Consider the following 57,469-nt stretch of genomic DNA (forward strand, 5'->3'; position numbering starts at 1 on the left):
AAGCTCGAAGAACAGCAGCGACAAGCTCTGCGCGGCACGCGCGCTGACGGCGATATCCGGCCCGCTGACGGCGATGCGATCGGCATGCGGAATGGCACGCGCTTCGAACAGGCCCTTCAACTTGACGCCCTGCCACTGGCTCTCGCTGAGCAGCGACACCACGTTCGACATGGCATGGATCCGGCCGATCAGGAGCTCGCGCGCGACGTCGATGTCGGAGCCATGGCGCAGCGTGCGGGTCACGATCGACTGGATCACCGCGAGGATGTTCTTGACCCGATGGTTGAGCTCGTCGATGACGGCGGTCAGTCGCCGCTCGAATCCGATCCGCACCTGGATCTCGCGGCTGAGCCTGAGGTTGTTGTAGGCGACGTAGCCGAACAGGCCGCACACCATCGCGGTGATCGCAAAGCCGATCGCCGCCACGATGATCGCGGTCTGCTCGGCGCGCCGCGCCGAGTTGGACTTGGCGTAATAGCCGAGCTGCCAGTCGCGACCGCCGAAGCTCACAGTGCGCGTCGCCGACGGGGCCGGGCCGTCCGGCGACGTCATGCGGGTGGAGACGACGCCCTGGTCGTTGGCGACCAGCTCGCTGCCCTCCTTGCGCGGATCCTTCAGCGCGACCGAGAACAACGAGAGGTCGTCGTTGGTCAGCATCAGCGAGGCGAGCTCGTAGGAAAACGTGACGAAGCCGGCCGGCTCGGTCGCGCCTTCAGGGATAACAGGGGCCGCGACGATGACGCCGATCGGTCCGTTTCCGCGAAGGAGCGGCACCGGGTCGGAGGCCACCGACCGCTTCTCCGCCCTGGCGCGCGCCAGCATCGCGTTGCGAACCGGGTCGTTGTCGTAGCTGCGGCCCGGCAGCGCCTTGGTCTCTTCGCTACGCGGCTCGAGGTCCATCAGCACGTCGATCGGATGGGTCAGGCTTGCGGGGTCTATCGGCTTGTCGCCGTAGTCGCGGATCTGCGGCTTCGGGAAGCCGGCCGCCGCAATGGCGGTCTGTGCCGCCGCGACTTCGTTCGGCTGCAACCGCGCGACCCAGCCGGCCACCACGAAGTCGGTCTTGAAGGCGTAGATGGCCGAGCGCAGCGGCTCCAACATGTTCGGCTTCAGCACCGACGGCGCGCGGAACAGGCCTGAGGCGACACGCGCCAGCAGCTCGCGCTCGGTCGATCTGTCCTGCACCAGGCTCGCATGAACGTCGATCGCACGCGCCAGCGCGATCCGATCCAGCGCCAGCTCCTGGTCGTGGACGCGATAGGCCGCCAGCCCCGAGAGCAAGGCTCCGAGCAGAGCGATAAAGCCGATGATGAAACCCAGCCGGACCACGCGACTACTCAGGCGAAAGCAGGAGGTCGGCAATAAACACGGAGCATATCAACGCCGCTCGAACGGCCATGTGCCGAAACGGGGTGGACCCCAGTGGCGGGGATAATGACGGAGGAGGCATCTGTACGCAACTTGGGTCGCCCAAAAAGCTTAATCCGCCCGGCCGATCATGTGGCTGAAAACGGCATTGCCCCGGGGCACCGGAGGTGGTTAATCGCCGTGTCCGAATTTTGTTCCGCCGACGCCGCGCTGCCTCAGATGTTAACGGCGGGAAATGCCTGCGCCATGTCGCCGCGCCCCGTGTCCTGTCCGCATCAACCCGCGCGTTTCAGCCCACCCTTGGTTTCGATGAAGCCGACGATGCGGTCGAGCCCCTCGCTCTTCTTCAGGTTGGTCATGACGAAGGGGCGCTCGCCGCGCATGCGTTTGGCGTCGGTGTCCATCTTCTCGAGCGACGCCCCGACATGCGGCGCAAGGTCGATCTTGTTGATGACGAGGAGGTCGGAGCGGGTGATGCCGGGGCCGCCCTTGGACGGGATCTTGTCACCGGCCGCGACGTCGATCACGTAGATGGTGAGGTCGGCAAGCTCCGGGGAAAAAGTGGCAGCGAGATTGTCGCCGCCGGATTCGATCAGCACCAGGTCGAGCCCGGGAAACTTGGCGCGCATGTCGGCAACCGCGGCCAGATTCATCGAGGCATCCTCGCGGATCGCGGTGTGCGGGCAGCCGCCGGTCTCGACGCCTGCGATGCGGTCCGGCGTCAGCGAGCCGGAACGCACGAGGAATTCCGCATCCCATTTGGTGTAGATGTCGTTGGTGATCGCGGCGATGTCGTAGCGTTCGCGCATGGTCTTGCAGAGCAGGTCCATCAGCGCGGTCTTGCCCGATCCGACCGGGCCGCCGACGCCGACACGCAAGGGGCCGTGAGATTTCGACATGCTCTCTCCTAGTGTCGTCCCGGCGAAGGCCGGGACCCATAGCCACCGAACTCAATCGTTGAGACGGGCTGTAGCCACATCCTTTCATAGCCACGAAGATTCGTGGTTATGGGTCCCGGCCTTCGCCGGGACGACGATTGGGCGGCATCGTACCTCATGACCGGAACAGCCGCGTATATTGCGTCTCGTGCCTGAGGCTGGCGAGATCGGCGCGGAAGGTCGCGCTGCCAAGATCGTCCAGCGTCGCGTTCAGCGCCCGATCGGCGGTTGTGGCGACGGCGGCTTCCAACTTCACCAGCACGCGCTGGCTGTCGGTCTGGCCGAGCGGAACGAGCCGGCTCGCCGCCGAAATCCAGTTCGAGACCAGCGCATGCAGGAAGGCGTGCAGCGTCGGCGCCGGCGGTACCCCGTGCATTGCGGCGACGACGGCGACAGCAACAGGATAGACCAATGGGGTCCGGCATGCCGCAACCATGGCATCGAGGCCATCCGCATCCCACGCGGCACGGGTGATGTCGATAAAGGCGCGGCCCTGCGAGGTCGTCTCGAGCTGCCGCTCGCGCGACGGCACGAAGGCGCTCGCGAGTTCGGCAACCTCACCCAGCGACGCGTCGTCGCCGGCCTCGGCAGCGCGGTAGGCCTGCACCAGAAACGTCGCATCACAAAAGCCGGAGCCGTCGCTCAGCATGGCATCGAGCCAGTCGGCGAGCGTCGCGACGTCGACGATATCGCCCGCCTCGACCGCCCATTCGATGCCGCTGGAATAGGAGAAGCCACCGACGGGAAATGCCGGCGACAGCCACGTCATCAGCCGGTACAGCGCCGCGGCCTCGCGCTCGGCAAGGTCGGCGGCGCTGACCTGCTCATTTGTGGTCATGAGCATGCGTGTGGCCGTGGTGATGATCGGGATGGTCGCAATGTTCGTCGTGGTGATGGTGGTGATCATGGCCATGGTCATGCGCGGCGTGATCATGGTGATGCTCGTGGCCGTGATGATCATGGTGATGGCTATGATCATGATGGCCGTGATCGTGATGTGCATGGTCGTCATGGCCATGCGCATGCCCGGCCTCGGCATAGGCTCCGCCTTCGGGATCGAACGGCGCGTCGATCTCGACCACCCGCGCGCCGAGCCCCGTCACCATCGCCTCGATGACGTGGTCGCGGCGAATGCGCAAGGCTTTGGCCATGAGCTGCGTCGGCAGATGGCGGTTGCCGAGGTGCCAGGCCACCCGGATCAGATGATGCGGGTCGCGGCCGCGGATCTCCAGGAGCGGCTCGGGCGCGGCGACCACCTCGACCAGCCTTCCATCCTCCAGCACCAGCGCATCGCCGCCGCGCAGCGCGACGGCGTTCTCCAGGTCGAGCAGGAATTCGAGGCCCCGCGTCCCCGTCATCGCCATCCGGCGGCGGTGCCGATCGTCGAAATCGAGCACGACCGTATCGGCCGGTGTCTCCGTGAAGCGGTGCTGTCCCCTAACCTGCGTTGCCCGGATCATGCGCCGTTACCTCGTCTCGACCTTCTCGGGCGTGATGACCTCGATCTTCGGCGGCGCCGTGAAGCATTTTACCGCGACGCGGCCGAACGTCTTCATGTGCTCCATGGCGCGATGCGGCACCAGCGCCTCGGCGTTCTCCCATTGCTCCACGAACACCATCTTGGCAGGATCGGTGACGCTCTCATGCAGATCGTAGGCGATGTTGCCGGGCTCCTTCCGTGTCTCCTTGATGCAGGCCGTGGCGGCTGCAATGAATTCGGCACGCGTCTCGGGCTTGATGGTCAGGGTAGCAACGACGTAGATCACGAGAAATCCTCCCGGCTTTTCTTCTCTGGGGTTTGATAGCGGCCGGACATTAGACCAGCCGGGATCGAACGCAAAACCGGAAAAGCCGCTCCCGATATGTCCCGGGCACATGCGTTTAGGCGCTATTTTCAGTACATGAAATATCGCTGCGCCATCGGCAGCACCTCGGCAGGGGGGCAGGTGAGCAGTTCGCCATCGGCGCGCACTTCATAGGTCTCCGGATCGACCTCGATATTGGGCGTGGCGTCGTTGTGGATCATGCTCTTCTTGGAGATCTTGCTGCGGGTGTTCTGCACCGCGTAGAGCTTCTTCTCGATGCCGAGCTTTCGCGCGAGGCCGCCGGTGATGGCCGCCTTCGAGGTGAACACCACCGAGGAGGCCGTCCGGGCCCTGCCGAAGGCGCCGAACATCGGCTGGTAATGCACCGGCTGCGGCGTCGGGATCGAGGCGTTGGGGTCACCCATGGGCGCGGCGACGATGGTGCCGCCCTTGACGATGCAATCAGGCTTGACGCCGAAGAAGGCCGGCGACCACAGCACGAGATCGGCGAGCTTGCCCTTCTCCACCGAGCCGATCAGCTTCGACACGCCATGCGCGATCGCAGGGTTGATCGTGTACTTGGCGATGTAGCGCTTGACGCGGAAATTGTCGTTGTCCTTGCCCTTGTCCTGCGGCAGTGACCCGCGCTGCTTCTTCATCTTGTCGGCGGTCTGCCAGGTCCGGATGATGACCTCGCCGAGGCGGCCCATCGCCTGCGAGTCCGAAGACATCATCGAGAGCGCGCCGAGATCGTGCAGGATGTCCTCGGCCGCGATGGTTTCCTTGCGGATGCGGCTTTCGGCGAACGCCAGATCCTCCGCAATCGAGGGATCGAGGTGGTGGCACACCATCAGCATGTCCAGATGCTCGTCGATGGTGTTGCGCGTGAAGGGACGCGTCGGATTGGTCGAGGACGGCAGCACGTTCTTCAGCCCTGCGACCTTGATGATGTCGGGGGCGTGACCACCGCCGGCGCCTTCGGTGTGGAAGGCGTGGATGGTGCGGCCCTTGAACGCCTTGATGGTGTCCTCGACGAAGCCGGATTCGTTCAGCGTGTCGGAATGCAGCATGACCTGGATGTCGTGGTCATCGGCCACCGACAGGCAGTTGTCGATCGCAGCCGGCGTCGTGCCCCAGTCCTCGTGCAGCTTCAGCGCACAGGCGCCGGCCTTGATCATCTCGATCAGCGCAGCCGGGCGCGAGGCGTTGCCCTTGCCCGATATGCCGAGATTGACCGGGAAGGCATCGAACGACTGGATCATCCGTCCCATGTGCCACGGCCCCGGCGTGCAGGTGGTGGCAAAGGTGCCGTGGGAAGGACCGGTGCCGCCACCGAGCATCGAGGTGACGCCGCTCATTAGCGCGTGCTCGATCTGCTGCGGACAGATGAAGTGGATGTGGCTGTCGAAGCCGCCGGCGGTGAGGATTTTCCCCTCGCCCGCGATCACGTCGGTGCCCGGGCCGATGATGATGGTCACGCCCGGCTGGATGTCGGGATTGCCGGCCTTGCCGATCGCCGAAATCATGCCGTCCTTGATCGCGACGTCGGCCTTCACGATGCCCCAGTGGTCGACGATCAGCGCATTGGTGATGACGGTGTCGGCGGCGCCCTGCTGGTTGGTGACCTGCGACTGTCCCATGCCGTCGCGGATCACCTTGCCTCCGCCGAACTTCACCTCCTCGCCATAGGTGGTGAAATCCTTCTCGACCTCGATGATGAGGTCGGTGTCGGCGAGCCGCACCCTGTCGCCGGTGGTCGGGCCGAACATGTCGGCATAGATGGAACGCTTTATTTTGACGGACATCACAAGCCCCGTTTGCGATTGAACTGTTGGCTGTTCACAGCAAAGCCCTCGCCGCTTTCACAGCATCGTCGAATTTCGTATCGAGCCACGCATTGCCGCCGCGGCACCCCGCGACGACCTGCTCGGCCCAGCCGCTGTAGTCGGCGAGGTCGTCGCGCTCTTCGGTCGACGGAGCAGACAGAATGCGCGCGCCGATATTGCTGATCTTGTCGGCGATCTTGATCAGCTTTGCGCCGGGGGATTTGTGCGGAGCGTCGTCGATCTGCTTCCGCCGCCGCTCGGCCTTCTGCAGGCTCATGTCGTCGGTGCATTCGACGACCAGGGACGCGACGCGCTCGGAGAATGTCTGCGCAAGCTCCGCGCGCGTGGTGTCGGTGTCCTCGATCGTGTCGTGGAGCCAGCCTGCCGCAACCAGCTCGGCGTCGGCGCCATCAGTCGCGTTGGCGAGCAGGTTGGCGACCTCGGCGAGATGATTGATATAGGGCTCATTGCCGCGCCCCTTGCGCGCCATGCCGTTGTGACGGCGTGCAGCGAGCTCGGCAGCCTCGGAGACAAGACGTATCGGTGAGAGCATGGCGGTATCCTCCGTTTCGCTCTCAACCCTGCCGTCGCATGCATCGTTCCCTAGGGATCACAGCTTCCCCATCACGTCGCCCCGAAACCCGTAAATCGTCTTCTTCCCCGCCAGCGCGACCAGCTGCACGTCGCGGGTCTGGCCGGGTTCGAAGCGGACGGCGGTACCGGCGGCGATGTCAAGGCGCATGCCTCGAGACTTCTTGCGGTCGAATTTCAGCGCGGGATTGGTCTCGAAGAAATGGTAGTGCGAGCCGACCTGGATCGGCCGGTCGCCGGTATTGGCCACCGTCAACGTCACGGTCTTGCGGCCGGCATTGAGTTCGATCTCGCCGTCCTGGATGAAGAGTTCGCCGGGGATCATGTCGCTCTCCTACCTGATCGGCTCGTGCACGGTGACGAGCTTGGTGCCGTCAGGGAATGTCGCCTCGACCTGGATGTCGTGGATCATCTCGGGGATGCCGGGCATCACCTGGTCGCGGGTCAGCACCTGCGCGCCTGACTGCATCAGTTCGGCGACAGTGCGGCCGTCGCGTGCACCCTCGAGGATGAAATCGGAGATGATGGCGATCGCCTCTGGATGGTTGAGCTTGACGCCGCGATCCAGCCTGCGGCGCGCGACGATGGCCGCCATCGAGATCAGAAGCTTGTCCTTTTCGCGGGGAGACAGGTTCATGCGAAATCTCTTCCGTTCAACACATCAATTGAGCCACAGCCGGGGCAGCGCGGCGCCAGTGCGCGCCAGCACAGCCATCATGTCGGCACGCAAATGCGCAGCATCTTGGGCACAGAACCGCGCCATTGCAAAGCCATTCCAGGCTGAAATCCCGACCTCGCCGGCGAAAGAATCCGAGGCCTCGCGGATGCGTTCGACCAGGCCCTCGTCACCGGGCACGATCAGCGCCGTGCCGATCGCAGCACCGCCCTTGGCGACGGCCGACCGCTTCAATTTTGCACCGATATGGCCGTCGAGCCTGACGGTCTCGGCGAAGACCAGCCTGCTGCCACGGGAGAGCCGCCAGCGATCGACGAATTCGCCCTGCTCCATCCGCTCGCCCATGGCGGTGCGGCCAAATACGACAATTTCGCAAAGCAGCAGCGATGCGGCCTCATCGAGCACGATATCGAAGCGGCGATGGACACGCGCCCGGTCGAACAGGATCGTCTCCTGCGGGAGCCAGCCGAGATGCGCGCCGGCGGCGGCCCTCAAGGAAATATTGAGCTGCGCCGCCGCCCCCGGCGCCCGGTAGACCTTTTCCGCGGCCGCCGTCGTCAGCGTCAAACGCGCAGCATCTGTGGCCGAGATCTCGATATCGAAACGATCGCCGCCGGCGACGCCGCCGGCCGTGTTGACGAACACGCCGGACAGGCCGTCGTCCTCCGGCGAGGGAAAGCGCACACGGAGCGAGCCGGATTCATGCAGGGCGCCGCGCCGCGTCACGCCGTCGCGGGCGTGCACGTCGAACCGCACCGCACCGCGGGCACGATTGGCTTCGAACACCGAAGATGTCGCCAAAGATGTCACCAAGGCGTCGCTGCGCATCCGTCTCCCCCAGCCGGCCGCGGCAGGATGTCCAGGCCTACGATCTTCTGCTTACAGCGCCATCTGGCGGCTGATCTCGCTTGGATCGAGATTGGAGCGGTCGCAAGTGAACTTCACCGCGCCGCGATCCATCACCGCAAAACTGTCGCCGAGTTCACAGGCAAAGTCGAGATATTGTTCGACCAGCACGATGGCGATGTTGCCGAGATTGCGCAAGTAGGAGATGGCGCGACCGATATCCTTGATGATCGAGGGCTGGATACCTTCGGTCGGCTCGTCGAGCAGCAGCAGTTTTGGCCGCATCACCAGCGCGCGCCCGATCGCAAGCTGCTGCTGCTGGCCGCCGGAGAGGTCGCCGCCGCGCCGGCCGAGCATGGATTGCAGCACCGGAAACAGCGAGAATACGTCATCAGGAATGTTCTTGTCCTGGCGCTTGAGCGGGCCGAAGCCGGTCTTGAGGTTTTCCTCGACTGTAAGCAGCGGAAAGATCTCGCGCCCTTGTGGCACGAAGCCGATGCCCTTCCGCGCCCGTTCATACGGCTTGAGGCCGGTGATGTCGCTGCCGTCGAACACGATTGCGCCCGAGGAGATCGGATATTGCCCGACCATGGCGCGCAGCAGCGAGGTCTTGCCGACGCCGTTGCGTCCGAGCACGCAGGTCACCTTGCCCGGTTCGGCCGCGATCGAGACGCCGCGCAGGGCCTGTGCAGCCCCGTAGAACAAGTTGATGTCCTTGACCTCAAGCATCGCTCAGCGCCCCAGATACACTTCGATGACCCGCTCGTTGGATGAGACCTGGTCGATGGTTCCCTCAGCGAGGACGGTGCCTTCATGCAGGCAGGTGACCTTGACCCCGAGCTCGCGCACGAACGTCATGTCGTGCTCGACCACCATGATGGTGTGGGTCTTGTTGATCTCTTTCAAGAGCTCAGCGGTGAGATGCGTCTCGACGTCGGTCATGCCGGCGACAGGTTCGTCGACGAGGAGCAGTTTTGGATCCTGCGCCAGCAGCATGCCGATCTCGAGCCATTGCTTCTGGCCGTGGCTGAGGCTGCCGGCGAGGCGGTTGCGGGCGTCGGTGAGACGGATCGTCTCCAGCACCTTGTCGATGCGCTCGGACTCCGCCTTGCTGCCACGCCAGAACAACGTGCCCTTGACGCTGTGGTCGACATTGAGCGCAAGCAGCAGATTGTCCTGCACGGTCTGGCTCTCGAACACCGTCGGCTTCTGGAATTTGCGGCCGATGCCGAGCTCGGCGATGCGGGTCTCGTCCAGTCGCGTCAGATCCGTGACGCCGTCGAACAGAACGGTGCCTTCATCCGGCTTGGTCTTGCCGGTGATGATGTCCATCATCGTGGTCTTGCCGGCACCGTTCGGGCCGATGATGGCGCGCATCTCGCCGGGCTCGAGCGCCAGCGACAGGTTATTGATGGCGTGAAAGCCGTCGAACGAGACGTGCACGCCGTCGAGGTAAAGCATTGCGGACGTCGCGCGGGTATCCATGACGTTCATGACCGCTTACTCCGCCATTTTCGGTTCGGTGACGCCGTCTTCGGCCGCCGCGCTTACAGTGGTCAAGGCAGAGCGCTTCTCCTTCGACTGGTCCCGCCAGGCGTTAAAGGTGCCGACGATGCCCTTCGGCAGCAGCAGCGTCACCAGGATGAACAGCGCACCCAGCATGAACAGCCAGTACGGCGCCAGCACGCCCGATGTGAAGAACGTCTTGGCGTAGTTGACGACGATGGCACCGAGCGCCGCGCCGACCAGCGTGCCGCGGCCGCCGACAGCGACCCAGATCACCGCCTCGATCGAGTTGCCCGGTGCGAATTCGGATGGGTTGATGATGCCGACCTGCGGCACGTAGAGCGCGCCTGCGACGCCGGCCATGCAGGCCGACAGCGTGAACACGAACAGCTTGTAGGATTCGACGCGGTAGCCGAGGAAGCGGCTGCGCGATTCCGCGTCGCGGATCGCGATCAGCACCTTGCCGAGCTTGGAGGACACGACGGTGCGGCAGATCAGGAAGCTGGCGATCAGCGCCAGGCAGCTCAGCGCGAACAGCGCCGCGCGCGTGCCCTCGGCCTGGACGTTGAAGCCCAGGATATCCTTGAAGTCGGTCAGCCCGTTGTTGCCGCCGAAGCCGAAATCATTGCGGAAGAAGGCGAGCAGCAGCGCGTAGGTCATCGCCTGGGTGATGATCGACAGGTACACGCCGGTGACGCGGGAGCGGAAGGCGAGCCAGCCGAAGCAGAAGGCAAGCAGGCCCGGCACGAGCAAGACCATCAACGCGGCGAACCAGAACATGTCGAAGCCGTACCAGGTCCAGGGCAGCTTCGAATAATTCAGGAACACCATGAAGTCGGGCAGGATGGGATTACCGTAGACGCCGCGGGTGCCGATCTGCCGCATCAGATACATGCCCATGGCGTAGCCACCGAGCGCGAAGAAGGCGCCGTGGCCGAGCGAGAGGATGCCGCAATAGCCCCAGATCAGGTCGATCGCGAGCGCGAGAATGGCGTAGCAGACATATTTGCCCCAGAGCGCGACCAGATAGGTCGGCACCTGCAGGAACGAGCCCGCCGGCAGCAGCAGGTTGGACAGCGGGATCAGGATGCCGCAGGCGGCGACAACGGCGAGGAAGATCGCCGCGCCGCGGTCCAGCGATCGCGTCAGCATGTGAGGGGTCATGCTTCCACCGCACGGCCCTTGAGCGCGAACAGGCCGCGCGGCCGCTTTTGAATGAACAGGATGATCAGGACCAGGATCGCGATCTTGCCGAGCACGGCGCCGGCGACAGGCTCCAGGAATTTGTTGGCGATGCCGAGCGTGAAGGCGCCGACCAGGGTCCCCCATAGATTGCCCACGCCGCCGAACACCACGACCATGAAGCTGTCGATGATGTAGCTCTGGCCGAGATTCGGGCTGACATTGTCGATCTGCGACAGCGCCACGCCGGCGATGCCGGCGATGCCCGAACCGAGCCCGAAGGTCAGCGCATCGACGCGTGAGGTGGCAATGCCCATCGAGGCCGCCATGCGGCGGTTCTGCGTCACCGCGCGCATCTCGAGGCCGATGGCGCTGTAGCGCAGCATCGCGAGCAGGATCGCGAACACGGCGAGCGTGAAGCAGAGAATCCAGAGCCTGTTGTACGTGATGGTGATCTGGCCGAGCTCGAATGCGCCGCTCATCCAGGAGGGGTTGCCGACCTCGCGATTGGTCGGGCCGAACATGGTGCGGACCGCCTGCTGCAACACCAAGGACAGGCCCCAGGTCGCGAGCAGCGTCTCAAGCGGCCGACCGTAGAGGAAGCGGATGATGCTGCGCTCGATCAGCATGCCGATGGCCCCGGCGACGAGGAAGGCCAGTGGCACGGCGATCAGCAGCGAATAGTCGAACAGAGCGGGATAGCGGGTGCGGATCACCTCCTGCACCACGAAGGTGGTGTAGGCCCCGATCATCACCATCTCGCCATGGGCCATGTTGATGACGCCCATCACGCCGAAGGTGATGGCAAGCCCGATCGCGGCGAGCAGCAGCACAGAGCCGAGCGACAGGCCATACCAGGCGTTCTGCACCGTGGACCAGACCGCGAGCGATGACTGGATCGAGCCGATCGCGCTCGCGGCCGCCTTGGTGACCGAAGCCGGCTGGTCGGTGCCGATATCGGACAGCAGCGCCAGTGCGTCCTGATCGCCGCGCGCCTTGATGGTGGCGACGGCCTCGAGCTTCTGTACTTCGGTGGCGTCGGACTTGAACAGCAGGATCGCCGCACGGGCTTCGCCGAGCGCGGTCTTGACGGATTTGTTGGTTTCCTTGGCGAGCGCACTTTCGACGGGCTCGAGCGCCGTTTCCTCGCGAGACTTGAAGACGGACTGCGCAGCCTGGAGCCGCGCGCCGAGATCGGGCGACTGCAGCGTCAAGCTGCCGAGCGCGGCATCGACGCTGCGGCGCAGGCGGTTGTTGAGCCGAACCGCGCTGGCGCTATCGGGCACGCTGGCGACGGCCTCGCCGGTTGCGGCATCGATCGACTTGCCGTCGGTGCCGGTGACGTAGACCTTCTTGCTGTCGGGATCGGCCATCAAGCGACCGTCCTGGAGCGCGCTGATGATCGGGAAAGCTAGCTTGTTACCACTGCTAGCGACCGTGCCGATCGCTTCTTCGGTATCGGAATAATCGTCGTTGGCAAATTTGGCGACCGCATCCTCGAACGGACCGGCAAAGGCCGGCAGTGCGAACGCGATCAGGAAAAGCGAGAGGACAAAGCTACAGAGACGGGCGGATAAATTTGATAGCACTGTGGATCACCCCGGCAGAAGTGGGAAGAAGGCGGCGGAATAGCCGCCTTCTCCCGTCGTGCAGTCGAATGTCAGATCCGGATCAGGAGCCGGAGCCGAGGCACTTGTTGGTCTTGGTGTTGAAGTTGCCGCACTTCTTGCCGACCCAGTCACCGATCAGGTCCTTGGAGCCGTCAAGCTCCTTCGACCAGGCGTCGCCCGCCACGAGACCCGGGGTCTTCCAGACCACGTCGAACTGTCCGTTGCCCTTGATCTCGCCGATGAACACCGGCTTGGTGATGTGGTGGTTCGGCAGCATCTTCGACACGCCACCGGTCAGGTTCGGCGCCTCGATGCCGGGGAGCGCGTCGATCACCTTGTCCGGATCGGTCGACTTCACCTTCTCGACGGCCTTGATCCACATGTTGAAGCCGATCACGTGGGCTTCCATCGGGTCGTTGGTCGTGCGCTTCGGGTTCTTGGTGTAGGCCTGCCAGTCCTTGATGAACTTCTCGTTCGCCGGGGTCTTGATCGACTCGAAGTAGTTCCAGGCAGCGAGATGGCCGACCAGCGGCTTGGTGTCGATGCCGGCGAGTTCTTCCTCACCCACCGAGAACGCGACCACCGGGATGTCCTTCGCCTTGATGCCCTGGTTGCCGAGCTCCTTGTAGAAGGGAACGTTGGCGTCGCCGTTGATGGTCGAGACCACCGCCGTCTTCTTGCCGGCCGAACCGAACTTCTTGATGTCGGCCACGATCGTCTGCCAGTCGGAGTGACCGAACGGCGTGTAGTTGATCATGATGTCTTCCTGGGCGACACCCTTCGACTTCAGATAGGCTTCCAGGATCTTGTTGGTGGTGCGAGGATAGACGTAGTCGGTGCCCGCGAGCACCCAGCGCTTCACCTTCTCTTCCTTCATCAGGTAGTCGACGGCCGGGATTGCCTGCTGGTTCGGAGCGGCGCCGGTGTAGAACACGTTGCGCTCGGATTCCTCGCCCTCGTACTGCACGGGGTAGAACAGGATGTTGTTGAGCTCCTTGAACACCGGGAGTACCGACTTGCGCGACACCGAGGTCCAGCAGCCGAACACGACCGAAACCTTGTCCTTGGTGATCAGCTCGCGCGCCTTCTCGGCGAACAGCGGCCAGTTCGAGGCGGGGTCGACGACGACGGCCTCGAGCTTCTTGCCGAGCACGCCGCCCTTCTTGTTCTGCTCGTCGATCAGGAAGAGAATGGTGTCCTTCAGCGTGGTTTCGCTGATAGCCATGGTGCCTGAAAGGGAGTGCAGGACGCCGACCTTGATGGTGTCGTCAGCGGCCTTGGCACCGGAAATGGACGCCAGACCGAGCATCAGTCCGGCAGTCGCGGCGAGCACGCCGCGGCGGCTAAATGACGCCGCTATATCGTGAATGGATTTGGTAGGCATGGATGTATCATCTCCCTGACGCAGACGTGAAAAGACGCTGCGAAACGGCCCCACGGCCGCCTGCGATTAACGGAATCGCAAGAACCATGCCATGGCCTGGGCACCTGCCAAGTGATTGGTCAACCTCGATAATTTTGCCGCAATCCAAGTATTGCCACGGCCCGATCGCTCAAAATTTGAGCAATAAAAATGTATGCTTCTTTGGCAGACAGTTTATTTTCTGAGCAAAATTGAGCTATTGGCTAAAATTCCGGCATAACTATTTTTGCACCGCAATCGACGCCAGTGAGGGGCTTGCCTTGAAAGCGCCCCGACAATGTTCCATATAGCGGTGGAGATCGCTCGCGAATCGAACGATCGTTGCGAGCCGCGTGTTCTTAAGCCCCTACGGGCCTCTGGCTTGCCCCATATCTCCCAAGCCATCCGACACCCCAAACACGCAGGTGTCTTCTCGACACCCTTTTGCGCGCGCCGCGCTGATTGCGTCGGCCGACCGCATGCGACATGGAAAGATCCATCTTTTGACTTCGTTTCAGGACTTCGGCCTCGCCGAACCCATCGCACGTGCTCTTGCTGAAGAGAATTACGTCACCCCCACCCCCATTCAGGCCCAGACAATCCCCACGGCGCTGACCGGCCGCGACGTCGTCGGCATCGCCCAGACCGGCACCGGCAAGACCGCGTCCTTCGCGCTGCCGATCCTGCATCGCCTGCTCGAGAACCGTATCAAGCCTCAACCCAAGACCGCCCGCGTCCTGGTGCTGTCGCCGACCCGCGAGCTTTCGGGGCAGATCCTCGACAGCTTCAACGCCTATGGCCGCCACATCCGCCTGTCCTCGACGCTCGCCATCGGCGGCGTGCCGATGGGCCGCCAGGTCCGCGCCCTGATGCAGGGCGTCGACGTGCTGGTCGCCACGCCCGGCCGCCTGCTCGATCTGGTGCAGAGCAACGGATTGAAGCTCTCGAGCGTCGAATTCCTCGTGCTCGACGAGGCCGACCGCATGCTCGACATGGGCTTCATCAACGACATCCGCAAAATCGTCGCCAAGCTGCCAATCAAGCGGCAGACGCTGTTCTTCTCGGCCACCATGCCGAAGGACATCGCCGAGCTCGCCGATTCGATGCTGCGTGATCCCGCCCGCGTCGCGGTGACCCCGGTCTCATCGACCGCCGAGCGCATCAACCAGCGCATCATCCAGGTCGACTTCACGGCCAAGCCCGCCTTCCTGACCAAGCTCTTGAAGGACGAGCCGATCAACCGCGCGCTGGTTTTCACGCGCACCAAGCACGGCGCGGACAAGGTGGTGAAGACGCTCGAGCGGGCCGGCATCCCCGCCAGCGCCATCCACGGCAACAAGTCGCAGAACCATCGCGAACGGACGCTGGCACAGTTCCGCTCCGGCGAGATCCGCACCCTGGTCGCCACCGACATCGCCGCCCGCGGCATCGATGTCGACGGCATCACCCACGTCATCAATTTCGACCTGCCCAACGTGCCCGAGACCTATGTGCACCGCATCGGCCGCACCGCGCGCGCCGGCGCCGACGGCACCGCGATCTCGCTGGTCGCCGGCGGCGAGGAGCTCAGCTATCTCCGCGACATCGAGAAGCTGATCCGCGTGGCGCTGCCGCGCGAAGATCTCCGCACCGACGCCGGCCGTCGGGATGCGGGCGCTCCCCCGCCGCAGCAACGACAGGGTCGGCCGGGCGGCCGTCCCGGCCAGCGCCCCCAGGGGGCGCGGCACGGCGACGGACGTCGCGGCGATGACAGGCATGGCGACGGACGCCACCACAGCTCCGGCAAACCGGGCGACGGACGGCCCGGCGAATCGCGGCACGCCGACGGCAGGCATGTGGACGGGCGGCCCGGCAACGGCTCGAAGGGCTCTCGCCGCCGCCGCTCCAATGGTAAGATGCATTCATCGCCAAACGACCGCCCGGAACAGCGTTCCGCGCATAGCGCAGGGGCCCCTGATGGGATACAAGGCGTGGCCTTTTTGCGCCGGGAGAGTCGGCCGAACGGCCACCCGAACCGCAAACCCCATTCGCACTAGCCGTCCACGACCTGGAGAAATTCATGGCTAAGGAAGAGCTGATCCAGTTCGAAGGACTGGTCACCGAAATCCTCCCCGACGCGCGCTACCGCGTGCAGCTCGATGCCGGGCACGAGATCGTCGCCTACACCGCCGGCAAGATGAAGAAGAACCGCATCAAGACGCTGGCAGGAGATCGCGTGACGGTGGAAATGTCGCCTTATGACCTCGAAAAGGGCCGGCTGATTTTCCGCCACAAGGACGAACGTCCCAGCGCGGCGGGTGGACCGCCGCGGCCGGGACAGCGCGGTGGCCAGTTCCGTCGCCGTTAACGGCTTCTGCCGCGCGCATGCGCGGCAATAAAATGCTGACCTGTATACTGATCCGCCGTGCGCATCACGGCGGATCAAAAAATCGTGCGCGTCAGGATTGTTTTGATGCCTTGTTTCTCATAAAATCTGTTCATCGATTTTCGGCCGGACGACATTAGCATCCACCGGTACAGCCGGTTCAGACACGCTGACGACCCTTCCAAAAATTCGATCTAACCGGCCTGCGCAAGCGGGCTCTTACATTGTGTATCTGAGAAGGGACTACCCCGTGAGCATGGGAACCGTGAAGTGGTTTAACGCGACCAAGGGCTATGGCTTCATCCAGCCCGATGACGGCGGCAAGGACGTGTTCGTTCACATCAGCGCCGTCGAGCGCGCCGGCCTCGGCTCGCTGCGCGAAGGCCAGAAGATCTCCTACGAGATCGTCGCCGATCGCCGGTCCGGCAAGTCGGCTGCTGACAACCTGCGCGACGCAGGCTGAGTCCTACGGGCTTTCGGCCTGGAGCACTTCAAACGGACGAACCAAACGAAAGGGCCGTGCGCATGCACGGCCTTTTTTATTCCGGGTCGCACCGGCATCGCCGAGACGGCTCGACGATGCGCCGCCGAAACGCGATTTCAGCAAGACGACGGCACGCCGTTGTAAGCGATACAGGCGACCTGGCGCGGTCGCGTGTAGGAAACATCGCTCAGCGTTATAGCCGACTTTAGAACGTACATGACGGAAGGCGTGTACACGTAGCTCACCTGGCTGAAGATGAGGTACGTCGACGGCAGCAGGAGCGTCGACGGAATCATCGAGGTCACCGTGGTACCGGCCGACAGCGACGGAGGCGGTGTTGTCAACGTCGCCTGCGTCGCTCCGCTCGAAATGATGGCCGACTTGCTCCATTGAATCTTGGCGATGCTGTTCGCGTCGATATAGATCTGAACAAGGGTGCCGGTCACGAGCGTGCTGTCGTAGGGCGAAATGATCGCCATGCTCGCGGTGAACGTGTTCTGGAGATTGATGTCGGTCACCGTCCCGGCGGACTGCGACGTCAAATCGGACAGCGTTCGCGCAATCAGCGTGACCTTGCGATCGATCGCGACCGCAGATGAGAACTCGACGGTGCCGAAGAACATCACGAGCATCAGCGGCACGATAACTGCAAATTCCGTGGCGGCGAGCGCTCTGCTATCGGCAAGAAATTCGCTTGCAGAGGTTCGGCCGGCTCGCAAGATTTTCCCAATCGCCTGCATGGTTTGTTCAAATCCTAATAAGGCTCGTTCTGGAATGCCGCCGTCGCAACGAGAAGGCGCGTGTTGTTGCTGGCACTGCAGGCCAGATTGTAACCAAGCCCAGTCACAAACAGCGGCCACTTGTAGTAGAGCCGCACCACGACGGGCTGCCCGGAAGTCCCGGGATTGTACCCCATATTGGTGCTGTCGAAGTTGCAGGCGTTGAAGTTGGCAAGACTTATTGCGCTAAATGAACTGTAGCTTTCGACGTCGACAACGAGGCTGTTGCAGTCGAACAGCGCGGGTATTTGGCTGCAAACATAAGTCTTGAACGTCGCCTGGGTGCACGGCGTACTCACCGAGTTGACCGCACAGCTGGCCACCGAGCCGGACTGCGCCTGGCCGGTCAACACCACGCGCGCCGAGTTCTGTGCGACGGTCTCCAGCACCTGGCTCGCAAAGAACATCAACGCGGTCTCGATGATGGCAAACAGCAGCGCGAAGAAGACCGGCGCGACCAGCGCGAACTCGACCGCTGCGGAGCCACGGCGATTGCCGCGGAACCGGAGCAGCGCAGTCCGGAGCGTGAACCTCGAAGGTGCAGGCGATGGCATCGCGTCAATTTCCCCAGCGGCGACGATCATTTGCGACGATCAGTACCGGAAACTGATTGTTTAAGTGTTTCAGGCCATGCGCACCGGCCGGGCCGAGTCGTTAAGAACGAGTTAACCACTCAGAGCCGCGGACCCAGGAAGAAGGCAAACCGGCAGCCCACGACGATGCCGGGCGGGACCGGATGGTCCCGCCCGTTGGCCTCACGGCCGATCTTGCTAGTTCGTCTTGGCAGGCGCCGCGCTGGCGGTGCCGCTGGCGTTGCTGTTCAGCGAACCGGCTTGATTCATCGTGTTGTTGAAGTATTGGTCGCTGTCGCCGAGCGTGACGCGACGCTGGCAGAGCGGCATGCAGCTGTAGGACTCCCGCTCTATTCCCCGATAGACGGTGACGAGCCGGTCGCTCGGGCCCTCGACCTGGATCTGCCGATCGATCAGGATCTCGCCGCCGCGATCGAGGGCAATGAAGTTGGTGGCACCGTAGCCTTTGCCTGTGACCACGATCATGCCGCCGGGCTGAAGCGTGACGTCGGCGATCAGGGGATTGCCGACCACGATCGTCGCGACCTTGCCGGGCAGCCGCACCAGCTTGGCCTGGTCGACATTCACGGCAATGGTATCGACGGTGGGCTCGGCGAGGCCAATGGAAGGCGAAGCCAGCACAGCGGCTGCAGCCAGAAGACAGATGCGCCCATGACGGCGCAGGAACTCGTTACGCATACTCTTACCCCGGGACGTCACAAACCGGCATAATCAATCAGGAAGCGGAGCCGGCGCCCGACCCGGTTAACCTGCCTGTAATTCGTGAACGTTCCGCAAATTCGCCGACTATTGTTCTAACGGACCGGCAATTTGTCGGCGCGCGGTGCCTCAGCGCCGGAATGGATAGGCAAGCTGGCCGGGGAATTCCTTCGGCATGGTCGCTTCGTCCTTGCCGTAATCCTGCGGCAGTTGTCCCACCGGCATTCGGAAGGTACCGAACAGCACATCCCAGATCGGGAAAGTGCCGGCGAAATTGGTGTCGCCCCCCTCTTCCAGCGGCGTGTGGTGCCAGCGGTGAAATACCGGCGTCGCCAGCACGTATCGGAACGGCCCGAAAGTCCAGTTCAGGTTGGCGTGCACGAAGGCCGAATGGAAGGTCGTGAACGGACCGACCCAGATCATCACGTTCGGCGAAATACCGGCCATCAGCAGCACGACGTCGACGCCGATCGTGCCGAGCATCAGATTCACCGGATGGAATCGCGCCGCCGAGATCCAGCTGATCTCCTCCGAAGAGTGATGGACCGCATGGTATTTCCAGAACTCGCCGCCATGGAACAGCCGATGCAGCCAGTACAGCATGAAGTCGGACGCTACCAGAAACAGCGCGGCCTGCATCCAGAGCGGCAGTTGCGACAGCGGACCATGGCCGTTGTCGTAGAAGGCGATCAGCTCGTCGGCGTCGTGAATGTTGAAGACGATGCCCGCGGTAACGATCAGCAGTCCGATCCGCATGGTGCGCGCGAACACCGGAACGAAGAACCAGTAGCAGATGTCGGTCACGATCTCGCGCTTGCGCCACCACGACGGACCGGGATTGCACGCCCAGAAATGCTCGAGCACCGTGAACACGACCGCGAGCACGAAAGTGACAGGTATCACCTTCTCGATGGTCTCGCCCAGCATCAGGGCGACTTGCATGGGCAGGCTCAACATCATCGTTTCTCTTTCGCGCTGCTGATCTCTCCTACGCCTACTCCGCGAAATTTAAGGGAGGGTGAAGTTGACGTGCGGTTCGGAACTCGACCGAATTGCAAGGGGCGCCTTAAGGCGAAATTCACTCTGGCCAAAACCATCGTGCAAGACCCGGGTTTGAGCGATCGAATTAACCCCGCCGAAAGAGCTCGGCTCACATGGTCGGCGCGTCAAGTCAGCGCCGCACGTGGCGACCTCACCCAGATGGAGTTTAGTTCATGAAGAACCTGATCGCGCGTTTCGCCAAGGATGAATCCGGCGCCACCGCCATCGAATACGGCCTGATCGCCGCCGGCATCGCGCTGGCCATCATCACCGTCGTCAACAGCCTCGGCACCACGCTGAACTCCAAGTTCGGTTCGATCAGCACCTCGCTCAAGTAAGCCGACCGACAAATGACGGCAAAAGCCCCGGACCTCCGGGGCCTTTGTTTTTCTGAAATGTGCGAGTTCCAGTGACGTTGCGTAAGCACAGGACCGATGCCGCGGTTGCGGCGAACGAGGCGGCGGCGACGCGCATGGACGCGTCGGCCTATTGGGTCTGCCTTGCGCTGCTGCTCGCGGTGGTCACGCTCGCGATGCGCATCGCCAGCACGTGGTGAGACCGGCGGCGTCCGACGACCGGCCCCGAAACAGCTGCGGCCGTTGTCGGTTTGTTTAGCACTGCCCGCTAGCATGCGTCGACGCCCCGATCCGCCGACAGACCAGGCCTCAAGACGCAGCCCATGATCCTCGACCTCGCGCGCCTCATGCTCTTCCCGGCCCTGATGGCGTTCGCGGCCGCCAGCGATCTCTTCACCATGACAATCTCGAATCGCGTGTCGCTGGCGCTGGTCGCAGGTTTCTTCGTGCTCGCCTTTGCCGGTGGCATGGCACCTTACGAGGTGCTGAGCCATGTCGGCGCCGGCGCGCTGCTCCTGGTCGTCGCCTTCACCTGCTTTGCGATGGGCTGGATGGGAGGCGGCGACGCCAAGGTCGCAGCTTCCGTGGCGCTCTGGTTCGGCTTCGCTCAATTGATGGACTTCCTGCTCTACGCATCGCTGTTCGGCGGAGCGCTGACGCTGATCCTGCTGCAGTTCCGGCAATGGCCGCTACCTTACGGACTCGCCGGGCAGGCCTGGCTCGCGCGACTGCACGACAAGCAGACCGGCATTCCCTACGGCATCGCGCTCGCGCTTGGCGCGTTGCTGGTCTATCCCGAGACCGAATGGGTGAAGGCGATCGACCTCGCTCACCTCGCACTGCGCTGAACGCCCTGGATAAACCCGGCGTTAAGGCGATTTAGATACGCCTCATTAACCATGCTTTGACGAATAGCTGGTCAACTGCCGATTACGGCGGCGGCAGCGTCGCGGCGTTCTGTGGAAAGTGAAGCGTATGAATAGGGCACGCATAGTCGTCCTGACGGTCGCCATCTGCGCCGGCGGTGTCGCCGCGTATCTGGCGAGCAGCTCGGACTCTGCGCCGCCGCCAGCAGCTCCGGTCGCGCAGCTTCCCACCACCGACGTTCTGGTCGCCAAGAACGACATCGGCCTCGGTCAGACCGTGAAGCCGGAAGACGTGCAGTGGCAGACCTGGCCGACCGCGACCGCCAGCGCCACCTTTATCCGTCGTAACGAGCGCCCCGACGGCGCGACCCAGGTCACCGGCTCGATTGCGCGCGCCCCCTTTATCCAGGGCGAGCCGATCCGCGACCAGAAGCTGGTCAAGGCCGATGGCTCCGGCTTCATGGCCGCGATCCTGCCGTCCGGCATGCGTGCCATCTCCACCGAAATCTCGCCGGAGACCGGTGCCGGCGGATTCATTCTGCCGAACGACCGCGTCGACGTGATTCTCACACGCCGCCTCAAGAACCCGGACCAGAGCGCCGGCGCGCCCGACATCGTCAAGTCCGAGATCCTCCTGGTCAACGTTCGCGTGCTGGCCATCGACCAGGCGCCGAAGGAGAAGGACGGCCAGAACGCGGTCATCGGCAAGACCGTGACCCTGGAGCTCAATCCCGCGCAGACGCAGATACTGTCTTCTGGTCGCCAGGCCGGAACGCTGTCGCTGGCGCTGCGCAGCATTGCCGACGTCAAGATGAGCGAGATCACGCTCGATGATGCCGCGCAGAAGCGCGAGGGCGTTTCGATCATTCGCTACGGCGTCCAGAGCCAGGCGTCGAAGGCACAATGAGGACAGTCGATATGAAATGCAGGGCAGATCTGGCGACGCTGCGGACCTCGATGGTTCGCGCCCTGTCGTTCTCGGCCGCTCTCGCGCTGACGCTCGATCCCGCGCTGACGCCGGTGATCGCGGCAGATTACCGGCCCACCGCGCCCGTCGCGGCCGATGGCCAGATGAATGCGCGCTTCGTCTCGCTCGGCGTCGGCAAGGCGATCGTGATCGACCTGCCGCGCGACATCAAGGACGTGCTCGTCGCCGATCCCAAGATCGCCAATGCGGTGGTCCGCTCCTCGCAGCGAGCCTACATCATCGGTGCCTCGGTCGGGCAGACCAACATCGTATTCTTCGATTCCGCCGGCCAGCAGATCGCCGCCTATGACATCGCGGTCAAGCGCGACCTCAACGGCGCGCGGGCCGCGCTGAAGCAGATCCTGCCCAATTCCGACATCCAGATCGACGGTCTCGGCGACGGTGTCGTCCTGAGCGGCACGGCGGCCAACCCAATCGAAGCGCAGCAGGCCAACGATCTCGCCGCCCGCCTTGCCGGCGGCGCCGACAAGGTGGTGAACTCGATCGTGGTCCGCGGCCGCGACCAGGTCATGCTGAAGGTAACGGTCGCGGAAGTCGCGCGCACCATCGTCAAGCAGCTCGGCATCGACCTTACCGCGAACCTGAATTACGGCACCTCGGTGGTGAGCTTCACCAACTCCAATCCGTTCACGGCCCTTGGCCGCAACCTCGTGGACGGCAACAACCTGACCACGAAGTTCGGCGCGGCGCCGTCGGTGCAGGCGACCCTGCGCGCGATGGAAACCGCGGGCGTGATCCGGACTTTGGCCGAACCGAACCTGACCGCGATCTCCGGTGAGTCCGCTACCTTCGTCGCCGGTGGCGAGTTCCCGGTGCCGGCGGGCTATGCGTGCGATCCCACCACGCATGTCTGTACCACCCAGATCAGTTTCAAGAAGTTCGGCATCTCACTCAACTTTACTCCCGTCGTGTTGAGCGAAGGCAAGATCAGTCTGCGCGTGATGACCGAGGTCTCGGAACTGTCGAACGAGAATGCGATCACGCTGTCGCAGGCCGTGACCTCAACTTCGGTCAACTCACTGACCGTGCCTTCGATCAAGACCCGCCGCGCCGAGACGTCACTGGAAATTCCCTCCGGCGGTGCGATGGCGATGGCCGGCCTGATCCAGCAGCAAACCAAGCAGGCGATCAGCGGCTTGCCCGGCCTGATGCAGCTGCCGATCCTCGGCACGCTGTTCCGCAGCCGCGACTTCGTCAACAATACGACCGAGCTGGTCGTGATCGTGACGCCCTACGTCGTGCGTGCAGCGGCGCCAAAGGACCTGTCTCGGCCGGATGACGGCTTCGCGGCGCCCGCGGATCCACAGGCCCAGCTGATCGGCAACGTCAACCGCCTCTATGGCGTGCCGGGCCGGACCGAACCGGCAAAGAACTACCGCGGCACCTACGGCTTCATCACGGACTGACGCGGAACGGGACATAGTTATGACCACACCACGACCCCAGACCCGCTACCGCACCGCCGCTCTCGGTGGCGCACTCGTCGGTATCGCGCTCGCGCTCGGCGGCTGCCAGCACGACGAGGTGGCCACCGCCTCCATTCCCGACGATTACAAGCAGCGTCATCCGATCGCGATCGAGGAACAGAACCGCTCGATCGTCGTGTTCGTCGGCCACGCCCGCGGCGGCCTGACTGCGGGCCAGCGCGCCGACGTGATGGGCCTCGCTTCGACCTGGCTGCACGAGGGCACCGGCGCCATCCACATCGATGTTCCGTCCGGAATGCCCAATGCGCGTCCGGTCGCCGAATCCATGCGCGAGATTCAGGCAATGCTGGCCGCAGCGGGCGTTCCTCCCCGTGGCATCATCTCCCGCCCCTACCAGCCGGAAGACAAGCGCTTCCTGCCGCCGATCCGGCTGACCTATTCGAAGATCGCCGCAGTCGCTGGCCCCTGCGGCCTGTGGCCGGAGGATCTCGGCCCCTCGATGAAAAACAAGAGCTGGTTCGAGAACAAGGACTATTACAATTTCGGCTGCTCTTATCAGCGCAACATGGCGGCCATGATCGACAATCCGTCGGACCTCGAGCAGCCGCGGTCTGAAACCCCGGCCTACACGGCGCGGCGCATCACCGCTCTCGAGAAATACCGCAAGGGGACCGCGACGACCACGACCTATCCCGAGGCCGACAGGGCCAAACTCAGCGACACCGGCAAATGATCAGCTACGCGCGCCAGACTCAGGAAGAGCAGCCGGAGGCTCCCCCGCCGCCGGTGGAGGAGCATATTGCGCCGGCGCCGCGCGTGTCGGTCCAGGCCTTCTGCGAGACCGTGGAAACCGCCGCCGCGGTGCAATCGGCCGGCGAGGATCGCCGTCTGGGCAAGGCACATCTCAAGATCCAGATGGGCGGCATGGCAGCCGCAATCGAGGCCTATCGGTCTGCCCCCACCCCCAATGTGATCGTGCTCGAGAGCGACGCCCGCAATGACCTGCTGGCCGGGCTCGACCAGCTCGCCACCGTCTGCGACGCGGGCACCCGCGTGATCGTGATCGGCCGCATCAACGATGTCATGCTCTATCGCGAGCTGGTGCGCCGCGGCGTCAGCGACTACGTGCTCGCGCCGGTCGGCGCGATCGACGTCGTGCGCTCGATCTGCAACCTGTTCTCGGCGCCCGAGGCCAAGGCTGTCGGCCGCATCATCGCCGTGGTCGGGGCCAAGGGCGGCGTCGGCGCCTCCACCATTTCCCACAACGTCGCCTGGGCGATCGCGCGGGACCTCGCGATGGACGCCGTGGTCGCCGACCTCGATCTCGCCTTCGGTACCGCCGGGCTCGACTACAATCAGGACCCGCCGCAAGGTATCGCGGACGCTGTGTTCTCGCCCGATCGCGTCGATACCGCCTTCATCGACCGCCTGCTGTCGAAATGCACTGACCATTTGAGCCTGCTGGCGGCGCCGGCGACGCTCGACCGGGTCTATGATTTCGGCACCGACGCCTTCGATGCCGTGTTCGACACGCTGCGGGCGACCATGCCCTGCATCGTGCTCGACGTCCCGCATCAATGGTCGGGCTGGACCAAGCGTGCCTTGATCGGTGCCGACGACATCCTGATCGTGGCGGCACCCGACCTTGCCAATCTGCGCAACACCAAGAACCTGTTCGATCTCCTGAAGGCCGCGCGCCCGAACGACCGCCCACCGCTGTACTGCTTGAACCAGGTCGGCATTCCGAAGCGGCCGGAGATCGCAGCAGCCGAATTCGCCAAGGCGATCGAGAGCCAGCCGGTGGTCTCGATCCCGTTCGAGCCGCAAACCTTCGGCGCGGCGGCCAACAACGGCCAGATGATCGCGGAGATCTCCGCCAACCACAAGTCGATCGAAATGTTTCTCCAGATCGCCCAGCGCCTGACCGGCCGGAGCGAGACGAAGAAACAAAAGTCGTCCTTGTTTTCACCGCTGATTGAGAAGTTGCGGGGAAAATAAGCCGCCGCATGGAGTTGTTAAGTGTTCGGTAAGCGTAGCGGAACAGACACCGACTTTCGGGCTCCCAAGCCCGGCGCCGTGTCGCCAGAGCCTGCCCAGGCTCCGGCGCCGACGGTGTCGCGCGCCCCGCCCCCGCCGGCCGTCAGCTCGCCGCCGCTCGCCCCTTCCCGGCCCGCGCCGGCCATGGAGACCCGTCGCTCCGACAATTATTACGAGGTCAAGGCGACGATCTTCGGCGCGCTGATCGAGGCCATCGACCTCGCCCAGCTCGCCAAGCTGGACTCCGAATCCGCGCGCGAAGAGATCCGCGACATTGTCAACGAGATCATCGCGATCAAGAACATCGTGATGTCGATCGCCGAGCAGGAAGAGCTGCTCGACGACATCTGCAACGACGTGCTCGGCTACGGACCGCTCGAGCCGCTGCTGGCACGCGACGACATCGCCGACATCATGGTGAACGGGGCCGGCACGGTCTTTATCGAAGTCAGCGGCAAGATCCAGCGCACCGGTATCCGCTTCCGCGACAACCAGCAGCTGCTCAATATCTGCCAACGCATCGTCAGCCAGGTTGGCCGGCGCGTCGACGAATCCTCGCCGATCTGCGACGCGCGCCTCGCCGACGGCTCCCGCGTCAACGCCATCGTGCCGCCGCTCGCGATCGACGGCCCCGCGCTGACCATCCGCAAGTTCAAGAAGGACAAGCTGACGCTCGATCAGCTGGTCAAGTTCGGCGCGATCTCGCCGGAGGGCGCGGAGATTCTCCAAATCATCGGGCGCGTTCGCTGCAACGTGCTGATCTCCGGCGGTACCGGTTCGGGCAAGACCACGCTGCTGAACTGCCTGACCAATTACATCGAGCATGACGAACGCGTCATCACCTGCGAGGACGCGGCCGAGCTCCAGCTGCAGCAGCCCCATGTGGTGCGGCTCGAGACCCGCCCGCCCAACATCGAGGGCGAAGGTCAGGTCACGATGCGCGAGCTGGTACGCAACTGCCTGCGTATGCGTCCCGAGCGCATCATCGTCGGCGAAGTCCGCGGCCCGGAGGCGTTCGACCTGCTCCAGGCCATGAACACCGGCCACGACGGCTCGATGGGGACGCTGCATGCCAACAACCCTCGCGAAGCGCTGTCGCGCTGCGAATCCATGATCACGATGGGCGGCTTCTCCCTGCCTTCGCGCACCATTCGCGAGATGATCTGCGCCTCGATCGACGTCATCGTCCAGGCCGCACGCCTGCGCGACGGCTCGCGCCGCATCACCCACATCACCGAGGTGATGGGAATGGAAGGCGACACCATCATCACCCAGGACATCTTCCTCTACGATCTGGTCGGCGAGGACGCCAACGGCAAGATCATCGGCCAGCATCGGTCGACCGGCATCGGCCGCCCGAAGTTCTGGGAACGCGCCCGCTACTACGGCGAAGAGAAACGCCTCGCCGCCGCGCTCGACGCCGCGGAAAAGAAACCGAATACGTGAGCAGGCCGGCACAGCCATGAACATGCAGGTCCTCGCCCTCGCCTTCCTCGCCACCGCCGCCGTCGGCGGTATCGCCTGGGTCTTCCTCTATCCGATGCTGTCGGGCGAACGGAAGGCCGAGAGCCGCCGTGCATCGATCGCGCGCGCTGAAGCGCCTACGGCGCGTCAGGCCGAAAAGACCCAGCGCTCGCGCCGCGAGCAGGTCGAGACCTCACTGAAGGATCTCGAAGCTCGGCGGACGCAGGAAAAGAATGTGCCGCTCACGGTGCGCCTGTCCCAGGCAGGGCTCGACTGGACGCCGCAGAAATTCTGGATCGTGTCCGGCGTCGTGGCCGGCGTGTTTTTCTTCGGCACGCTGTTCGGCGGCGGCGGCCTGCTCGGTGCGGTCGGTCTCGCCTTTGCCGGCGGCTTCGGCCTGCCGCGCTGGGCGCTGGGCTTCCTGAAGAAGCGTCGCGAGAACAAATTCCTGGCGGCGCTTCCCGACGCCGTGGACGTCATCGTGCGCGGCATCAAGGCCGGCCTGCCGCTGTTCGAATCCATCAAGGTCGTCGCGGCCGACGCGCCGGAGCCGCTGCGCAGCGAATTCCTGGCCATCATCGAGACGCAGGCGATCGGCATGCCGCTCGGCGAGGCCTGCTCGCGCCTCTATGAACGCATGCCGCTGCCCGAGGCCAATTTCTTCGGCATCGTGGTGTCGATCCAGCAGAAGTCCGGCGGCAACCTCTCCGAAGCGCTGGGCAACCTCTCCAAGGTGCTGCGCGACCGCAAGAAGATGAAGGAAAAGATCCAGGCGATGTCGATGGAAGCCAAGGCCTCGGCCGGCATCATCGGTTCGCTGCCGCCGATCGTGATGTTCCTCGTCTATCTCACGACGCCCGGCTACATCTCCCTGCTGTGGACCCATCCCACCGGCCAGCTCATGCTGGTCGGCTGCGTCGTCTGGATGTCCGTCGGCATCATGGTGATGAAGAAGATGATCAACTTCGATTTCTGACGGTGCCGCATGGTCGAGTTCCTTGTTACGAAACTGCATGACGCCCACTTCATGACCATGCTGCTGGCGGCGATTGCCGCCAGCGCCACCGTCTATACGCTGGTGATGCCGCTGTTCGCCGGCGAGGGCCTCTCCAAGCGCATGAAGGCGGTGGCCAGCGAGCGCGAGCGGATCCGGCAGCGCGAACGCGACCGCCTCAACAAGAGCGAGAAGGTCTCGCTGCGCCAGACGCCCAAGCAGATCGTCTCCAAGGTCGTCGAGGACTTCAACCTCACCAAATGGCTGGCGCAGGAAGCTGCGCGCGACAAGCTGATCATGGCGGGCTATCGCGGCCAGGCGCCCTATGTCACGTTCCTGTTCGCGCGCTTGGTGGCCCCGATCGTGCTGTTCGTCGGCTCGGTCGTGTACGTATTCCTGATCGCCAACATGCAGTACTCGACGCCGATCAAGATCGGCTTCTGCGTCGCCGCCGCCTATCTCGGCCTCCAGGCGCCGATGCTGTTCCTGAAGAACGCGATCTCCAAGCGCCAGCTCTCGATCAAGCGCGCCTTCCCCGATGCGCTCGACCTGCTGCTGATCTGCATCGAATCCGGCATGTCGGTGGAAATGGCGTTCCGCAAGGTCGCGACCGAAATCGTCGGACAGTCGATCGCGCTGTCGGAGGAGTTCACCCTGACCACCGCCGAATTGTCCTATCTGCAGGACCGCAAGGTGGCCTATGAGAACCTGGCGAAGCGCACCGGGCTCGAAGGCGTCAAATCGGTCTGTCTGGCGCTGCAGCAGGCGGAGCGCTACGGCACCCCGCTCGGCCAGTCGTTGCGCGTCATGGCGCAGGAAAATCGCGACATGCGCATGAACGAGGCCGAGAAGAAGGCCGCCGCGCTGCCGCCGAAGCTGACGGTGCCGATGATCCTGTTCTTCCTGCCGGTGCTGTTCGTCGTCATTCTCGGACCGACCGGCATCAAGATCTCCGAGCTGCACTGACGCGGGACAAAAACGCGAAAACAACCCCATGCACAGTAGCCGGCCCCGGCCGGCTCGGTGTCGTCCGGATCGCGGCAAGCGTCCGAATGATCGGATGAAATTCAGATTCTCGCGCCAAGGGGCGGCGGATCAGTCCGGCTGGCTCAAGGAGGCAACCGGCGTCCGCTTCGGCGCGCCGCGCGGGGCCTCGTTGCGGTTCAGCATCTCCTTGAGGTAGGCGACATTGGCCGCGGCTTGATCGGGCGGCAGATCCGCCTTCACGATGCTCTCGGCCTCCGTGAAGCGGCCCTGAAGGCCGACCACGAGGCCGAGATTCTGCCGCACCCGCGAACTCGCGCGCGGCGACACATAGGCCTGCCGCAGCACCTCTTCCGCCTTGGGCAGGTCGCGCGAGAGCATGTAGGACAGGCCGAGATTGGACAGCACGCCGGGATCGCCCGGCGCGATCTTCAGCGCGCTCGCATAATAAGCGCGCGCCTCGTCGTGACGGCCCATCTGGTCGAGACAGGTGCCCTGCACCGAGAGCAGGCGCCAGTCCGGATTGTCAGGCGAATGCGCCTTCGACAGCACGTCGAAGGCCTGCTGGAAATTACCGTTGTCCGAGAGCGCGCGGCCATATTGGGCCAGCAGCAGCTTGTTACCGGGATTGGCGATGGTCGCCTGTTCGAGCACGGCGGCGGCCTGGGCATTCTGACCGTTGGCGCGCAAGGCCTGGCCATAGGCCAGTGCCGCGTCCGGATCCTTGGGATTGGCGCGATGGCGCTCGCCATAGGTTTCGACCGCGCGCGCCGGATCGGCTGGGGCGGCGTCCGCCTTCGGCCCGATCGAGCCGGTGACGTCGGAGAGCTTCGACATTGCCGTGCAGCCGCCGAGGCTCGCGGCCGCCAGTGCAATCAGCGAGGCGGAGGCGAGAAGCCGGGCAGGACGGAACCGTTGACGCATGACGCTTTGACTCTCGAGCCTAATGATCGAGCCGAACGCGCCAGCAATAGACCGTTAACCCTAATGGCCGGTTAACGCCGCGAGCGACCGCCCTGCGGCGGCATCGCGCCGCCCAGGCCCAGATCGAGGCCGAGCAGCCTCATCGGTTCATTCAGGTCCCGCAGCAATTGCAAGTGCTGGTGCGCGCTCGCCTGAACCTCGATGGCCTCGCGCGGCAGCGCCGGCCACCGGCGCGCGAGATCATCATGATTGACCTGGCGGTCGGCGCGGAGCTCGTCGAGCGTGGCGCGGTCGATGCCGAGCATGTCGGCGGATTGAACGATCAGTCGCCGCAGCAGCGCCCTCGCCTCCGCCAGCGCCGCGACCTCGGGCTGCGACGCCGACCTTGCGAACCTGCTCTCGAGATCGGTCCATGCGTGGGACGTGACGAGATAGGTGTAGAGCCTGTCCGCCCAACTCTGCCCGCCATCGTCGTAGAAGGCGGGGCGTGACAGCAGCCGGCGGACGAGTGCGAGAACCTGATCTCGTTTCAGCGACACGCAGGAGGCGATCTCGATCACCGATTGAATGGCGGGATCGCGGGACAGATCTCGCCCCGCTGGAAGCCTGATGAGGCCATCAGGCAGGTTCGAATCGAGCGGCCTGAAGCCGCTATCGTTGCGCGGTCGCGCATAGCGGGCGATCGTGAACCGGTAGTCGGCCCGTTCGTCCCCGGACGTCGGGCCAAAATGGACGATGTTGAAGCCGGCATCGTCGCCGCCCTGGCCGGTCGAGGACGGGCAGGACAGCACATAGATCGTGCGCCAGAAATCCTCGCCGCCGCTGCGGAGCGCACGGGGATCGGGAATCGAATAGCGGGCGAGCCCTTCGACATGCCGATGCCCGTGCAGCACCAGATTGACGTTGAGCGAGGTGGCCGCTTCGAGCAAGGTCGCGGGCGCCGCAAGATACATCAGCGGCTCGTCCGGAAGGCCGAGAAAGCGCTTGCCCTCGCCGGTCGCCTGCGGCAGCGGATGATGGTGCAGCGCCAGCACCCGCACCAGGTTTTCCGCAGGCTCGGAATAATCGGCCCGGCCAGCCGAGCCGATGCTGCCTGCAAGCTCGACGCTCAAGCGGGCGGACTGCGCGACCATGGCGTTGTAGGCCTGCCCGTCGACGACACCGCTGGCGAGCGCCGCCAGACTCGCTTTGTTGGAGTCGAGCAGCACGAGATCGAGGCCGGCCTGGCGATAATAGACGCTCTTCGAGGTCCGCGGCAGGTGCAGATAATCATAGGCGTCGTGGCGACCACCCGGCTTGCTCGGACGCTTGACGTCGTGATTGCCGGCCACTGCCTGGATGTCGGTGAACAGGCCGGTCTGCCGGAGCGAGGCGATTGCTGCGAGCGCTTCATCCAGCGCGGGCGGCGTCGGATCGTTCACGATGTCGCCGGTGATCAGCAGGATGCGGTCTGGCACATCAGCGTAGGCTGCCATCCGCTCGCGCAAGCCTGCTGTGAGGGCCTCAATGGCCGCGAGCAGCCGGCCTGACCCGTCCAGATGCAGGTCGGAGATCTGCGCAACGACGAACGATCTATCCATTCTGCGCCGCTCATTGCGAATGCTGCGTCGCCCAAACGATTGAGAGAAATGCCTTCAACGAGGAGTTTTGTCGGATATCGACCGGATCGGTATCAGCCGACTTCAACAAAGTAACTTCAGCAGCCCAACTTCAAGCGCGCTCTTGCACCTACTACGTGCAGCAACGCACCGCACAACCAAAAAATAATGGTCAATAATGCCACAACCGCAGCGCTAGTCAAAGCCCGCGGCGGCGCTCTCGTGAACGGCAGTTCTCAAGCGACATACGAGCGCCGACCGCGGCCGGTTTCGCTGAGCCCGATCAGTATTCGATGGCGAGACGCTTGCGGATTTCGTCCACGCGCTTGTCGAGCGCATCGAACCGCGCATGGATCGAACGGTCATGGAGATAGAAGACGTAGCCACCGGCGAGGAAGGCGAAAACCCAGTGGTGATGCTCGACATAGCCAAAGACCGCTTCGATGGCCTGGCCGATGAATGTGACCACGCTCCACACAAATTCCATTGCAATATTCCTCCCGGCACGCTTCGTCTTCGCTCACCGGCGTTCTCTGCGCGCCGGGCAACCCGTGCCGGAACCTAGCATGGCTCCCGGTTTGCGAGTAGCGGCTCACCGGGCGGTGACCCAAAGCCGATTGCGGCCGCGGCAAAACTCTGCGAAGTCTGCTCCAACATAATGAGCTTGCGGACCCGCCAATGCCTTCCGTCTTCGAGATATCGGCGACTGCCACCCCGATCCTTTTCGTCACCAAATCGAGCTGGGAGACCGTGCGCGAGACGCTGCCGCCGCCGCAGCGCCAGTTCGCCATTGCGAGCGCCTTCACAGCCAAGCCGGGCGGCTATCTTGCGCTACCCGCGCCCGACGGCACGATCGCGCAGGTGCTGTTCGGCCTCGAGGATGACGGCGCGAAATCGCGCGATCTGTTCCGGCCCGGCGCCCTGCCCGGCCTACTGCCGCCGGGTACGTATCGTTTCGCCAATGCGCCGCACGATGCACGACTGGCGGCGCTCGCCTTCGCGCTCGGCAGCTACCGTTTCGCGCGCTACCGCAAGACCGACAGGCCCGATGTCCGGCTGGTGCCGCCCGATGGTGTCGATCCGGCCGAGATCAACCGCATGGCTGAAGCCGCGATGCTGGCGCGCGACCTCATCAACACGCCGTCCAACGACATGGGGCCGGAGGAGCTGGCCGCGGCCGCGCAAGCGCTGGCGGCGGAATTCGGCGCCAGCTACACCTGCACCATCGGCGAGGAATTGGAAAAGAACTTCCCGCTGATCCACGCCGTCGGCATGGCTTCGAGCCGCGCGCCGCGGCTGATCGACATCGGCTGGGGCGACCCTGACCATCCCAAGGTGACGCTGGTCGGCAAGGGCGTCTGCTTCGACACCGGCGGGCTCGATCTGAAACCGTCGAGCGGCATGCTGATCATGAAAAAGGACATGGGCGGCGCCGCCAACGTGCTGGCGCTGGCGCGCATGGTGATGGATGCGAAGCTGAAGGTGCGGCTGCGCGTGCTGATCCCGGCGGTGGAGAACGCCGTTTCCGGCAACGCTTTCCGCCCGCTCGACATCTTCACCTCCCGCAAGGGCATCACGGTCGAGATCGGCAACACCGACGCGGAGGGCCGGCTGGTGCTCGCCGACGCGCTGGCGCTGGCCGACGAGGAGAAGCCCGAGCTTCTGATCGACCTGGGCACGCTGACCGGCGCTGCGCGCGTGGCGCTGGGCCCGGATTTACCGCCCTTTTACACCAATGATGAGACGCTGGCGGCCGATGTCGCGCGCTGCGCGGTGCAGGAGAACGATCCCTTGTGGCGCATGCCGCTGTGGCCGCCCTACGATGCCTGGCTGGACTCCAAGACCGCTACCATCACCAACGCGCCGTCGGGCGGCTTTGCTGGCTCGATCACCTGCGCGCTGTTCCTGCAACGCTTCGTCGAGCATGCCGGGAGCTGGCTTCACGTCGATATTTACGGCTGGACGCCGTCGGCCAAGCCGGCGCGGCCCGAGGGCGGCGAATGCCAGGCCGCCCGCGCCATCTACAGGGTGCTGAGCGAGCGCTATGCATGATATCAGGCTGACACCGGCACGCGGCGACCTCGCCGCGAAATATCTCGAAGGCCAGGTGCAGGCCGATCGCTTCGTCGCAGGCGAGGAATTCGAGGTGATTGCACCAGCCGCGCCGGTGCGCGAGCAGCCGTCATCGAACGCCATGCTGATGACGGAAGCCCTGCGCGGCGAACGCGTCACGGTCTACGATCGCAACGGCGAGGGCTGGGCCTGGGGCCAGCTCGGCGGTGACGGCTATGTCGGCTGGCTGCCCGAGGCGGCGCTGACGACGCCTGTGGCCCCGCCAACGCACAAGGTGAGCGCGCTGCGGACGCTCGCCTTCCCCGGCCCCTCGATCAAGCTGCCCCCCTCCGACACGCTGGTGCTGGGATCGAAGCTCGCGATCGCGCGCGAGGAGGGCATGTTCGCCGTGACGCGCGAAGGCGCGTTCCTGCCGAAGACCCATCTTTCGCCGCTCGACCAGCGCGAGCCTGACTTCGTCGGGGTCGCCGAGCGCTTCGTCGGCACGCCCTATCTCTGGGGCGGCAAGAGCAGTTTTGGCATCGACTGCTCGGGCCTGGTCCAGGTGTCGCTGACGGCCGCAGGCATCGGCTGCCCGCGCGACAGCGACATGCAGCAGGCAGGCCTCGGCCGCGCACTGGAGCCGCATGAGCGGAGCAAGTTGCAACGCGGCGACCTTATCTTCTGGAAGGGCCACGTCGCCATCGTCCGCGACGGCGGCACGATGGTTCACGCCAACGCCCATCACATGGCAACGGTGATCGAACCGATCGCGCCGGCCATCGCGCGGATCAGTCAAGCCGGCAGTGAGATTGTTTCGATCAAGCGGCTTTAGGCGCGCGCCGACGAAAATGCGCCGCGTCCGCTTTGCTCTCGAAAGGCGACGTCGAAGCCGTCGTGGCCCAAGGCTGCTTTGGACCATAAGGCGACATTGGCAGGCCGTAAGGCGAGCGCTGACATGCACCGTCCATTAACGAAGCAGGCGAGACGACTGGGCAATTTGATTTCGGACTGTGTAAGGTGCCCCGCTCCTCACGAAATAGGTGGCGAATGGGTTCGGCCTCTTCCATCTCTGCGCTCCTTTCAGCTATGGCCCTGCTGTGGGGCGCATCTGAAGCATCCGCAGAATTTCTACCTGGCACTCCTTGCCCTGAAGGTTACACCTGCTTCTCACCGGAACCGCGGGACGGAGTCTGCAAGCACCCCGACGTGATCTTGGATGATAAGCTGAAGGTGACACGGATCGACGGCGATCCGTTTTCACCAGAAAGCGAACGCGCTTGTATCGATCAAGCCGCGGGAGCTGTCGTTCGAGGCCGTGCAGGTCTTCAACTAAAGCTCGATAATGGCAAAGTCAGATTGTTCAAAGATAAAGGCAATTGCGAGCGAAATCCTGATACGTGCGAAATCTACTCTTTGTATGACTACTTCCCGAAGGGCAGATTGTTCTTGGTCCACGATCAGGGCTATGAGAGCGACGCTTGGTTTTTAGTAAGTCAACGAGAGGGTCGTAAGCAGAGGATTGTCGACCCTCCGGGCTATTCACCTAGCAAGCGCTGGTTGGTCGCAGTCAAGGCAATTGACGGCCCGAGCGACGCCAATAATGGCTTCGACATTCTCCCCGCGGATATGAATGCGAGTGGACCGAGCATACACTATCGGCCGACGGAATATGAAAACTGGGAGTTTGTCCGCTGGGATAGCGATGAACGCCTCTTGCTGAATGTGACTATTCATGAGGATGGTAGTCGGGCGATGTTGACCCACCCCGCCGAAGCAACATTGGTCAAGGGCAAGTGGATCCTTAACAAGTGGGCGCCCCGCTAGTCTCGTGGCACAGATCGCTCTAGGAAGGCTCCGCTTTTGGTAAGCGCGATGTCGCCTTCGGGTCAATCGCGCCGGTTTGCTCCGGTCTAAGTTAGGTCCGGTCTACCCCCCGATACCCGACATGTCCTCAATCGTGGCATGTGGCAGGGATGGGCCAAGAGCCGAATTCCCGATAATGACCTCCATCTGCCTCCACCGACTGGAAGAAACATCCAAAGTTCGAAGTGACCATGCGCGAACTTCGCCTCAGGAGACGGTGAGATCTTGAAAGTTCCGTCGAGCGTGCGACCGATGCTTGTGGAGGCAGGATGGCACTCCGGCCGCCAGATCGACGTAGCGGCGATCTTCACTTGTCGTCCATAGCGTATGCGGTCGGGCTGCCCCCAAGACGCAGGTCCGCAATGGGTCATAGCAAGCGGACAACGCCTCGGCCGGAACGGAGGTCAGGGTCGGGTCCAACACCGGAAGTGCGACACTTGATCGAAAGGCCGTCCGATCTGTCAACGTCCCTCGAAATTGGGCGGACGCCCTTGTGCTTGAGCATCCCGGCCTTCCTGAAAATCCCGGGTCGTGAGCAATGCTCGATATTGCTCGTCGAGCGCGGCCAGCGCCGCCTCGGAGTCATCGACCGCCATACGGGAAGAGGCCAGGGACGTCTCGATACCGAGAGGACCGCATGCGGCGATCTTGTTGGCGATCTCAACAGCCTTCGCGAGAGCTGCATCGCGGTTCGGGGCTACTTCCTGAACCGTTCCCATTCGGAGCGCTTCCCTCGCATTCCAATGATCGCCTGTCAAAATGAACCGCATCGCATTTCCCCAACCGGCCTCTCTTGGAAAGCGAACAGTTGCGCCGCCTCCGGGAAAACGGCCGTGCGTGTTCTCGTCCTGACCAAAATCCGTGTCATCAGAGGCCAAGCGTATGTCCGCGCCAAGGAAGATCTCGTGCGCCATATTCCACGTGTCGCCGTGAACCGCGACAACCAAGGGCTTCTTGAGCGCCGGTCCGGTCCGCCCGAGAGGGTCGATGAAGCCGGGCCCATCCATCATCTTTTTTCCAGACTGGGCGAGTGCCTTGTAGGCGTCGACATCGACCCCTCTGGAGAAGCGATCGCCATGACCGAACAAAACCGCAGCTCGGAGCGACGAATCCCGATCGTAATCGAAGTAGGCTCTCGCAAGGCTTTCAGTCGCCTCCGGATCGAGCCGGTTGTCGATGTAGGGCTGATTGATGCCGATCAACACGACATGGCCTTTCCGTTCGACCGTGATCTTCGTCTGTTGACCGTAAGGAACGTCCGTCATCAGCGTAGACTGTGCAGCTTCGTCGGTCTGTGATGTCATCGATGTCATTTCCGTCTTGAGCCGCAGCGCGACCACCACTGAAAGAACGGTCACTGCCGATCGGAGGGTCTTTGCTCTAGCGGCGAGCCGGTAGCCGCGCGCGATGATTAGGCATTCCAGTACGGATCAGCTCATGCAGAGGTCATCTTGAGGCTCGTGCAAAATGGATGTCAATTATCATGCCCAGGATGGGGGCCCACATCAGACAGGTGATCGTGCGTATCTGAAATGTCGCCGACTCTCGCGGAATTCGACTGAGCGCGCAGGATGGGTCGAGCGAAGCGAAACCCACCAGATTTCGTCCTCTTGATCAGATCGCACCAGCGATGGCACGGCTCCGTGCGTCGCCCATCGGCGATGGGTTTCGCAACGGCTCAACCCATCCTACGAGCTGCCGATTCTTAGCCCGTTACGAAATCGCAACGCTTGACCGGCGCTCGGACTTCCGGGTTGCGGCGAAGGCGCTTAATAGGCCACTCTGCCTCAAGCCAGCACGCGCAGTCAGCTAGACTCCCTCGCTGCGCTTCGTATTGCCGAAGGCAACCACCCAATCGCGCTGCTCGTCCGTATCCGGCACGATCAAGCCTCGCGAGCTCTTATCAGCGCGAGCGCTTCCTCCGCTTCGATTCCCGAACAGATCAGTACGCAAGCGGCAATCACCGACGACCGGCCAATCCCCGCCCGGCAATGGATCGCTGCGGACCGCCCGTCGCGCAAGCCGGCGGCCAACGACTGAGCGATCTTCGAAGCCTCTCGTCGGGATTCTGGCAGTCCTCGATCTGGAATCGGGAAAGAAATGAAGTCGATCCCACGGGAACGGCAAAGCTCGGCTTCACGCTTTAACCCGAGCTCAGAAACCTCCTCCTGCTCCAGAAGGCTCACCACCACATCGACCCCGGAGTTCTTCCAGTCGTTCACCTCCATCTCCAACCACTCGTCAGCGCGAGGACGCGCCATAATCGCTATCCGTCCAGCCGCTCGAACCTCAATCCAATGTAGTCGGGACATCCAAACTCTCGTTGCGCAATCCACGACACGGCAGCATCGCACAATCCACGCGTCACCGGCAGGGGCGGCCTTCGCCGGAAGGATACGATCAAGCGGTTATAGGTGCGCGTCGTCCAATCGCATTGCGTCCGCTTTACTCCGGCATTGAAGACGTTGCATCCAAGGCTGCACTGGGATCAGACGCGGACAAACTGACTTGCCGGGTGTTCATCTCGCCCGTTTGAACACCAGCTCCAGCGTGATGCCTGCCTGCGTCCGCGGATTTGTGAACTTCAATTCGTCGTCGGTGATCGATGTCACGATCCGGCGCTGATTTGGTGCTCCGACCAGGTTGGGAAATGAACTCGTCTCGATATTGACGTGGATCGTCTTGGTACTTTCGTCAACGGTATACGTCCCGGTGTAAGCAATGACACCTGAGGCGATAGCCATGGCCTCCTCTGGCGAGGGGCGCGCAGAGTCGCCTGATGCATATTTTGGCGCATCAGAGCGCACTGTAATGAAATGGAAGCGGCCTTCGGCGGTATAGGTCACGGCTCCTTGAAACGTCGGCCGGTCGACGGCGCTGCCATCCTCACGCGTGGCTTTGCCGGACTCGTAAATCCAAGTGCCGATCAATTGTTCTTTGAGAGACTTTACTTGAGAAAAACCATCGTCCGGAAATGCGACAACTGAAATGAATGCGGTCGCAAACAATCCGAGCGCATGACGCCTGTTCATGGGCCGAGCCGTGGCGTGTTGGTGATCGGCGACGCGGGCGAGCTCGCGCCAATTGCGATCATGCGCTCGGCAATGATGGCGTAAACCTTGCGCCAGGCCTGCTCCACCTCATCGGTCCAATGCGGCCCAAGCCCCCGCGCAAGGCTCCAGAGCAGTGCTTCGCCGACAACCGGATAGTGCTCGGGTCTTACACCGTAGCGCAGATGATTGCGGCCAAGGACGTCGGCACCTGACAACAGCCCGGTCGCCTCATCGAGGCTGCCGACCAGCACAGCGAGCTTTGCAATGAAATCATGCTTCAGAGCACTCATATCGGCCGGAAACATCGGCCTGAATTCCGGCGCAAGCTCAAATATGCGATCGTAGAACGCTGTCGTCATGTCAGTGGCATTCGCGAAGACCATGTCAAATGAGGACCTGACGCGAACGATCTCCTCTGCGGTCAACATCGCAATTCCGACTTCCTGAAAACAAATTTGGGGACGATGCACATGTTGGCATTCAACCGAGCGCGGGCTCGAGCGCGCTTGCGAATGAACGGCAGCAGGCTTGTCCTTGGTGAAGCAATAATCAAAATCTGTTCTCAAGAAACGTTATCAAAGCTCCATGCCTGTTTCAATCTGCGCTCGCTCAAGCAAAAAAAGGCGGGGACTCTGCCGCGAAGGTTGGCTGCCACTTTTTTGGGCGTGCTCGTCCCGTATGTCTTGCGCCGAACCGTCGAGGACCGTTCCGGACCATTCACGGCGGCAGGAAGCCTGCGACGGATCCAATCAGCTCGGCGCTGGCTGCCGGCTGCGAGGGGCGAGCGAAAATGAAGCGAGATGTCACGAATATGTCTACTTCAAGCCGACCGTCCTGGCCGATCAGGATCAAACCTGCGCCGCCATTCGCCACATTCAGAATGATCGGCTCGCCGCTCCATGTCTTGATCGGCTCCATGGCGATGATGAGAAATTCGCCGATGGGCTGGTCGAGATATTGGAGGCGCAATTGCGGGCCGACTTCGGCCGCAGCAAGCTCAAAGCCGAGCTGCCGGGCGCGCGCGTAAACGTTGGCCAAGGTCACGGTGTCGGACGTGAACCCGAGCTGGGCGGGCGAGAGATCGACAAGCTCCACATTCGCCCTGTGAGAGCTGATCGTGAACGCCGGCCGGGCAAGGATCTCGGCGGCCTGGCCACCGACATTGCAGCCCCTGCTATCGAGCGCGTTGCGCAGCGCGAGAGTGTCGGCGAAGGTCCCGATCGTAATCGTCTTCCATGTCGCGACCTCGCGAGCGGAGCTGACGGGCTGTCGGGACGCTGGGGCCAAGCGCGGCTTGAGCTTCAGCTGGTTCTGCAACACATCGCGGGCCGCGCATTGAGCAGACGCGGGGGTTGCGAAGGGAATGACGCAGGCGGCCCACAGCATGGAGGCTAGGACGTAAACCCGCCTTGCACTTGAATCATCATTGCCTGCTGCGCACCGGGCTCGGCTGCTGAAAACAGACATTCTGGAAAAAGACATGCTGGAAAAAGACATGGCAAATGGCCTTTTCTAAAGCGTTGGACAGAAAATGCCCGCCTCCGAGTCAATGGGAAGAACGGAGGGAAAACGATGCGCAATGAACATTCCCCGGCCGACTTGAAAAATGCGTCCGGAGGCGGGGCCTATGGCTAAAGTATTCCAATTTCCAGATCGCAGGCGGCAGTCCGTAAGCCTGGTCACCCGCCTGCTTCATCAGCCCTAACGGGAATGATGCCGTCGAAACCTAGCACTCGGAGTTGGCCGGCTCAACAGCCAAGTCCGGCCGGGGTCCCGATCTGATGGCCCGGACGCCGCGGCGAGGTCAAACGAACCTCCCACATCGTGCAGGGTCCGGAACTGGATTGCGCGGCGTAGATACAAAGCCCGTTAGAGACGTTCGGTTGAAAACGTCCTACGTATCCGGCGGCCTATCCCCCCGGTTATACGGGTTGCGGTCCGCTTGCCCGTGTTGACCCAGAACATTGGATCATCCGAAAGGGCCGGGCGATACCACGGCGGTCGGCCGGTCTGAACCACCGTTCCCAACGCTCGCGACAATTGGTCGTCCGGCAACTCACGGATCCGCGAAACATCTTCAGGACTAATTTCCACCTGAGGCGTGTTCTTTGTTATCTCGATCATGCCGGCGATGTTGTTGCGAGCCCCTTCCTGATAATCTTTTGGAAGGCATTCGGTCGCGTCCAGTGCATCTTCGAACACGGCGATCATCTCGCTCTTGCTGATGCCGATATGCGGGTAGCGGAAGATGTTCTCCTCAAAATAAGTCCGCGCGTTCTTGATCGGCGCAAAGTCGCCCGTCACTCCTCCGCAGCCGAACCCGATTCCGAGTTCGCCGCAACGCTCAATCAGGGGACGCATCTCGTATAGATTGCTCTTCATCACCGTCATGGTCATGTTGAGGCGCCAACCAGTCTTGCGATGCTCGTTCTTGTAATTGAGAAGATCGATCAGATTGCGGTTGAGTTGTTCCCAATTGGCCCCGTGACGGATGTATTCATAGGTTTCCTTGGTGGCCGCATCGACGTTGATGCCGAATGCAAGGCTTTCGATCTTGTCGAAGCTCTTTTCCACTCGAGCCTTTGTCACGGACTTGAGGTTCGTCAGCAGCCCGAGATGAGCGCCGCGCGGAGCGTTATTGTTGAAATGGTCGATGATATCCCAGCACTGCTTGAACGCCGTTGGCTCTCCCCCCGTCAGCGTCATGCTCGCAATGTTTGGAATCGCCTCCTTGACCCGTTCGACCGCCTCGGGCGTGATCCCGATTTTGCTCGTGTGGTCCTGCGGACACATGATGCACTGGATATTGCAGAGTTCGCCAAACTGGACCATCAGGGACAGCGGCTTGCTCCCTTGCGGAGGAAGCTCGTTGGCAACATAGGCTCCGGACAAGGGTTCGTAGCTGGTGCCGGTCCTGTACGAGGCCGGGAAGTCGTCATTCCCCAGGCGCTGCAGAAGATTGCAGTTGGTACAGATGTCCGGCAGCGCCGCCGAATTCTCGAGCATCTGCTGACGAAGTTTGTTGGCGGCAGGCCCGTTGAAGATGTCCGCCAGCTTTTCCTTCGTGTCGCCGAACTTTAGATCACCACAACAGGGCGTCACCTTGCCATTGGCTTGGATGTACAGCGAACTCCAAGCGATCGAACATTTCATCGGCCACTTCCCCCACGCACACCGGCATCCGTGGTGGTTGTAGCATGGGCTCCATTCGCGTGGAAGGTACCCTGACGTTTTTCACGCACGTCACAAGGTGCATAAACATGCTTGATTTACGGCTCATCATTCATGACGACCCGACCAGGCATGAGACGGAGCGAGCGATTCAGCCCAGCTGCGAAGCCGACGGACATGACCGGAGAGACTAGGTCGCCACCGCCCCGTTCCCCGCGGTCTCAAGCCGGAAGGCCGCGGCGAACAGCGCGCGCGTGTAATCGGTCTTCGGGTTCTTGAACAGCTCGGCGGCCTGGCCTTCCTCGACCACCTTGCCGCCGCGCATCACGATGAGGTGGCTGGCGAGCGAGGCGACGACGCGCAAATCGTGCGAGATGAACATGTAGGTGAGATCGCGCTTGCGCTGCAGCTCGCGGAGCAGCTCCACCATCTGCGCCTGGAACAGCATGTCGAGCGCGCTGGTCGGCTCGTCCAGCACGACGAAGTCGGGCTCCAGCACCACCGCGCGCGCGATCGAGATGCGCTGGCGCTGGCCGCCGGAGAATTCGTGCGGGTAACGATAGCGGGTATCAGGCTTCAGCCCGACGTCCTCCAGCGCCTTGACGACACGCGCCTCGCGCTCCTCGCGCGACAGCTTCGGCTGATGCACGGTGAGGCCTTCGGCGATGATGTCGGCGACCGACATGCGCGGTGAGAGCGAGCCGAACGGGTCCTGGAACACGATCTGCATGTCGCGCCTGATGGGGCGCATCTCCTTGAAGCGCAGGCCCTGGATGTCCTTGCCAAGGAACACGATCCGGCCGTTCGAGGAGATCAATCTCAGCAGCGCCAGGCCCAGCGTGGTCTTGCCCGAGCCGGATTCGCCGACGACGCCCAGCGTCTCGCCCTTGCGCACGGCAATGCTGACGCCGTCGACCGCCTTGATGTGGCCGACCGTCTTGCGCAACAGGCCGCGCTTGATCGGAAACCACACTTTGAGATCGTCGGCGGCCATCACCACCGGGGCGTCAGGCTGCGGCGGCGCCGGGTCCGGCTTCGGCTCGGCCGCGAGCAGATCGCGCGTGTAAGGATGCTTCGGCGTCTTGAAGACCTGCTCGACCGGCCCCTGCTCGACGATCTCGCCGCCCTTCATGACGCAGACCGTGTCGGCGATGCGGCGCACGATGCCGAGATCGTGGGTGATGAAGAGCAGGCTCATGCCGAGCCGCGAACGAATCTCGGCGAGCAGCGCTAGGATCTGCGCCTGCACGGTGACGTCGAGCGCCGTGGTCGGCTCGTCCGCGATCAGCAGGTCCGGCTCGTTGGCAAGCGCCATCGCGATCATCACGCGCTGGCGCTGGCCGCCGGAGAGCTGGTGCGGATAGGAGTTCAGCCGGGTCTCCGGCTCGGGAATGCCGACCTGGGTCAGCAATTCCAGCGTCCGCTTGCGCGCCTGCGCATTGCTGGTCGGATTGTGCAGCTGGATGATCTCGCTGATCTGCGCCTCGATCGTGTGCAGCGGATTGAGCGAAGTCATCGGCTCCTGGAAGATGATGGAGATGTCGCTGCCGCGGATCTGCCGCATCTCTCGCTCGGTCTGGTCGATCAGCTCCTGGCCTTTGAAGCGGATGCTGCCGGAGGGGTGCGAGGCGTTCGGATAGGGCAGCAGCTTCAGAATCGAGAGCGCGCTGACCGACTTGCCGGAGCCGGACTCGCCGACCAGAGCGACGCACTCGCCGCGCTTGATCTGGAACGAGATCTTGTCGACCGCAAGCGTCGTGTTGCCGCCCTGGTGGAAAGCCACCGAGAGGTTGCGCACGGCAAGCAGGGGCTGGTTGATCGCGTCCATCACGCCCTCACCTGAAGGTCTTGCGCGGGTCGAAGGCGTCACGCACGGCTTCACCGATGAAGATCAGCAGCGACAGCATGATCGCGACCGAGAAGAAGCCGGTGAAGCCGAGCCACGGCGCCTGCACGTTGGATTTGCCCTGCGACAACAACTCGCCGAGCGAGGGCGAACCGGGCGGCAGGCCGAAGCCGAGGAAGTCGAGCGCGGTCAGCGTCATGACCGAGCTCGAGACGATGAACGGCAGGAAGGTCATGGTCGCGACCATCGCGTTCGGCAGCAGATGCTTGAACATGATCACGGCGTTCGACACGCCGAGCGCCCGCGCCGCCTGGATGTACTCGAAATTGCGACCGCGCAGGAACTCGGCGCGGACGAGGCCGACCAGCGACACCCAGGAGAACAGCAGCAGGATGCCGAGAAGCACGAAGAAGCCGGGCACCAGCACCGACGACAGGATCAGCAGCAGATAGAGCGAGGGGATCGCGGTCCAGATCTCGATGAAGCGCTGGAACAAGAGATCGACCCAGCCGCCGAAATAGCCCTGCACCGCGCCGGCCGCGACGCCGACGATGGAGGAGACGATGGTCAGGCAGAGGCCGAACAGCACCGAAATGCGGAAGCCATAGATCACGCGCGCGACCACGTCGCGGCCCTGATCGTCGGTGCCGAGCCAGTTGTATTCGAGGTCACGGCAGCCCTTCAGGCCCTTCTTCTCGACCACCGGCTTGCATTGCGCTTCCGTCAGCATCCAGGTCGGCGGCGAGGGTGCAGGCGTCGGCAGATCGAGATTGTGGGTGTCGTAGGAATAGCGGATCAAGGGCCAGACGATGCTGCCGCCCTTGTCCTTGATCAGCTTCTGCAAATAGGGATCGCGGTAGTCCGCCGCGGTCTCGAAGTCGCCGCCGAAGGTGGTCTCGGAATAGGTGACGAAGGCAGGCCAGTAGAGATGGCCGTCATATTTGATCAGGAAAGGCCGGTCGTTGGCGATCAGCTCGGCGAACAGCGACACCACGAACAGGATCATGAAGATCCAGAACGACCAATAGCCGCGCCGGTTCGCCTTGAAATTCTGCCAGCGCCGCCGGTTGAGCGGCGACGGCGCAAACGGCTTGCGCGTGATCGGCACGACGTCCCCGAGCGGCGACTTTGCGGTGGTCTCGATCGGGGTGGGAGCGGTCAGCGCCATCAGACCTCCCGCGCCTCGAAATCGATCCGCGGGTCGACCCACATATAGGCGAGGTCAGAGATGAGATTGACCACGAGGCCGACGAGCGAAAAGATGAACAGCGTACCGAACACCACGGGGTAGTCGCGGTTGAGAACGCTCTCGAAGCTGAGCAGCCCGAGCCCGTCCAGCGAGAAGATGGTCTCGATCAAAAGCGAGCCCGAGAAGAAGGCGTGGATGAAGGTGGCGGGAAAGCCGGCGATGACGATCAGCATGGCATTGCGGAAGACGTGGCCATAGAGCACCCGGTTCTCGCTGCAGCCCTTGGCGCGCGCGGTCATCACATATTGCTTGCGGATCTCGTCGAGGAACGAGTTCTTGGTCAGGAACGTCATGGTCGTGAAGGCCCCGAGCCCCATGGCGATCAGCGGCAGCGTCAAGTGCCAGAAGTAATCGATGATCTTCCAGTACCAGGGGAATTGCGACCAACCGTCCGACGTCAATCCGCGCAGCGGGAACCAATTGAAGAACGAGCCACCGGCGAACAGGATGATCAGGAGGATCGCGAACAGGAAGCCGGGGATGGCATAGCCGAGCACCAGCACGGTCGACGTCCAGGTGTCGAAGCGCGAGCCGTCCTTCACGGCCTTGCGGATGCCGAGCGGAATCGAGATCAGGTAGGTCAGGAGCGTCAGCCAGATGCCGAGCGAGATCGAGACCGGCAGCTTTTCCTTGACCAACTGGAGCACGCTGACATCGCGAAAATAGCTGTTGCCGAAATCGAAGCGGGAGAAATTCCACACCATCAGCGCGAAGCGCTCCGGCGCCGGCTTGTCGAAGCCGAACTGCTTCTCCAGCTTCCTGATGAAGTCGGGGTCGAGACCCTGCGCGCCGCGATATTTCGAGTTGATGGCATCGCCCCCGGCTCCCAACTGGCCCGGCGCACGCTGGGCGAAATCGCTGCCGCCTGAAATGCGCGAGGTCCCGCCGGTATCGGCGCCCGACAGCTGCGCGATCACCCGCTCGACCGGACCGCCCGGGGCGAATTGCACGACGACGAAGGAGATGAACATGATTCCGAGCAACGTCGGAATCATCAGGAGAATGCGGCGGGCGATATAGGCGCTCATGATTATTTCGCCTGCTCGAGCCTGGTCGCCTTGGCGGCGTCGTACCACCACAGGGTCCGCTCTCCGACGCCGCTGGTATAGTCGGAGATCGCATAACGCGGCAGGTTTGCGGGATGGCCGAACTGATCCCAATACGCCAGCCGGTGGCTGGTATTGTACCATTGCGGCACCCAATAGCGACCGGCGCGAAAGACGCGATCGATTGCGCGGCAGGCGATGGTCAGTTCCTGGCGCGTCCCGGCGGCCATCGCCTTCTCGACCAAGGCATCGAGCGCGGGGCTGGATGCGCCGGCAAGATTATAGGACCCCTTCGTCGCTGCTGCCTGCGAGGTGAAGTAGGTGCGCAGGCTGTCGCCTGGCGTCGCCGACATGGTGATGCGGTTGATGGCGACGTCGAAATCGAAGGATTCGACCCGCGCGCGATATTGCACGGCATCGATGAGACGCAGATTCGCGTCGATGCCGAGCATGTTCAAATTCTTCAGAAAGGAGGCATGGTGCGGCTGGAACGAAGCCTCGTCGGTCAGGAACTCGATGCTGAAGACCTCGCCGCTCGGCAACAGCCGCTTGCCGTCCTTGACCGGAAGCTGCGCCTCCTGGAGCAATTGCTGCGCCTTGCGAAGCAGCGTGCGGTCCTGGCCCGAACCGTCGGACACCGGCGGCACGAACGGCTCGCCGAAGACCTCGTCGGGCACCTGGCCGCGGAACGGCTCGAGCAGCTTCAGCTCCTCGGGCGACGGCATCCCCTCGGCAACGAGATCCGAATTCTGGAACGGTGAGCGCGCGCGCGCATAGGCGCCGTACATGATGGTCTTGTTGGTCCATTCGAAGTCGAACGCGCAGTTCAACGCTTCGCGCACCTTCGGGTTCTTGAACTTGTCCCGCCGGGTGTTCAGGAACCAGCCCTGGCCGCCCGAAGGCGTCTGATCCGGCACCTCCTCGCGCTTGACCCGGCCGTCCTTGATGGCCGGAAAGTCGTAGCGCGTCGCCCAGATGCGCGAGGTGAACTCCTCGCGATAGAGATAGTTCTTGCCGGTGAAGCCTTCGAAGGCGACGTCGCGGTCGCGGTAGAACTCGTAGCGGATCACGTCGAAATTATTGCTGCCGCGGCAGACCGGCAGGTCCGCGCCCCACCAGTCCTTGACCCGGTCGAACTCGATGAAACGGTTGATCTCGAACTTGCCGACCTTGTAGGGGCCCGAGCCCAGCGGCGTATCCGTGGTGGTCTCGTCGAATGCGCGGCCGGCGTAATAGGCCCTGGAGAAGATCGGAAGGCTCGCCACGTAGAGCGGCACGTCGCGCGCGCGCTTCTCTGCGAAGGTGACGACCACGGTCGCATCGTCGAGCGCTTCGGCACCCTTGACGTCGCGCATCTGAATCTGGATCAGCGGATGACCCTTGTCCTTCAGCACGTTGACCGAGAACGCGACGTCATGCGCAGTCAGCCTGGTGCCGTCGTGAAACTTCGCCTCGGGCCGCATCGTGAAGCGATAGGCGAGCTTGTCGGGAGAGATCTGCACCGACTTCGCGGCAAAGCCGTACATGGCATCGGGCTCGTCGCCGGCACGCGTCATCAGCGTGGCGAAGGTCAGATCCATGCCTTGTGCGCCCTCGCCTTTCAGGACGAAGGCGTTGAGCGAGTTGAAGGTGAAATAGGACTGATTGTAGCCGCGCACTGAAGGAATCAGCGAGAACGTGCCGCCCTTCGGCGCATCGGGATTGACGTAGTCGAAATGGTGGAAATTGGCGGGATATTTGAGATCGTCGAACGCCGAGATGCCGTGGGCTTCAACGGGCCCCTCGGACGCCGCCGCGCCACGGAGTGCGGCAGTGCCAAGCGCGCCGCCGACACCGAGGACCAGCACATGCCGGCGTGAAAGCTGCGCCATGCGGGATATGTCCTTCACGACTTCTTTGCGATCCGCGCCGCCTTGTCCGCATCATACCACCAGATGAACGGGAAGCCCGACAGGCCGTATTTGGGCAATTCCGCCGGCCGGCCGAAGCGATCCCAGCGCGCGGTCCTTATCTTCGGATAATTCCATTGCGGTACGACGTAGTGATTCCACAGCAGCACCCGGTCGAGCGCCTTGGTTGCGGCGACGAGATCCTCGCGATCGGTGGCGTAGATCAGCCGTTCGATCAGCTTGTCGACCGCCGGATTCTTGATGCCGGTGATATTGCGCGACCCGGCGATATCGGCCGTTTTCGACGACCAGAACTCGCGCTGCTCGTTGCCCGGCGACTGCGATTCGCCCCACGAGTTGGTGACGATGTCGAAATCCCAGTCGCGCGTCCTGTTCTCGTATTGGGTCGGATCGACCGTACGCACGCTGACGGCGATGCCGAGCCGCTCCAGCGACGGCTTGTAGAACAACGTGACCCGCTCGAAGCTCGGATCCTGGTTCAGCAGTTCGACGGAGAACTGGGTGCCGCTCTTGACGTCGATCAGCTTGCGGTCGCGCACCTCGTAGCCGGCTTCCTTGAACAGGCGGAGCGCCTCACGCAGATTGTCGCGCACGGCCTCGGGATTGCCCCCGACCGGATTGGAATAAGGCGTCGTGAACACTTCGGGCGGCACTTGAGCGCGCACGGTCTCGAGGATTTCAAGCTCCTTGCCCTGCGGCAGGCCGGTTGCCATGAGCTCGTCGATGCCGTCGAAATAGCTGCTGATGCGCTTGTACTGACCGTAGAAGATCTGCTTGTTCATCTCCTCGAAGTCGAACGCATAATTGAGCGCACGGCGCACCCGCGGATCGCCGAACTTGGCGCGGCGCAGGTTCGGCACGAAGGCCTGCATGACGCCTGAACTGCGGTTGGCGAACTCCTCGAGGATCACCCGTTTCTCGGCCACGGCCGGGAAGTCGTAGGCGGTCGCCCAGCTCTTGGCGCTGTTCTCGGTGCGCCAATCGACCTGATCGGCCTTGAAGGCCTCGATCGCCACCGTGGCGTCGCGGAAATACTCGTAGCGCAGCTCGTCGAAATTGTTGCGCCCGACATTGGTGGCGAGGTCGCGGCCCCAATAATCCTGGACGCGCTCCAGCGCGATCGAGCGGCCGGCAACGAAGTCCTTGACGCGGTAGGGACCGCAACCAAGCGGGATCTCGAGCGTGGTGGCGGAGACATCGCGCTTGCGCCCTTGCGCGTCGGTGCCCTCCCACCAATGCCTCGGCAGCACGATGAGCTGCCCGACGATCTGCGGCAACTCGCGGTTACCAGGTGCGTCGAACACGAATTTCACCTCGCGCTCGCCGACCTTCTCGGCCTTCACCACATGGCTGTAATAGGCCGAGTACATCGGATGATGCTTCTTGAACGAATCGAGCGAGAAGATCACGTCCTCGGGGGTGACCGGCTTGCCGTCGTGCCATTTCGCCTCAGGCCGCAGGCGATAAGTGACGAAGGAAAAATCGTCCGGATGGCTGACGGCCTCGGCGAGCGCACCGTATTCGGTCGAGACTTCGTCGAGCGACGGCGTCGTGAGGGATTCGTAGATGAACGCGACGGCCCCGGCGACCTGGCCCTTCACGCCTGAGACCACGATGTTGAAATTGTCGAACGTCCCGACCGCGATCTGGCGCGCGACGCCGCCCTTGGGCGCGTCCGGATTGACGTAGTCGAAGCGCTTGAAGTCGGCGGGATACTTGATCTTTCCGAACAGCGACAGCGCATGGCGCCAGGGGAGTTCGACGGCCGATTGCGCCTCTGCCGCGCCGATGATGGGAATACCCGCCGCCGAGCCAAGAGCGGGAAGCGCAGCGACAGCCGCGCCGGTGAGCAGGAGATCGCGTCGGGTAATGGCCAAATCAATAGTCCTGTCTTGAAGGAGACTACTCCTTTAAGTTCCCAATATAGGCGAGGTTTCGACGGAATATGTTGCTTTTTCCTCATGTTGAAAGGCCGGGCGGCCTCTCAGATGCGGCCAAACGCCCCGATAACAACGCCGCGAGGCCTGGATATGGAAACGGCCAGGCTTTTGGGGCCCGGCCGCGTATTTTAGAGATGATGGACCGATAGGCCTTATTTTGCTGCGGTGGGCAGCGGCTTCGGGCTGTCGGAGAGGCTGTTCAGGTAGGCGATGACGTCCGCGCGCTCCGAGTCCTTCGGAATGCCGGCGAAGCCCATTGCGGTGCCGGGAACGGCGGCCTTCGGATTGGCGATGAACTTATTGAGCGCGTCGAAGTCCCAGGCGCCGCCCTTGCTCTTCATCGCAGCCGAGAAGTTGAAGCCGCCACGGCCCTCGCCGACGTGATCGCCAACGATGCCATAGAGGTTCGGACCGACGCGGTTCGGGCCGCCCTTCTCGAAGGTATGGCACGCGCCGCACTTCTTGGCGGCGGCAGCGCCCTTCTCGACGGAGGCGGTCTGGAGCAGCTTTTCGATCGGTTCGGAGGCGGCGGCCGCAGCACCCGCGCCGCCCTTGTCGCCGGCTTCTTCCTTCACCGCGATCTCGAAGCCCGGCTTTTCCGGCATCTTGGGCGAGAACAGCGCACTCGCGGTGAAGCTCGTCACCAACAGAATGAGACATGTGCCGAGCACGGCACCGAGAATCTTATTGAGTTCGAAAGAGTCCATTTCCGGCCAGGCCCCACACCGCAAGAAGGAATAAGCGGCCGGGCGGCCGCCAGGACGAGCCTCGGGAGAATCAGTCGTTCCTTATTGTTTCCCCGAGTTTTGCCATTCAGATATCGGTTTGCCCGGGGTCTGGCAACCCGTATAAGCGATGCGGCTTTCAGCCCATTCCCACCCGATTTCTTGAGGCGGAAAACGCCTCGTTTCCAGGCCTTTAAACCGATGATCGACCCCCGCATCCTGGTGCTGATCCCGGCCCGCATGGCCGCCACCCGCCTGCCCGGCAAGCCGCTCGCCGATATCGCGGGCCTGCCGATGATCGTGCATGTGATGCGGCGCGCCGAGGCCGCCGGCATCGGCCGGGTCGCGGTGGCAACCGATACCGCCGAGATCGCGTCGGTCGTGACCGCCCATGGCGGCGAGGCGGTGATGACCAGTCCCGCCCATCCCTCCGGCTCCGACCGTATCCATGAGGCCATGCAGAAGCTCGATCCGGACGGCAAGGCCGAGATCGTGGTCAATCTCCAGGGCGATTTCCCGACCATCACGGTCGACAATATCCGCGAGGTGCTGCCGCCGCTGCAAGATCCGGCCGTGGATATCGCCACGCTGGCCTCGCAGATCCACACCACGGAGGAGGACCTCGCCCCGAGCGTCGTCAAGGCGATCGGAACTTCGCTCGGCGGTCGCCGGATGCGCGCACTTTATTTCACCCGTGCCACCGCGCCGACCGGCGACGGGCCGCGCTACCACCATATCGGCCTCTATGCCTATCGCCGCGCTGCGCTCGAGCGCTATGTCTCCTTGCCGCCCTCGCCGCTGGAATTGCAGGAGAAGCTCGAGCAACTGCGCGCGCTGGAGGCCGGGATGCGGATCGACTTTACCATCGTCGACACCGTCCCGCGCGGGGTCGACACGCCGGCGGACCTCGAGACCGCTCGCGGCATCCTTTCCAAATCCTGAGCCGCTGCTACAAGGCCCGTCATGAGCAAGATGAAGATCGCATTCCAGGGCGAACCTGGCGCCAATTCCCACATCGCCATCGTCGAGGCCTATCCCGACGCCGAGCCGATGCCCTGCGCCACCTTCGAGGACGCACTGTCGGCGATCTCCTCGGGGGAGGCCGATCTCGGCATGATCCCGATCGAGAACTCGGTGGCGGGGCGCGTCGCCGACATCCATCATCTCTTGCCGGCCTCCGGCCTCTTCATCATCGGCGAATGGTTCTTGCCGGTCCGCCATCAGCTCATGGCGATCAAGGGCACCAAGCTGTCGGACATCAAGAGCGTCGAGAGCCACGTGCACGCGCTCGGCCAGTGCCGGCGCATCATCCGCAAGCTCGGCATCAAGCCGATCGTGCACGCCGACACCGCCGGCAGCGCCCGCGACATTTCCGAGCGCGGCGACAAGACGGTTGCCGCGATCGCCTCGCGCCTTGCGGCAAAAATCTATGGCCTCGACATCCTCGCCGAGGACATCGAGGACGAGGCCCACAACACCACGCGCTTCGTGGTGCTGGCGCGCGAGCCGAAATGGGCCGCGCCAGGCTCAGGCCCGCTAGTCACGACTTTTGTTTTCCGCGTGCGCAACCTGCCCGCTGCGCTCTACAAGGCGCTCGGCGGCTTTGCCACCAACGGCGTCAACATGACCAAGCTGGAAAGCTACATGGTCGACGGCAATTTCTTCGCGACGCAGTTTTACGCCGATGTCGATGGTCATCCCGAAGACAAGGGCCTGGCGTTCGCCATCGAGGAGTTGAAATTCTTCTCGCGGGAATTCCGCATCGTCGGCGTGTATCCGGGCCACCCGTTCCGCGCAACGTTCAGCGAAGCACAGGACTAGTCTCATGTCCTGGACGCGCGAAGCGCGAGCCGGGACCCAGGGGCTACAATTTCCGGACTGCGATGGGCCCCGGCTCTGCAGCGCACCGCTGAAGAAGCGCTGCGCGGCGTCCGGGGCAAGAGAGCAGCTTACGCCGCCCGCCTCGCCCGCCCGAATGCCTCGGCCAGCAGCGAATACGATTTCTTTCGCGCTTCGTGGTCGTAGACGGCGGTGATCACCATCAGCTCGTCCGGCTTGCTCGCCTCGATCAGCGGCTCCAGTTTCTTCTGCACCGTCGCTGGATTGCCGACGAACAGACGCGAGCGGTTGCGCGCGATCGAGACGCGTTCGGAATCCGCATAGGGATAGGCCAGTGCCTCCTCGACGCTCGGCAGCGGCAGATATTGACCGCGGTCGCGGCGCAGGCGGTTCAGATCGAAGGAGGTCGCGAGCTCTTCGGCTTCCTCATCGGTCTCCGCCGTGATGACGGCAACGGCGAGGATCGCATGCGGGCTTGCGCGCCAGGCCGAGGGCTGGAAGCGGTTGCGATAATGCACCATCGCGTCGATCGCATCATGGGACGCGAAATGATGGGCAAAGGCGAAGCCCATGCCGACCTGGGCTGCCAGTTCCGAGGAATAGTCGCTGGAGCCGAGCAGCCAGATCGGCGGCAGCTTGGTGTCTTCGGGCATCGCAACGACGTTGTGGTAGGGATGCCCCGCAGGGAATTCGCGGGTCTCCCACAGGATCAGCTCATGCAGCCGTTCCAGGAAATCGTCGCCCTCGCGGCGATCGAGCCGGCTGCGGAGCGCATAGGCGGTGGCCCCGTCGGTACCTGGCGCCCGGCCGAGGCCGAGATCGATCCGCCCCGGAAACAACGCCTCCAGCATCTTGAAGCGCTCGGCCACGACCAGCGGGGCGTGGTTGGGCAGCATCACGCCGCCGGAGCCGACCCGGATATGCTTCGTCACCGCCGCGATCTGTCCGATCATCACGTCGGGCGCCGGGCTTGCCACCGAGGCGAGGTTGTGGTGCTCGGCAAGCCAGTAGCGGACATAGCCGAGCCCATCGACATGGCGCGCCAAGTCGATGCTGTTGCGGAGCGCCGCGGCAGGCTTGGTGCCTGTGGTCACGACGGAAAGGTCGAGGACTGAGAGCGGGATCATGGCTGCTCAACGTAGTGGAGGCCGGCGCGGCGGCAATGGGCCAGCAGCGCAGATCTGGCGTGTGCGGGTCGAGAGGCCCCGCGGGCCCGGCAAGACATCGAGTTGGGACAATTGAAAAGATCGCAGAGCTACACTCACCCTGCCCACAACGAAATTAGAACCTTCTTGATCACCTTCGATAGAACCAATATATTGATATAGTTATATTAAATAGCAAATCTCCGGATTTCCCACTCAGGCCACTTGCATCGCAATATTCGGCACTACTTCACCTTAAGTGGGCGACTTCCCATCGCGGATGGGCTGTCGGGAGATCTGGCTTTGCCCTATCTTAAGTCCCTCCAAGCTAGATCCAACCGCGGCCGCCGGCCCGCTGGCCAGCCCCTGGAGTGAGTGGTGCCATGACCGATTTGACGACGCCTGTGACATCCGACGGTCCAAACGGGCGCCTTGCCGTGACACGGCCTGCGATTTCCTTCGAGTTCTTCCCGCCCAAGACCGAAGAGATGGAGCGCAATCTCTGGGAGACCATCAATCGGCTGGCGCCGCTCGATCCGAAATTCGTCTCGGTGACCTATGGCGCCGGCGGCTCGACCCGCGAGCGCACCCATTCCACCATCGCCCGCATCCTCAAGGAAACCTCGCTGCTGCCGGCTGCGCATCTGACCTGCGTCGGCGCCTCGCGTGGCGAGATCGACGAGATCGTCGACCGCTACCATGAGGTCGGCGTCCGCCACATCGTGGCCTTGCGCGGCGATCCCGTCGGCGGCATCGGCACGCCCTATTCCAGCCATCCCGAGGGCTATCAGAGCTCGGCTGACCTCGTTGCAGGGATCAAGAAGCGGCACGCCGACATCGAGGTCTCGGTTTCGGCCTATCCCGAGAAGCACCCGGAGGCGCGCGACTTCGACGCCGATATTGACACGCTTCAAGCAAAAGTCGACGCCGGCGCGACGCGCGCGATCACGCAAGTGTTCTTCGATAACGACCTCTACTTCCGCTACCTCGACCGGGTCCGCGCCCGCGGCATCGACATTCCGATCGTGCCGGGCATCATGCCCATGCACAATTTCAAGCAGGCGCGCAATTTCGTCACCCGTACCGGCACGACCGTGCCGGACTGGTTCGCCGCGAAGTTCGAAGGCCTCGATGAGGACGCGGAGACCCGCAAGCTGGTGGCCGCGACCGTCGCCGCCGGACAGGTGCAGAAGCTCGCCAAGCATGGCGTCGACACCTTCCATTTCTACACCATGAATCGCGCCGACCTCGTGTTCGCGATCAGCCACTTGCTCGGCATTCGCGCCAAGAGCGACCAGAAAGCTGCGTAAGAGAAAATGACCGTACCCGTTTCCGCCAAGCGAACCGCCCTGCTCGACGCCGCGCGCGAGCGCATTCTCGTGCTCGACGGCGCCATGGGCACGATGATCCAGAACCTGCAGCTCGACGAGGCCGCCTTTCGCGGCGAGCGCTTCAAGAATTTCCATCGCGATCTGCGCGGCAACAACGACCTCTTGATCCTGACCCAGCCGCAGGCGATCGAGGACATCCACGCCGCCTATTTGCGTGCCGGCGCCGACATCGTCGCGACCAATACCTTCTCGACCACCTCGATCGCGCAGGCCGATTACGACCTCACCGACATCGTCCACGAGATGGCGCGCGAAGGCGCCCGCCTCGCCGGCAATGCTGCAAGGCGCGTCGCCGCCGAAGACGGCAGGCCGCGCTTCGTCGCAGGCGCCATCGGCCCGACCAACCGCACCGCCTCGATCTCGCCTGACGTCGCCAACCCCGGCTACCGCGCCGTCACCTTCGACGATTTGCGCAAATCCTATGGCGAGCAGATCCGCGGCCTGATCGAGGGCGGCGTCGACCTGCTGCTGGTCGAGACCATCTTCGACACGCTCAACGCCAAGGCGGCGCTCTACGCCATCGCCGAGATCACCGAGGAACTCGGCATCGATATGCCCGTGATGGTCTCAGGCACCATCACGGACAAGTCGGGGCGCCTGCTCTCGGGCCAGATGCCGGAAGCGTTCTGGAATTCGGTGCGACACGCCAGGCCCATCACCATCGGCTTCAACTGCGCGCTCGGCGCGGAAGATTTGCGCGCGCATATCGCCGACATCGGCCGCGTCGCCGATACGCTGGTTTGCGCCTATCCGAACGCCGGCCTGCCCAACGAATTCGGCCAGTATGACGAGACGCCGGACTATATGGCCCGCCTGATCGGCGAGTTCGCGCGCGACGGCCTCGTCAACATCGTCGGCGGCTGCTGCGGCACTACGCCGGATCATATCGCGGCCATTGCCGCAGCCGTCGCCCCGCACAAGCCGCGCATCGTGCCTGAGATCGCACCACGCTTGCGCCTCTCCGGGCTCGAGCCGTTCGTGCTGACGGATGCGATTCCCTTCGTGAACGTCGGCGAGCGCACCAACGTCACCGGCTCGGCCCGCTTCCGCAAGCTGATCACATCAGGCGATTACACCGCGGCCCTTCAAGTGGCGCGCGACCAGGTCGAGAACGGCGCGCAGATCATCGACGTCAACATGGATGAGGGCCTGCTCGATTCGGAAGCCGCGATGGTGACCTTCCTCAACCTCGTTGCCGCCGAACCCGATATCGCGCGCGTCCCCGTGATGGTCGACTCGTCGAAGTTCGCGGTGATCGAGGCCGGCCTGAAATGCGTGCAGGGCAAGCCGGTCGTCAATTCGATCTCGATGAAGGAAGGCGAGGAGAAATTCATCCACGAGGCCAGGATCGCCCGCCGCCACGGCGCGGCCGTCGTGGTGATGGCGTTCGACGAGGCCGGCCAGGCCGACACGTTTGCGCGCAAGACCGATATCTGCAAGCGCGCCTACGACATCCTGGTGAACAAGGTCGGCTTCCCGCCCGAGGACATCATCTTCGATCCGAACATCTTCGCGATTGCGACCGGCATCGAGGAGCACAACAATTACGGCGTCGACTTCATCGAGGCGACGCGCTGGATCAGGCAGAACCTGCCTGGCGCGCACATCTCGGGCGGCGTCTCGAATTTGTCGTTCTCATTCCGCGGCAACGAGCCGGTGCGCGAGGCCATGCATTCGGTGTTCCTGTATCACGCCATCAAGGCCGGCATGGACATGGGCATCGTCAATGCCGGGCAGATGATCGTCTATGACGACATCGACCCCGAATTGCGGCAAGTGTGCGAGGACGTCGTCCTCAACCGCGACCCCGGTGCCTCCGAGCGCCTCCTGGCGCTCGCCGAGAAATTCCGCGGCAAGAAGACGGAAAGCAAGGAAGCCGATCTCGCCTGGCGCGAATGGCCGGTGGAGAAGCGGCTGTCGCATTCGCTGGTGCACGGCATCACCGAGTTCATCGAGCAGGACACCGAGGAAGCCCGCAAGACTTCCTCGCGGCCACTCGACGTGATCGAGGGGCCGCTGATGGCCGGCATGAACGTGGTCGGCGACCTCTTCGGCGAAGGCAAGATGTTCCTGCCGCAGGTGGTGAAATCCGCGCGCGTGATGAAGCAGGCGGTCGCCTGGCTCATGCCGTTCATGGAGGAGGAGAAGGCACGCAATCTCGCCAACGGCATCGGCACGGAGGGCTCGTCGTCCGCGGGCAAGATCGTGCTCGCGACCGTCAAGGGCGACGTCCACGACATCGGCAAGAACATCGTCGGCATCGTGCTCCAGTGCAACAATTTCGAGGTCATCGACCTCGGCGTGATGGTGCCGGCCGCCAAGATCGTCGAGACAGTGAAGGCGGAGAAGGCCGATATCGTCGGCCTCTCCGGCCTGATCACGCCCTCGCTCGACGAGATGGCGTTCTTCGCCGGCGAATTGCAGCGCGAAGGGTTGAAGCTGCCGCTCTTGATCGGCGGCGCCACCACGAGCCGCGTCCATACCGCGGTGAAGATCGACCCCAGCTATCGCGCCGGTCCCGTCGTCCACGTCAACGACGCCAGCCGTGCGGTCGGCGTCGCCTCCTCGCTGCTCTCGCCGGAGAAGCGCGAAGCCTATGCCGCCGAGGTGCGCGCCGAATATGCAAAGATCTCCGAGGCGCATCTGCGGGCGCAGGCCGACAAGAAGCGCCTGAAGCTGGCGGATGCCCGCGCCAACCGCGTGCCGGTCGACTTCGCCAGGAACAGGCCGGTGAAGCCGACCTTCCTCGGCATCAGGAGTTTCGACGATTACGATCTCGCCGAGCTGGTGCCGTATATCGACTGGACGCCGTTCTTCCAGACCTGGGAGCTCGCGGGCCGCTTCCCCGCCATCCTCGACGACGCCAAGGTCGGCGAGGTCGCGCGCT

General features: G+C 63.3%; 55 protein-coding genes (2 of these 55 running past the window's edge). 20 read left to right on the forward strand and 35 right to left on the reverse strand.

All coding sequences use genetic code 11. The features are described from left to right. The 15 genes from G8O24_RS18085 to urtA form a co-directional block, all read right to left on the reverse strand. Nucleotides 1-1,329: the 5' portion of a CHASE domain-containing protein gene (locus G8O24_RS18085; RefSeq protein ID WP_188101565.1), read on the reverse strand. Its footprint begins 330 nt before the window's first position; only the first 1,329 of its 1,659 coding nucleotides appear in the window; it begins with the start codon at nt 1,327-1,329; its stop codon lies beyond the left edge, outside the window. Nucleotides 1,330-1,643: 314 nt separating this feature from the next. Then, a complete protein-coding gene (gene ureG / locus G8O24_RS18090; RefSeq protein WP_188101567.1) occupies nt 1,644-2,267 on the reverse strand; it encodes an urease accessory protein UreG in 624 nt (207 codons plus the stop codon). A gap of 154 nt (nt 2,268-2,421) precedes the next feature. Further along, nucleotides 2,422-3,150 carry an urease accessory protein UreF gene (locus G8O24_RS18095; protein ID WP_188101676.1) on the reverse strand — a complete coding sequence of 243 codons (729 nt, stop codon included), beginning with the start codon at nt 3,148-3,150 and terminating at the stop codon, nt 2,422-2,424. Next, complete coding sequence (locus G8O24_RS18100; RefSeq protein WP_188101569.1) at nt 3,131-3,766, reverse strand: urease accessory protein UreE; 636 nt, start codon at nt 3,764-3,766, stop codon at nt 3,131-3,133. Before G8O24_RS18100 ends, G8O24_RS18095 begins: the two co-directional genes overlap by 20 nt. 6 nt (nt 3,767-3,772) lie before the next feature. Beyond that, complete coding sequence (locus tag G8O24_RS18105) at nt 3,773-4,072, reverse strand: putative quinol monooxygenase (protein WP_007599815.1); 300 nt, start codon at nt 4,070-4,072, stop codon at nt 3,773-3,775. 128 nt (nt 4,073-4,200) lie between these two features. Beyond that, nucleotides 4,201-5,916, reverse strand: coding sequence for an urease subunit alpha (ureC, locus tag G8O24_RS18110; RefSeq protein ID WP_188101571.1), 1,716 nt, complete (start codon nt 5,914-5,916; stop codon nt 4,201-4,203). A gap of 34 nt (nt 5,917-5,950) precedes the next feature. Continuing rightward, nucleotides 5,951-6,490, reverse strand: a complete 540-nt coding sequence (locus tag G8O24_RS18115) for an HD domain-containing protein (protein ID WP_188101573.1) — start codon at nt 6,488-6,490, stop codon at nt 5,951-5,953. A gap of 57 nt (nt 6,491-6,547) precedes the next feature. Beyond that, nucleotides 6,548-6,853 carry an urease subunit beta gene (locus tag G8O24_RS18120; RefSeq protein WP_092227079.1) on the reverse strand — a complete coding sequence of 102 codons (306 nt, stop codon included), beginning with the start codon at nt 6,851-6,853 and terminating at the stop codon, nt 6,548-6,550. A gap of 9 nt (nt 6,854-6,862) precedes the next feature. After that, the gene (locus G8O24_RS18125) at nt 6,863-7,165 is read right to left on the reverse strand and encodes an urease subunit gamma (protein WP_007605424.1); all 303 of its coding nucleotides are present in this window, start codon (nt 7,163-7,165) and stop codon (nt 6,863-6,865) included. A 24-nt stretch (nt 7,166-7,189) separates the two neighbouring features. Further along, nucleotides 7,190-8,032 carry an urease accessory protein UreD gene (locus tag G8O24_RS18130; RefSeq protein WP_188101575.1) on the reverse strand — a complete coding sequence of 281 codons (843 nt, stop codon included), beginning with the start codon at nt 8,030-8,032 and terminating at the stop codon, nt 7,190-7,192. 51 nt (nt 8,033-8,083) lie between these two features. Continuing rightward, a complete protein-coding gene (gene urtE / locus G8O24_RS18135) occupies nt 8,084-8,779 on the reverse strand; it encodes an urea ABC transporter ATP-binding subunit UrtE (protein ID WP_188101576.1) in 696 nt (231 codons plus the stop codon). Nucleotides 8,780-8,782: 3 nt separating this feature from the next. Continuing rightward, entirely contained in the window at nt 8,783-9,544 is a 762-nt protein-coding gene (gene urtD, locus G8O24_RS18140; protein ID WP_188101578.1) for an urea ABC transporter ATP-binding protein UrtD, read from the reverse strand. A 6-nt stretch (nt 9,545-9,550) separates the two neighbouring features. Next, nucleotides 9,551-10,720, reverse strand: a complete 1,170-nt coding sequence (gene urtC, locus G8O24_RS18145) for an urea ABC transporter permease subunit UrtC (RefSeq protein WP_188101580.1) — start codon at nt 10,718-10,720, stop codon at nt 9,551-9,553. Further along, nucleotides 10,717-12,327, reverse strand: a complete 1,611-nt coding sequence (gene urtB / locus G8O24_RS18150) for an urea ABC transporter permease subunit UrtB (RefSeq protein ID WP_188101582.1) — start codon at nt 12,325-12,327, stop codon at nt 10,717-10,719. Before urtB ends, urtC begins: the two co-directional genes overlap by 4 nt. 82 nt (nt 12,328-12,409) lie before the next feature. Beyond that, complete coding sequence (gene urtA, locus G8O24_RS18155) at nt 12,410-13,732, reverse strand: urea ABC transporter substrate-binding protein (RefSeq protein ID WP_188101584.1); 1,323 nt, start codon at nt 13,730-13,732, stop codon at nt 12,410-12,412. A gap of 521 nt (nt 13,733-14,253) precedes the next feature. On the opposite strand from urtA, the gene G8O24_RS18160 reads away from it, so the two are divergent. The 3 genes from G8O24_RS18160 (at nt 14,254) to G8O24_RS18170 (ending at nt 16,578) form a co-directional block, all read left to right on the forward strand. Next, complete coding sequence (locus G8O24_RS18160; RefSeq protein ID WP_188101586.1) at nt 14,254-15,786, forward strand: DEAD/DEAH box helicase; 1,533 nt, start codon at nt 14,254-14,256, stop codon at nt 15,784-15,786. A 23-nt stretch (nt 15,787-15,809) separates the two neighbouring features. Continuing rightward, on the forward strand, nt 15,810-16,097 hold the full coding sequence (gene infA, locus G8O24_RS18165; RefSeq protein WP_092292310.1) for a translation initiation factor IF-1: 288 nt from the start codon (nt 15,810-15,812) through the stop codon (nt 16,095-16,097). A gap of 268 nt (nt 16,098-16,365) precedes the next feature. After that, nucleotides 16,366-16,578, forward strand: coding sequence for a cold-shock protein (locus tag G8O24_RS18170; RefSeq protein ID WP_188101588.1), 213 nt, complete (start codon nt 16,366-16,368; stop codon nt 16,576-16,578). Nucleotides 16,579-16,715: 137 nt separating this feature from the next. Here G8O24_RS18170 and G8O24_RS18175 read toward each other — a convergent pair whose 3' ends face one another. From G8O24_RS18175 to G8O24_RS18190, 4 genes are all read right to left on the reverse strand, one after another. Continuing rightward, complete coding sequence (locus G8O24_RS18175; RefSeq protein WP_188101677.1) at nt 16,716-17,339, reverse strand: TadE/TadG family type IV pilus assembly protein; 624 nt, start codon at nt 17,337-17,339, stop codon at nt 16,716-16,718. A 14-nt stretch (nt 17,340-17,353) separates the two neighbouring features. Beyond that, nucleotides 17,354-17,932 carry a TadE/TadG family type IV pilus assembly protein gene (locus tag G8O24_RS18180; protein WP_188101679.1) on the reverse strand — a complete coding sequence of 193 codons (579 nt, stop codon included), beginning with the start codon at nt 17,930-17,932 and terminating at the stop codon, nt 17,354-17,356. Between the two features lie 216 nt (nt 17,933-18,148). After that, the gene (locus G8O24_RS18185) at nt 18,149-18,649 is read right to left on the reverse strand and encodes a pilus assembly protein N-terminal domain-containing protein (RefSeq protein WP_188101590.1); all 501 of its coding nucleotides are present in this window, start codon (nt 18,647-18,649) and stop codon (nt 18,149-18,151) included. Nucleotides 18,650-18,799: 150 nt separating this feature from the next. Continuing rightward, entirely contained in the window at nt 18,800-19,627 is an 828-nt protein-coding gene (locus G8O24_RS18190) for a sterol desaturase family protein (RefSeq protein WP_188101592.1), read from the reverse strand. Nucleotides 19,628-19,884: 257 nt separating this feature from the next. Between G8O24_RS18190 and G8O24_RS18195 the strand changes: the two genes are divergently transcribed. From G8O24_RS18195 to G8O24_RS18240, 10 genes are all read left to right on the forward strand, one after another. Then, on the forward strand, nt 19,885-20,049 hold the full coding sequence (locus G8O24_RS18195; protein WP_188101594.1) for a Flp family type IVb pilin: 165 nt from the start codon (nt 19,885-19,887) through the stop codon (nt 20,047-20,049). A gap of 71 nt (nt 20,050-20,120) precedes the next feature. Further along, entirely contained in the window at nt 20,121-20,267 is a 147-nt protein-coding gene (locus G8O24_RS18200; RefSeq protein ID WP_188101595.1) for a hypothetical protein, read from the forward strand. A gap of 123 nt (nt 20,268-20,390) precedes the next feature. Then, nucleotides 20,391-20,915 carry an A24 family peptidase gene (locus G8O24_RS18205; protein ID WP_188101598.1) on the forward strand — a complete coding sequence of 175 codons (525 nt, stop codon included), beginning with the start codon at nt 20,391-20,393 and terminating at the stop codon, nt 20,913-20,915. 127 nt (nt 20,916-21,042) lie between these two features. Next, the gene (gene cpaB, locus G8O24_RS18210; protein WP_188101600.1) at nt 21,043-21,840 is read left to right on the forward strand and encodes a Flp pilus assembly protein CpaB; all 798 of its coding nucleotides are present in this window, start codon (nt 21,043-21,045) and stop codon (nt 21,838-21,840) included. 11 nt (nt 21,841-21,851) lie between these two features. After that, entirely contained in the window at nt 21,852-23,327 is a 1,476-nt protein-coding gene (locus tag G8O24_RS18215) for a type II and III secretion system protein family protein (protein WP_188101602.1), read from the forward strand. 19 nt (nt 23,328-23,346) lie between these two features. Next, the gene (locus tag G8O24_RS18220) at nt 23,347-24,081 is read left to right on the forward strand and encodes a CpaD family pilus assembly protein (protein ID WP_188101604.1); all 735 of its coding nucleotides are present in this window, start codon (nt 23,347-23,349) and stop codon (nt 24,079-24,081) included. Next, on the forward strand, nt 24,078-25,346 hold the full coding sequence (locus tag G8O24_RS18225; protein ID WP_188101606.1) for a CpaE/TadZ family protein: 1,269 nt from the start codon (nt 24,078-24,080) through the stop codon (nt 25,344-25,346). Before G8O24_RS18220 ends, G8O24_RS18225 begins: the two co-directional genes overlap by 4 nt. 21 nt (nt 25,347-25,367) lie before the next feature. After that, a complete protein-coding gene (locus G8O24_RS18230) occupies nt 25,368-26,831 on the forward strand; it encodes a TadA family conjugal transfer-associated ATPase (RefSeq protein ID WP_188101608.1) in 1,464 nt (487 codons plus the stop codon). Nucleotides 26,832-26,847: 16 nt separating this feature from the next. Next, nucleotides 26,848-27,825 (forward strand): type II secretion system F family protein, encoded by a 978-nt coding sequence (locus G8O24_RS18235; protein WP_188101610.1) that lies wholly within the window; start codon nt 26,848-26,850, stop codon nt 27,823-27,825. A gap of 9 nt (nt 27,826-27,834) precedes the next feature. After that, entirely contained in the window at nt 27,835-28,809 is a 975-nt protein-coding gene (locus tag G8O24_RS18240; protein WP_188101612.1) for a type II secretion system F family protein, read from the forward strand. 129 nt (nt 28,810-28,938) lie between these two features. On the opposite strand, the gene G8O24_RS18245 is transcribed toward G8O24_RS18240, so the two are convergent. The 3 genes from G8O24_RS18245 to G8O24_RS18255 all read right to left on the reverse strand — a co-directional run bounded on the left by G8O24_RS18245 (nt 28,939) and on the right by G8O24_RS18255 (nt 31,836). Next, on the reverse strand, nt 28,939-29,751 hold the full coding sequence (locus G8O24_RS18245; protein ID WP_188101614.1) for a tetratricopeptide repeat protein: 813 nt from the start codon (nt 29,749-29,751) through the stop codon (nt 28,939-28,941). Between the two features lie 71 nt (nt 29,752-29,822). Next, nucleotides 29,823-31,331 (reverse strand): metallophosphoesterase family protein, encoded by a 1,509-nt coding sequence (locus G8O24_RS18250; protein ID WP_188101616.1) that lies wholly within the window; start codon nt 31,329-31,331, stop codon nt 29,823-29,825. Between the two features lie 301 nt (nt 31,332-31,632). Next, nucleotides 31,633-31,836: a hypothetical protein gene (locus G8O24_RS18255; RefSeq protein WP_188101618.1), complete on the reverse strand. Its 204-nt coding sequence runs from the start codon at nt 31,834-31,836 to the stop codon at nt 31,633-31,635. 191 nt (nt 31,837-32,027) lie between these two features. On the opposite strand from G8O24_RS18255, the gene G8O24_RS18260 reads away from it, so the two are divergent. The 3 genes from G8O24_RS18260 to G8O24_RS18270 all read left to right on the forward strand — a co-directional run bounded on the left by G8O24_RS18260 (nt 32,028) and on the right by G8O24_RS18270 (nt 35,228). Then, nucleotides 32,028-33,401, forward strand: coding sequence for a leucyl aminopeptidase family protein (locus tag G8O24_RS18260; protein WP_188101619.1), 1,374 nt, complete (start codon nt 32,028-32,030; stop codon nt 33,399-33,401). Beyond that, a complete protein-coding gene (locus G8O24_RS18265; protein ID WP_188101621.1) occupies nt 33,394-34,236 on the forward strand; it encodes a C40 family peptidase in 843 nt (280 codons plus the stop codon). The genes G8O24_RS18260 and G8O24_RS18265 overlap by 8 nt, the downstream gene beginning before the upstream one ends. Before the next feature lie 380 nt (nt 34,237-34,616). Further along, on the forward strand, nt 34,617-35,228 hold the full coding sequence (locus G8O24_RS18270; RefSeq protein ID WP_188101623.1) for a hypothetical protein: 612 nt from the start codon (nt 34,617-34,619) through the stop codon (nt 35,226-35,228). Between the two features lie 500 nt (nt 35,229-35,728). Here G8O24_RS18270 and G8O24_RS18275 read toward each other — a convergent pair whose 3' ends face one another. From G8O24_RS18275 to G8O24_RS18330, 12 genes are all read right to left on the reverse strand, one after another. Next, nucleotides 35,729-36,625 carry an enoyl-CoA hydratase-related protein gene (locus G8O24_RS18275; RefSeq protein ID WP_311972225.1) on the reverse strand — a complete coding sequence of 299 codons (897 nt, stop codon included), beginning with the start codon at nt 36,623-36,625 and terminating at the stop codon, nt 35,729-35,731. A gap of 525 nt (nt 36,626-37,150) precedes the next feature. After that, entirely contained in the window at nt 37,151-37,579 is a 429-nt protein-coding gene (locus G8O24_RS18280; RefSeq protein ID WP_306666308.1) for a phosphatase domain-containing putative toxin, read from the reverse strand. 207 nt (nt 37,580-37,786) lie between these two features. Next, the gene (locus G8O24_RS18285) at nt 37,787-38,299 is read right to left on the reverse strand and encodes a lipocalin-like domain-containing protein (RefSeq protein WP_188101627.1); all 513 of its coding nucleotides are present in this window, start codon (nt 38,297-38,299) and stop codon (nt 37,787-37,789) included. Beyond that, nucleotides 38,296-38,679, reverse strand: coding sequence for a globin domain-containing protein (locus G8O24_RS18290; RefSeq protein ID WP_244645892.1), 384 nt, complete (start codon nt 38,677-38,679; stop codon nt 38,296-38,298). The genes G8O24_RS18285 and G8O24_RS18290 overlap by 4 nt, the downstream gene beginning before the upstream one ends. A gap of 358 nt (nt 38,680-39,037) precedes the next feature. Beyond that, nucleotides 39,038-39,817 carry a hypothetical protein gene (locus G8O24_RS18295; protein WP_376708075.1) on the reverse strand — a complete coding sequence of 260 codons (780 nt, stop codon included), beginning with the start codon at nt 39,815-39,817 and terminating at the stop codon, nt 39,038-39,040. Nucleotides 39,818-40,189: 372 nt separating this feature from the next. Next, nucleotides 40,190-41,473, reverse strand: coding sequence for an SPASM domain-containing protein (locus G8O24_RS18300; RefSeq protein WP_188101631.1), 1,284 nt, complete (start codon nt 41,471-41,473; stop codon nt 40,190-40,192). Between the two features lie 208 nt (nt 41,474-41,681). Next, entirely contained in the window at nt 41,682-43,319 is a 1,638-nt protein-coding gene (locus tag G8O24_RS18305; protein ID WP_188101634.1) for an ABC transporter ATP-binding protein, read from the reverse strand. Between the two features lie 7 nt (nt 43,320-43,326). Beyond that, nucleotides 43,327-44,505: an ABC transporter permease gene (locus G8O24_RS18310; protein ID WP_188101636.1), complete on the reverse strand. Its 1,179-nt coding sequence runs from the start codon at nt 44,503-44,505 to the stop codon at nt 43,327-43,329. Further along, nucleotides 44,505-45,614 (reverse strand): microcin C ABC transporter permease YejB, encoded by a 1,110-nt coding sequence (locus G8O24_RS18315; RefSeq protein WP_188101637.1) that lies wholly within the window; start codon nt 45,612-45,614, stop codon nt 44,505-44,507. The genes G8O24_RS18310 and G8O24_RS18315 overlap by 1 nt, the downstream gene beginning before the upstream one ends. Before the next feature lie 2 nt (nt 45,615-45,616). After that, the gene (locus G8O24_RS18320; RefSeq protein WP_188101639.1) at nt 45,617-47,503 is read right to left on the reverse strand and encodes an extracellular solute-binding protein; all 1,887 of its coding nucleotides are present in this window, start codon (nt 47,501-47,503) and stop codon (nt 45,617-45,619) included. A gap of 14 nt (nt 47,504-47,517) precedes the next feature. Beyond that, nucleotides 47,518-49,419, reverse strand: coding sequence for an ABC transporter substrate-binding protein (locus tag G8O24_RS18325; RefSeq protein WP_188101640.1), 1,902 nt, complete (start codon nt 49,417-49,419; stop codon nt 47,518-47,520). A 215-nt stretch (nt 49,420-49,634) separates the two neighbouring features. After that, a complete protein-coding gene (locus G8O24_RS18330) occupies nt 49,635-50,189 on the reverse strand; it encodes a c-type cytochrome (protein WP_188101642.1) in 555 nt (184 codons plus the stop codon). 219 nt (nt 50,190-50,408) lie between these two features. Between G8O24_RS18330 and G8O24_RS18335 the strand changes: the two genes are divergently transcribed. Further along, nucleotides 50,409-51,149, forward strand: coding sequence for a 3-deoxy-manno-octulosonate cytidylyltransferase (locus tag G8O24_RS18335; protein WP_188101644.1), 741 nt, complete (start codon nt 50,409-50,411; stop codon nt 51,147-51,149). A 21-nt stretch (nt 51,150-51,170) separates the two neighbouring features. Next, nucleotides 51,171-52,028, forward strand: coding sequence for a prephenate dehydratase (locus G8O24_RS18340; protein WP_188101646.1), 858 nt, complete (start codon nt 51,171-51,173; stop codon nt 52,026-52,028). Nucleotides 52,029-52,156: 128 nt separating this feature from the next. Here G8O24_RS18340 and G8O24_RS18345 read toward each other — a convergent pair whose 3' ends face one another. Continuing rightward, nucleotides 52,157-53,173 (reverse strand): LLM class flavin-dependent oxidoreductase, encoded by a 1,017-nt coding sequence (locus G8O24_RS18345; RefSeq protein WP_188101648.1) that lies wholly within the window; start codon nt 53,171-53,173, stop codon nt 52,157-52,159. Between the two features lie 401 nt (nt 53,174-53,574). On the opposite strand from G8O24_RS18345, the gene metF reads away from it, so the two are divergent. Both metF and metH read left to right on the forward strand, forming a co-directional pair. Next, nucleotides 53,575-54,501, forward strand: a complete 927-nt coding sequence (gene metF / locus G8O24_RS18350) for a methylenetetrahydrofolate reductase [NAD(P)H] (protein ID WP_188101650.1) — start codon at nt 53,575-53,577, stop codon at nt 54,499-54,501. Nucleotides 54,502-54,507: 6 nt separating this feature from the next. Then, on the forward strand, nt 54,508-57,469 hold the 5' portion of the coding sequence (gene metH / locus G8O24_RS18355) for a methionine synthase (RefSeq protein ID WP_188101651.1). 890 nt of this gene lie beyond the right edge of the window; the window shows 2,962 of its 3,852 coding nt (coding positions 1-2,962); it begins with the start codon at nt 54,508-54,510; the stop codon falls past the right edge of the window.

It is taken from the genome of Bradyrhizobium campsiandrae, assembly GCF_014529705.1.
Taxonomy (GTDB): domain Bacteria; phylum Pseudomonadota; class Alphaproteobacteria; order Rhizobiales; family Xanthobacteraceae; genus Bradyrhizobium; species Bradyrhizobium campsiandrae.

Bases quoted from the DNA above. Each gene is read 5' to 3' on its own strand.
- G8O24_RS18215 (WP_188101602.1), top strand. From the start codon at position 21,852: ATGAAATGCAGGGCAGATCTGGCGACGCTGCGGACCTCGATGGTTCGC.
- G8O24_RS18095 (WP_188101676.1), bottom strand. From the start codon at position 3,150: ATGCTCATGACCACAAATGAGCAGGTCAGCGCCGCCGACCTTGCCGAG.
- G8O24_RS18335 (WP_188101644.1), top strand. From the start codon at position 50,409: ATGATCGACCCCCGCATCCTGGTGCTGATCCCGGCCCGCATGGCCGCC.
- G8O24_RS18310 (WP_188101636.1), bottom strand. From the start codon at position 44,505: ATGGCGCTGACCGCTCCCACCCCGATCGAGACCACCGCAAAGTCGCCG.
- G8O24_RS18265 (WP_188101621.1), top strand. From the start codon at position 33,394: ATGCATGATATCAGGCTGACACCGGCACGCGGCGACCTCGCCGCGAAA.
- G8O24_RS18100 (WP_188101569.1), bottom strand. From the start codon at position 3,766: ATGATCCGGGCAACGCAGGTTAGGGGACAGCACCGCTTCACGGAGACA.
- G8O24_RS18250 (WP_188101616.1), bottom strand. From the start codon at position 31,331: ATGGATAGATCGTTCGTCGTTGCGCAGATCTCCGACCTGCATCTGGAC.
- G8O24_RS18130 (WP_188101575.1), bottom strand. From the start codon at position 8,032: ATGCGCAGCGACGCCTTGGTGACATCTTTGGCGACATCTTCGGTGTTC.
- urtA (WP_188101584.1), bottom strand. From the start codon at position 13,732: ATGCCTACCAAATCCATTCACGATATAGCGGCGTCATTTAGCCGCCGC.
- G8O24_RS18195 (WP_188101594.1), top strand. From the start codon at position 19,885: ATGAAGAACCTGATCGCGCGTTTCGCCAAGGATGAATCCGGCGCCACC.
- urtD (WP_188101578.1), bottom strand. From the start codon at position 9,544: ATGAACGTCATGGATACCCGCGCGACGTCCGCAATGCTTTACCTCGAC.
- G8O24_RS18220 (WP_188101604.1), top strand. From the start codon at position 23,347: ATGACCACACCACGACCCCAGACCCGCTACCGCACCGCCGCTCTCGGT.
- G8O24_RS18235 (WP_188101610.1), top strand. From the start codon at position 26,848: ATGAACATGCAGGTCCTCGCCCTCGCCTTCCTCGCCACCGCCGCCGTC.
- G8O24_RS18320 (WP_188101639.1), bottom strand. From the start codon at position 47,503: ATGGCGCAGCTTTCACGCCGGCATGTGCTGGTCCTCGGTGTCGGCGGC.
- cpaB (WP_188101600.1), top strand. From the start codon at position 21,043: ATGAATAGGGCACGCATAGTCGTCCTGACGGTCGCCATCTGCGCCGGC.
- G8O24_RS18300 (WP_188101631.1), bottom strand. From the start codon at position 41,473: ATGAAATGTTCGATCGCTTGGAGTTCGCTGTACATCCAAGCCAATGGC.
- urtE (WP_188101576.1), bottom strand. From the start codon at position 8,779: ATGCTTGAGGTCAAGGACATCAACTTGTTCTACGGGGCTGCACAGGCC.
- G8O24_RS18180 (WP_188101679.1), bottom strand. From the start codon at position 17,932: ATGCCATCGCCTGCACCTTCGAGGTTCACGCTCCGGACTGCGCTGCTC.
- ureG (WP_188101567.1), bottom strand. From the start codon at position 2,267: ATGTCGAAATCTCACGGCCCCTTGCGTGTCGGCGTCGGCGGCCCGGTC.
- G8O24_RS18120 (WP_092227079.1), bottom strand. From the start codon at position 6,853: ATGATCCCCGGCGAACTCTTCATCCAGGACGGCGAGATCGAACTCAAT.
- G8O24_RS18175 (WP_188101677.1), bottom strand. From the start codon at position 17,339: ATGCAGGCGATTGGGAAAATCTTGCGAGCCGGCCGAACCTCTGCAAGC.
- urtC (WP_188101580.1), bottom strand. From the start codon at position 10,720: ATGACCCCTCACATGCTGACGCGATCGCTGGACCGCGGCGCGGCGATC.
- G8O24_RS18115 (WP_188101573.1), bottom strand. From the start codon at position 6,490: ATGCTCTCACCGATACGTCTTGTCTCCGAGGCTGCCGAGCTCGCTGCA.
- G8O24_RS18245 (WP_188101614.1), bottom strand. From the start codon at position 29,751: ATGCGTCAACGGTTCCGTCCTGCCCGGCTTCTCGCCTCCGCCTCGCTG.
- G8O24_RS18205 (WP_188101598.1), top strand. From the start codon at position 20,391: ATGATCCTCGACCTCGCGCGCCTCATGCTCTTCCCGGCCCTGATGGCG.
- G8O24_RS18255 (WP_188101618.1), bottom strand. From the start codon at position 31,836: ATGGAATTTGTGTGGAGCGTGGTCACATTCATCGGCCAGGCCATCGAA.
- G8O24_RS18330 (WP_188101642.1), bottom strand. From the start codon at position 50,189: ATGGACTCTTTCGAACTCAATAAGATTCTCGGTGCCGTGCTCGGCACA.
- G8O24_RS18190 (WP_188101592.1), bottom strand. From the start codon at position 19,627: ATGTTGAGCCTGCCCATGCAAGTCGCCCTGATGCTGGGCGAGACCATC.
- G8O24_RS18240 (WP_188101612.1), top strand. From the start codon at position 27,835: ATGGTCGAGTTCCTTGTTACGAAACTGCATGACGCCCACTTCATGACC.
- G8O24_RS18305 (WP_188101634.1), bottom strand. From the start codon at position 43,319: ATGGACGCGATCAACCAGCCCCTGCTTGCCGTGCGCAACCTCTCGGTG.
- ureC (WP_188101571.1), bottom strand. From the start codon at position 5,916: ATGTCCGTCAAAATAAAGCGTTCCATCTATGCCGACATGTTCGGCCCG.
- infA (WP_092292310.1), top strand. From the start codon at position 15,810: ATGGCTAAGGAAGAGCTGATCCAGTTCGAAGGACTGGTCACCGAAATC.
- metF (WP_188101650.1), top strand. From the start codon at position 53,575: ATGACCGATTTGACGACGCCTGTGACATCCGACGGTCCAAACGGGCGC.
- G8O24_RS18280 (WP_306666308.1), bottom strand. From the start codon at position 37,579: ATGTCCCGACTACATTGGATTGAGGTTCGAGCGGCTGGACGGATAGCG.
- G8O24_RS18185 (WP_188101590.1), bottom strand. From the start codon at position 18,649: ATGCGTAACGAGTTCCTGCGCCGTCATGGGCGCATCTGTCTTCTGGCT.
- G8O24_RS18290 (WP_244645892.1), bottom strand. From the start codon at position 38,679: ATGACGACAGCGTTCTACGATCGCATATTTGAGCTTGCGCCGGAATTC.
- G8O24_RS18340 (WP_188101646.1), top strand. From the start codon at position 51,171: ATGAGCAAGATGAAGATCGCATTCCAGGGCGAACCTGGCGCCAATTCC.
- G8O24_RS18295 (WP_376708075.1), bottom strand. From the start codon at position 39,817: ATGTCTTTTTCCAGCATGTCTTTTTCCAGAATGTCTGTTTTCAGCAGC.
- G8O24_RS18285 (WP_188101627.1), bottom strand. From the start codon at position 38,299: ATGAACAGGCGTCATGCGCTCGGATTGTTTGCGACCGCATTCATTTCA.
- G8O24_RS18315 (WP_188101637.1), bottom strand. From the start codon at position 45,614: ATGAGCGCCTATATCGCCCGCCGCATTCTCCTGATGATTCCGACGTTG.
- G8O24_RS18125 (WP_007605424.1), bottom strand. From the start codon at position 7,165: ATGAACCTGTCTCCCCGCGAAAAGGACAAGCTTCTGATCTCGATGGCG.
- G8O24_RS18225 (WP_188101606.1), top strand. From the start codon at position 24,078: ATGATCAGCTACGCGCGCCAGACTCAGGAAGAGCAGCCGGAGGCTCCC.
- G8O24_RS18345 (WP_188101648.1), bottom strand. From the start codon at position 53,173: ATGATCCCGCTCTCAGTCCTCGACCTTTCCGTCGTGACCACAGGCACC.
- G8O24_RS18260 (WP_188101619.1), top strand. From the start codon at position 32,028: ATGCCTTCCGTCTTCGAGATATCGGCGACTGCCACCCCGATCCTTTTC.